The organism is Micromonospora sp. NPDC003241 (genome assembly GCF_053589795.1).
Window position 1 is genome coordinate 1 of record NZ_JBSFSO010000033.1, and the last position, 57,671, is coordinate 57,671.

40 protein-coding genes (1 of these 40 running past the window's edge) are annotated in these 57,671 nt (G+C 72.7%); 5 read left to right on the forward strand and 35 right to left on the reverse strand.

The features are described 5' to 3' along the window. Positions 1 to 38: 38 nt before the first annotated feature. The 14 genes from gntD to ACWDVW_RS23100 all read right to left on the reverse strand — a co-directional run bounded on the left by gntD (position 39) and on the right by ACWDVW_RS23100 (position 33,287). Positions 39 to 1,058: a guanitoxin biosynthesis L-enduracididine beta-hydroxylase GntD gene (gene gntD, locus ACWDVW_RS23035; RefSeq protein WP_449952302.1), complete on the reverse strand. Its 1,020-nt coding sequence runs from the start codon at positions 1,056 to 1,058 to the stop codon at positions 39 to 41. Further along, a complete protein-coding gene (locus ACWDVW_RS23040; RefSeq protein WP_350698966.1) occupies positions 1,055 to 1,282 on the reverse strand; it encodes an MbtH family protein in 228 nt (75 codons plus the stop codon). Before ACWDVW_RS23040 ends, gntD begins: the two co-directional genes overlap by 4 nt. Before the next feature lies 1 nt (position 1,283). After that, positions 1,284 to 2,324, reverse strand: coding sequence for a class I SAM-dependent methyltransferase (locus tag ACWDVW_RS23045; RefSeq protein ID WP_449952306.1), 1,041 nt, complete (start codon positions 2,322 to 2,324; stop codon positions 1,284 to 1,286). Positions 2,325 to 2,334: 10 nt separating this feature from the next. Continuing rightward, on the reverse strand, positions 2,335 to 3,096 hold the full coding sequence (locus ACWDVW_RS23050) for a HalD/BesD family halogenase (protein WP_449952309.1): 762 nt from the start codon (positions 3,094 to 3,096) through the stop codon (positions 2,335 to 2,337). Between the two features lie 78 nt (positions 3,097 to 3,174). Further along, positions 3,175 to 4,011, reverse strand: coding sequence for an alpha/beta fold hydrolase (locus ACWDVW_RS23055; protein WP_449952312.1), 837 nt, complete (start codon positions 4,009 to 4,011; stop codon positions 3,175 to 3,177). Positions 4,012 to 4,033: 22 nt separating this feature from the next. Continuing rightward, complete coding sequence (locus ACWDVW_RS23060) at positions 4,034 to 5,974, reverse strand: RiPP maturation radical SAM C-methyltransferase (RefSeq protein WP_449952315.1); 1,941 nt, start codon at positions 5,972 to 5,974, stop codon at positions 4,034 to 4,036. Next, complete coding sequence (locus ACWDVW_RS23065) at positions 5,962 to 6,504, reverse strand: flavin reductase family protein (RefSeq protein WP_350698956.1); 543 nt, start codon at positions 6,502 to 6,504, stop codon at positions 5,962 to 5,964. The genes ACWDVW_RS23060 and ACWDVW_RS23065 overlap by 13 nt, the downstream gene beginning before the upstream one ends. Further along, complete coding sequence (locus tag ACWDVW_RS23070; protein WP_449952319.1) at positions 6,504 to 8,060, reverse strand: tryptophan halogenase family protein; 1,557 nt, start codon at positions 8,058 to 8,060, stop codon at positions 6,504 to 6,506. Before ACWDVW_RS23070 ends, ACWDVW_RS23065 begins: the two co-directional genes overlap by 1 nt. Then, positions 8,057 to 8,275: an MbtH family protein gene (locus tag ACWDVW_RS23075; protein WP_131051449.1), complete on the reverse strand. Its 219-nt coding sequence runs from the start codon at positions 8,273 to 8,275 to the stop codon at positions 8,057 to 8,059. Before ACWDVW_RS23075 ends, ACWDVW_RS23070 begins: the two co-directional genes overlap by 4 nt. 12 nt (positions 8,276 to 8,287) lie before the next feature. Further along, a complete protein-coding gene (locus ACWDVW_RS23080; protein WP_449952322.1) occupies positions 8,288 to 18,715 on the reverse strand; it encodes an amino acid adenylation domain-containing protein in 10,428 nt (3,475 codons plus the stop codon). 35 nt (positions 18,716 to 18,750) lie between these two features. After that, positions 18,751 to 25,371 (reverse strand): amino acid adenylation domain-containing protein, encoded by a 6,621-nt coding sequence (locus ACWDVW_RS23085; RefSeq protein ID WP_449952325.1) that lies wholly within the window; start codon positions 25,369 to 25,371, stop codon positions 18,751 to 18,753. After that, entirely contained in the window at positions 25,358 to 29,569 is a 4,212-nt protein-coding gene (locus tag ACWDVW_RS23090; RefSeq protein WP_449952328.1) for an amino acid adenylation domain-containing protein, read from the reverse strand. The genes ACWDVW_RS23085 and ACWDVW_RS23090 overlap by 14 nt, the downstream gene beginning before the upstream one ends. Then, positions 29,566 to 31,347 carry a carbamoyltransferase family protein gene (locus ACWDVW_RS23095; protein ID WP_449952330.1) on the reverse strand — a complete coding sequence of 594 codons (1,782 nt, stop codon included), beginning with the start codon at positions 31,345 to 31,347 and terminating at the stop codon, positions 29,566 to 29,568. Before ACWDVW_RS23095 ends, ACWDVW_RS23090 begins: the two co-directional genes overlap by 4 nt. Continuing rightward, the gene (locus ACWDVW_RS23100; RefSeq protein ID WP_449952333.1) at positions 31,344 to 33,287 is read right to left on the reverse strand and encodes an amino acid adenylation domain-containing protein; all 1,944 of its coding nucleotides are present in this window, start codon (positions 33,285 to 33,287) and stop codon (positions 31,344 to 31,346) included. The genes ACWDVW_RS23095 and ACWDVW_RS23100 overlap by 4 nt, the downstream gene beginning before the upstream one ends. 420 nt (positions 33,288 to 33,707) lie before the next feature. Here ACWDVW_RS23100 and ACWDVW_RS23105 point away from each other — a divergent pair, with 420 nt between their 5' ends. The 4 genes from ACWDVW_RS23105 to ACWDVW_RS23120 all read left to right on the forward strand — a co-directional run bounded on the left by ACWDVW_RS23105 (position 33,708) and on the right by ACWDVW_RS23120 (position 38,083). Continuing rightward, complete coding sequence (locus tag ACWDVW_RS23105) at positions 33,708 to 34,988, forward strand: MFS transporter (protein ID WP_449952335.1); 1,281 nt, start codon at positions 33,708 to 33,710, stop codon at positions 34,986 to 34,988. Between the two features lie 79 nt (positions 34,989 to 35,067). Then, positions 35,068 to 36,339, forward strand: a complete 1,272-nt coding sequence (locus ACWDVW_RS23110; protein ID WP_449952338.1) for a cation:proton antiporter domain-containing protein — start codon at positions 35,068 to 35,070, stop codon at positions 36,337 to 36,339. Between the two features lie 175 nt (positions 36,340 to 36,514). Then, positions 36,515 to 37,552 carry a trypsin-like serine peptidase gene (locus ACWDVW_RS23115; protein WP_449952341.1) on the forward strand — a complete coding sequence of 346 codons (1,038 nt, stop codon included), beginning with the start codon at positions 36,515 to 36,517 and terminating at the stop codon, positions 37,550 to 37,552. 132 nt (positions 37,553 to 37,684) lie between these two features. Then, positions 37,685 to 38,083 (forward strand): carboxypeptidase-like regulatory domain-containing protein, encoded by a 399-nt coding sequence (locus tag ACWDVW_RS23120; RefSeq protein WP_449952344.1) that lies wholly within the window; start codon positions 37,685 to 37,687, stop codon positions 38,081 to 38,083. Between the two features lie 96 nt (positions 38,084 to 38,179). Here the strand turns inward: ACWDVW_RS23120 and ACWDVW_RS23125 are convergent, their stop codons facing one another. The 15 genes from ACWDVW_RS23125 to ACWDVW_RS23195 form a co-directional block, all read right to left on the reverse strand. Next, positions 38,180 to 40,198, reverse strand: a complete 2,019-nt coding sequence (locus ACWDVW_RS23125) for a sigma-70 family RNA polymerase sigma factor (RefSeq protein WP_449952346.1) — start codon at positions 40,196 to 40,198, stop codon at positions 38,180 to 38,182. Positions 40,199 to 40,350: 152 nt separating this feature from the next. Next, complete coding sequence (locus ACWDVW_RS23130) at positions 40,351 to 41,520, reverse strand: acyl-CoA dehydrogenase family protein (RefSeq protein WP_449952349.1); 1,170 nt, start codon at positions 41,518 to 41,520, stop codon at positions 40,351 to 40,353. Between the two features lie 3 nt (positions 41,521 to 41,523). After that, on the reverse strand, positions 41,524 to 42,288 hold the full coding sequence (locus ACWDVW_RS23135; protein ID WP_449952352.1) for a thioesterase family protein: 765 nt from the start codon (positions 42,286 to 42,288) through the stop codon (positions 41,524 to 41,526). A 3-nt stretch (positions 42,289 to 42,291) separates the two neighbouring features. Next, positions 42,292 to 42,900: a hypothetical protein gene (locus ACWDVW_RS23140; RefSeq protein WP_449952355.1), complete on the reverse strand. Its 609-nt coding sequence runs from the start codon at positions 42,898 to 42,900 to the stop codon at positions 42,292 to 42,294. Continuing rightward, a complete protein-coding gene (locus ACWDVW_RS23145) occupies positions 42,897 to 43,757 on the reverse strand; it encodes an HpcH/HpaI aldolase/citrate lyase family protein (protein ID WP_449952358.1) in 861 nt (286 codons plus the stop codon). The genes ACWDVW_RS23140 and ACWDVW_RS23145 overlap by 4 nt, the downstream gene beginning before the upstream one ends. Then, a complete protein-coding gene (locus ACWDVW_RS23150; RefSeq protein ID WP_449952361.1) occupies positions 43,757 to 44,914 on the reverse strand; it encodes an acyl-CoA dehydrogenase family protein in 1,158 nt (385 codons plus the stop codon). The genes ACWDVW_RS23145 and ACWDVW_RS23150 overlap by 1 nt, the downstream gene beginning before the upstream one ends. 52 nt (positions 44,915 to 44,966) lie before the next feature. Next, the gene (locus ACWDVW_RS23155) at positions 44,967 to 45,383 is read right to left on the reverse strand and encodes a Zn-ribbon domain-containing OB-fold protein (RefSeq protein ID WP_449952364.1); all 417 of its coding nucleotides are present in this window, start codon (positions 45,381 to 45,383) and stop codon (positions 44,967 to 44,969) included. Next, positions 45,383 to 46,540 carry an acetyl-CoA acetyltransferase gene (locus ACWDVW_RS23160; RefSeq protein ID WP_449952367.1) on the reverse strand — a complete coding sequence of 386 codons (1,158 nt, stop codon included), beginning with the start codon at positions 46,538 to 46,540 and terminating at the stop codon, positions 45,383 to 45,385. Before ACWDVW_RS23160 ends, ACWDVW_RS23155 begins: the two co-directional genes overlap by 1 nt. Then, a complete protein-coding gene (locus tag ACWDVW_RS23165) occupies positions 46,537 to 46,992 on the reverse strand; it encodes a MaoC/PaaZ C-terminal domain-containing protein (protein WP_449952369.1) in 456 nt (151 codons plus the stop codon). Before ACWDVW_RS23165 ends, ACWDVW_RS23160 begins: the two co-directional genes overlap by 4 nt. Further along, positions 46,989 to 47,492 carry an FAS1-like dehydratase domain-containing protein gene (locus ACWDVW_RS23170; protein ID WP_449952372.1) on the reverse strand — a complete coding sequence of 168 codons (504 nt, stop codon included), beginning with the start codon at positions 47,490 to 47,492 and terminating at the stop codon, positions 46,989 to 46,991. The genes ACWDVW_RS23165 and ACWDVW_RS23170 overlap by 4 nt, the downstream gene beginning before the upstream one ends. Next, positions 47,489 to 48,745, reverse strand: coding sequence for a RidA family protein (locus ACWDVW_RS23175; RefSeq protein ID WP_449952375.1), 1,257 nt, complete (start codon positions 48,743 to 48,745; stop codon positions 47,489 to 47,491). Before ACWDVW_RS23175 ends, ACWDVW_RS23170 begins: the two co-directional genes overlap by 4 nt. A gap of 14 nt (positions 48,746 to 48,759) precedes the next feature. After that, positions 48,760 to 50,118 carry an MmgE/PrpD family protein gene (locus ACWDVW_RS23180; RefSeq protein WP_449952377.1) on the reverse strand — a complete coding sequence of 453 codons (1,359 nt, stop codon included), beginning with the start codon at positions 50,116 to 50,118 and terminating at the stop codon, positions 48,760 to 48,762. Further along, positions 50,115 to 51,395, reverse strand: a complete 1,281-nt coding sequence (locus tag ACWDVW_RS23185) for a CaiB/BaiF CoA transferase family protein (protein WP_449952379.1) — start codon at positions 51,393 to 51,395, stop codon at positions 50,115 to 50,117. Before ACWDVW_RS23185 ends, ACWDVW_RS23180 begins: the two co-directional genes overlap by 4 nt. Beyond that, positions 51,392 to 52,432, reverse strand: coding sequence for an LLM class flavin-dependent oxidoreductase (locus ACWDVW_RS23190; protein WP_449952382.1), 1,041 nt, complete (start codon positions 52,430 to 52,432; stop codon positions 51,392 to 51,394). The genes ACWDVW_RS23185 and ACWDVW_RS23190 overlap by 4 nt, the downstream gene beginning before the upstream one ends. Further along, positions 52,429 to 52,962 carry a MaoC family dehydratase gene (locus ACWDVW_RS23195; RefSeq protein ID WP_449952385.1) on the reverse strand — a complete coding sequence of 178 codons (534 nt, stop codon included), beginning with the start codon at positions 52,960 to 52,962 and terminating at the stop codon, positions 52,429 to 52,431. Before ACWDVW_RS23195 ends, ACWDVW_RS23190 begins: the two co-directional genes overlap by 4 nt. Here ACWDVW_RS23195 and ACWDVW_RS23200 point away from each other — a divergent pair. Continuing rightward, a complete protein-coding gene (locus ACWDVW_RS23200) occupies positions 52,944 to 53,036 on the forward strand; it encodes a hypothetical protein (RefSeq protein ID WP_396741450.1) in 93 nt (30 codons plus the stop codon). The two genes, ACWDVW_RS23195 and ACWDVW_RS23200, sit on opposite strands and share 19 nt — an antisense overlap. 97 nt (positions 53,037 to 53,133) lie before the next feature. Here the strand turns inward: ACWDVW_RS23200 and ACWDVW_RS23205 are convergent, their stop codons facing one another. The 6 genes from ACWDVW_RS23205 to ACWDVW_RS23230 form a co-directional block, all read right to left on the reverse strand. After that, on the reverse strand, positions 53,134 to 53,910 hold the full coding sequence (locus tag ACWDVW_RS23205; RefSeq protein ID WP_223884629.1) for a FadR/GntR family transcriptional regulator: 777 nt from the start codon (positions 53,908 to 53,910) through the stop codon (positions 53,134 to 53,136). 118 nt (positions 53,911 to 54,028) lie between these two features. Then, positions 54,029 to 54,961 carry a TIGR03564 family F420-dependent LLM class oxidoreductase gene (locus tag ACWDVW_RS23210; protein ID WP_449952388.1) on the reverse strand — a complete coding sequence of 311 codons (933 nt, stop codon included), beginning with the start codon at positions 54,959 to 54,961 and terminating at the stop codon, positions 54,029 to 54,031. Next, on the reverse strand, positions 54,961 to 55,752 hold the full coding sequence (locus ACWDVW_RS23215) for an enoyl-CoA hydratase/isomerase family protein (RefSeq protein WP_449952391.1): 792 nt from the start codon (positions 55,750 to 55,752) through the stop codon (positions 54,961 to 54,963). The genes ACWDVW_RS23210 and ACWDVW_RS23215 overlap by 1 nt, the downstream gene beginning before the upstream one ends. Further along, positions 55,749 to 56,261, reverse strand: a complete 513-nt coding sequence (locus tag ACWDVW_RS23220; RefSeq protein ID WP_449952394.1) for a MaoC/PaaZ C-terminal domain-containing protein — start codon at positions 56,259 to 56,261, stop codon at positions 55,749 to 55,751. The genes ACWDVW_RS23215 and ACWDVW_RS23220 overlap by 4 nt, the downstream gene beginning before the upstream one ends. Then, a complete protein-coding gene (locus ACWDVW_RS23225) occupies positions 56,258 to 57,082 on the reverse strand; it encodes an ABC transporter ATP-binding protein (protein WP_449952397.1) in 825 nt (274 codons plus the stop codon). Before ACWDVW_RS23225 ends, ACWDVW_RS23220 begins: the two co-directional genes overlap by 4 nt. Further along, a protein-coding gene (locus ACWDVW_RS23230) for an ABC transporter permease (protein ID WP_449952399.1) crosses the window boundary here: on the reverse strand, positions 57,079 to 57,671 show its 3' portion. 268 nt of this gene lie beyond the right edge of the window; 593 of the gene's 861 nt are visible here — the last part of the coding sequence; its start codon lies off the right edge, out of view; its stop codon occupies positions 57,079 to 57,081. The genes ACWDVW_RS23225 and ACWDVW_RS23230 overlap by 4 nt, the downstream gene beginning before the upstream one ends.

The window sequence follows — 57,671 nt, forward strand, 5'->3', positions numbered from 1 at the left end:
GTGGGCGCGGTGACCGCGCCCACCACCCGTGTTCCCGGTCAGACCAGCACCCGGCCGCCCGCCGGCGACCCGCTGCCCGACCGCAGGTTGCGGCTGACCGTCAGCTTCTTGAGCCACCGATCGGTCCCGTCGTACCGGGCCCGGAACGACTTGCGGCCGTGCACCGCCTGGTAGTTGTCGACGATCAGCAGCGTGCCGCGCTCCACCACCACGTCGTGCTGGTGCGCGAGCAACTGCGAGTGCAGGGCGTCCAGCGCCCGCCGGGCGGCCACGTCGTCGTCACCGCCCACGCACCGCATGAAGGGCAGGTCGATCCGCAGGTACGGCCGGGACGGATCGCCGAACAGCACGGCGACCGGCTCCGGGTCGTCCCGCATCCGCTCGACCAGCTTGAGGGCCGGATGGTCCGGCTGGCTCAGGGTGAGCTGACGGATGTGCTCGTCGTCGGGAAGGATGTGGTAGCGCGGCTGCCGCAGCACCTCGACGTCGGCCGGGTCCAGGTCCAGTTCCCGCACCGACGCCACCGTGGTGGCCACCTTGTCCTCGTTGCGGACGCCGAACAGCAGCAGATAGTCGCAGCGGCTCGGGTGGAAGGCGTCCTCGGTGTGGAACTCCAGCAACGCCTCGCTGCCGTGACCGTTCTGCCGCGCCTCGTCGCCCGCGATCGGCACGATGTTCTGGACGAGCCGTCCGCCCTGGAGCGTGGTCCAGGTGAACGGGTCTCCCAACGCCATGCCGCACAGCGCCATGAACACCTCGACCTCGGTGACGTGGCTGCCCCGACGCTCGGCGTCCCAGTGCGTCGGTGTCGGCCCGACCTGCCGGTCGTCGACCGGGAAGCCGAGCACCGAGCAGGCCGCCGCCGGCTCGCCGTGCCGGAACTCGTCCAGGAACTCCCACAGACCGGCCGGCAGGCGCCGCACCGCGGACCGGTGGCGGTCGTAGAAGTCCGGCTGCCGGGGGTCCACGTCGGACGCGGATCGTACGGTCTCGCCGATCGCCCGTAACGCGGTGAGATCGGCGTCGCTGAGCTGGTATCGGGGCCAGTCGGTGGTCACCGGGACGCTCCGGAGTCCGCCGCCATCGCCCGGGCCAGGCTCGCCGGCCGCATGTCCGTCCAGGTGACCTCGACGAAGGCGAGGCAGTCGTCACGCCCGGCCGGGCCGTGCGCCACCGTCCAGCCGTCGGGCACCGGGTTCGACTCGGGCCACAGGGAGTACTGCGCTTCGGCGTTGACCAGCACCAGGTAGGTGCCGTCAGGCCGGTCGAACGGGTTGGACATCTCAGGCGCTCCTGGGGGCCGACGGGACCAGCTCGAAGAGGATCCCGGACGGAGGAGCGGCCACGTGACGCTCGCGGACCAGGTCCCACCCGGCCGCCTCGAACGCCGTCAACCACTCCTCCCGACTGGGGATGTAGACGCCCATCAGGGCGTGGATCAACTCGAAGCCGAGGGTGAAGATGGTGGTCGTCTCCGGGCTGGCCGGTCCGGGGGTGCGGACCACGTCGCAGAGCATCAGTCGCTTGACGTTCGGGAACGCCCGGCGCAGGTTGGCCAGCCCGTCGACGCACCGCTGCATCGGCCAGAAGTCGTGGCCCATGAAGACGCAGGTCACCACCTCCACGTCGGCGAAGACCTCGGTGGGCTCCAGGTTCAGCACGTCGCCCTGGACGATGTGGACCCGGCCCTCCAGGCCCGCGTCGGCCACCGACTTCTCGGCCAGTTCCACCGAACCCCGGGCGATGTCGACGCCGACCGCGCTCACCGACGGGTCGCGTTGGGCGATCCGGATCAGGCGCTGCCCGGAGCCGCAGCCGAGGTCGGCGATCGCGGCGAAGTCGAGCCCGGTGACGATCTCGTCGAAGAGCGGCTCCACCTCGCTGTCGCCGATCAGGCGGGAGCCGATCGCCACGGCCCGCATGTCGCGGTGGTAGAAGTCGCCCACCCGCTGCTCGGGCGCGGCGACGTCGGGGGCGATGGAGAACAGCTCGCCGCACCCCTTGACCACCCAGTAGAAGTAGCCCCGGGCGGCGTAGACGTCGGCGAAGCCCGGCCCGGTCCGGTACCGGTCCCCGTCGGCCTCGACCACCTTCGCCCAGACCAGCGTGTCCAGCAGCCCTCGGACCACGCCGTGGTCGAGACGGTTGCCGGCGGCCGTGGCCACGTCCGTGCCGCCCTCGGCGTGCAACAGGTCGAGCAGGCCGATCTGGTGGCTGGCGGAGATCGCCGAGGTGACCACGTAGGACGAGAAGAGGCTCGCGGCTGCTCCGACCGTGTACGAGGGAGCGTCCGCCGAATATGTCTCGACGATCGTGTCGGTCATTGTTTCCTCCTTAGCGGATTGGTGGCGCCGCCGGAGACGACTCAGCCCACAACGCGTCCATCGTCTCGTGTGAGATGTGCCGGTCCAGATCGGTGGTGGCGGCGTAACCCATATTGATGATCGTCCGTACTCCCCCGGTGATCGGATAGACCCTGTGCAAGGTGGTGTCGGTGCGCATCAGATAGAGGTCACCGGGCACGAAAGAGGCCGAATAGGTCGGGCCGGCCAGAAATGCCCGGTGGATCTCCGGGTTCTCCTTGTTCCACGTCGTGCCCGGCACGCACTGCACGAAGCCGCCGTGCTCGACCGCCGGGCACTCGATGATCCAGACCAGCGCGAAGGCGTAGTCGTCCCAGTGCCAGCCGTGCGTGTCGCCGCTCTCCTCGAGCCGGGTGATCACGTACTGCTCCGGCTCGTACGGGCAGGGCAGCACCGCCTCGCCGGCCACCTTGGACAGCAGCGCGAGCAGGGCTTCGGACTCGTAGACCGCCGGGATGACCGTGCTGCGCTCGGCCACCTCGTCGCGTCGCACGTTGCGCATCCGACGCAGGGTGTTGCCGGTCGCGGCGAACCGTAGGTCGCGTCGGACACCGGCCTCGCCGACCAGGTTCAGCACCTCGGTCGCGACGGTCTCCTTCAACTCCTCCGGAACGACGAAGGACACTTTTGTGAAACCGTACTTCGCGAGGTGCTCACGTGCCTCGGTCAGCTGTTCCGAGCTGACCTCGTGCGCCGCGAGTCTCGCGAGGGGATCCACCACAGAAGCTTCCACAGTTACCTCCTATTCGCTTCTCTTACGCCGTTTTCGCCCATGCCCGAACCGCCGACCGCGGCGCGGACCGCGCACTTTTCATTGCGTCGAACGTGTGGAAGGAACACGGTCACCGAAGAACTCGACGAGCAGCGCGTTGACGGCGTCCGGCCGTTCCAGATAGCCGAAGTGCCCGCACCGGGCGACCTCGGTGAACCGGGCGCCGGGGATCGCCTCGGCGACCTCCCGGCCCAGATGCGGCGGTGTCACCAGGTCGTCGGCGAAGCCGACCACCAGAGCGCCGTCCGGCGGCGGTGTGACGGCCCGGTACGCGTCGAGCCGGTCCGCCATCCGTTCCAGTTCGGTCTGGGCCTCGGCCACCTCGAGGGAGGGTGGGAAGAACTCCATCAGGTCCAGCCAGGAGCGGGCCTGCTTCTCGTCGTTGAGCGTGTGCGGGGACAGGCTCTGGATCAGCCGCCACACGGCGTACGCCTGCGGCGGCAGCTTCGCCTCCCCCAGCGCGATGGCCGCCTCCGCCGTGGCGAGCGCGCCCCGGAAGGTGTCGGTCCGGCCCCGCGTCGCCATCAGCACCGCCTGCTGCACCAGGTCCGGCCGGGTGACCATCACCTCCTGCACCACGTGCGCGCCCATCGACGTGCCGACCAGCCGGGCCCGGCCGCCGCAGAGTCGCTCGACCAGAGCGACGACGTCGCCGACGAGGTCCTCCACGGTCGGCTTGGCCGCGCCCGGCGGCAACGGCGCGACCCCACGGTTGTCGAAGGTGACCACCCGGTACCCGGCCGCCACCAGCGCCGGCACCTGGTGCAGTTGCCACACGCTGCCCGGGCTGCCGGTCCCCATCACCAGGACGACCGGCTCCCCGGTGCCACGCTCGGCGTAGCTGATCTTCGTGCCGTTGGCCACGACGAGTGGCATGACTGGCTCCTTCGATCCTGGGTCAGGCCACCGGAAGGGACAGGTTCCGGGCCGGTCGGGTCGGCGTCAGCGGCAGCGAACGGGTCCCGCCGACCACGGTGCGGCGCGGGCGGGGCATCGGGTCGACGTCGCTGTCGGAGACGCAGACACTCATCACCCGGTGCCCCTCGAAGAAGAGCAGCCCGCGTTCCCGCAAGCCGGCCAGCCGCTTCTCCAGTTCGTCGGCCAGATGCGGCAGTTCGGCGCCGAGCTTGTCCACCCGTACCGGCTTGTCGAGGTGCAGCAGCAGCTCGGTGTCGGCGTCGTCGATCGGGTAGACCAGCTCGGCACCCGAGCGGGTGTCCCGGATCGTGGTGCCGCCGTCGGTGCGGGTCAGGGTCAGCGCGGGTCCGCTGCCCGCCGCCCACGCCGTGTTCCACTGCCCGACCCGTTCGCGCAGCGGGCGCAGCCAGGTCGCCGACGAGATCATGTAGTCGGAGACGTTCTGGTCGGCGAAGTAGTAGGCCACGTCGCGCAGCCCGTCGCGGTCGAACGGGTACGTCAGCCGGTAGTGGTCCACCGGCTCCAGGTCGAGCCCGTACTCGGCGGCGTTGTTGAAGTACGGGCTGAACCTGTCGAACCGCACCGGGAAGCAGCCCTGCGGCGGTGGCAGGTGGGACAGCAGCGGCAGGTCGTCGACGTAGCGCCGGTAGGTCTCCTCGGCCTCGCCGGGGAACCCGATCAGCAGGTTCCAGACCGGGCTGATCCCGAGCCGCAGGCAGTTCTTGAGGAACTGGATGTTCTGGAACGACGACGTGCCCTTGCGCATCAGCTTGAGCGTCGGCGTCGCCATCGCCTCGATGCCCGGCTGGATCTCGTTTACCCCGGCGCGTTCCAGCACCGTCATGTCCTCGATGTCCAGGCCGACCTTCACCTCGTAGAAGATCGAGATGCCCTCGGGCGGGTCGAGCTTCGGGAACACCTCGGTCAGGTAGTCCATCGGCATGATGTTGTCCGTGCAGCAGTACTTCTTGGCCCACGGCGCGTGCGAGAACAGCCAGTCGAACTGCTTGAGCGCGTTCTCCGGTCGCATCGCCCGGTAGGCCATGGTCTGACCGTTGAGGCCGCAGAACGTGCAGTGCGCCCGCTCGCCCCACCAGCAGCCCCGAGAGGTCTCGAAGAACAGCATCGGCTCCGCCGCGGCGGCCGGAAGCTGCACCATCTGGTCGAACGAGGTGCGGAACTCGGTGTAGTCCGGGTCGAAGTAGTCGTCGATGTCGGCGTTCGGGCCGATCCCCTTGCGGTAGCGGCTTTCCATCTGGTTGCGCCGGGTGACGACGCCACGGATCCGGTGCGCCCGCTCCAGGTCGTCGTCGAGCACGCTGCGCAGGAACTCGGGGAACGTGACCAGCGACGGCCCGGAGAAGACGAAGTCGAGCTGCGGGCAGTTCTGCGCCAACGCCGCGCCCATCGGCGCCTCGCAGTTGGCGCCGCCGATCAGCGTGGTCACCGCCGGGTTGCGGTCCTTGACCATCCGGGCCGCCGCGAGGCTGGGCAGGTTCTGGGTGAACATCGAGCTGAAGCCGAGCAGGTCCGCCTCGTCGAGCCGGTACTTCTCCACCATGCTGCGCAGGAAGTCCTTGAGGCCCTCGCGGCGACGCAGCACGGTACGCCGCAGGTCAGCCTTTGCCGGGCCGGTGAAGTAGCGGCTGAAGTACTCGTCCACGTTGTCCGGCAGCTCCGGGAAGGCGAGCTGCCGGAACATCCAGTCCCCCACCCCGGCGACGTGGAAGTCCATGTCCCCGGCGATGGCGTCGTACTCCTGGGCGCCGAAGTAGCGGACGAAGTCGTGGTTGATGTAGCAGACCCGGACGTCGAATTCGTCCGGGAAGTCCCGGCGGACCAACGCGGAGAGCTGGCTGAGCGCGAACGACGGTCGACGCCGGTCGGCGAAGGGCATGTTGACGAGGACTAGCTGGCGCACGTGGACCCTTCCACGATCGAGGGCTGCCACCGCGAGTACTGGCGCAACCCGTACAGCAGTGGGGTGTCGGCGGTGTACTGGACGTCGGAGACCTGCCCCACCACCAGCGCGTGGTCACCGACGATCCGGACGTCGGAGAGCGTGCAGGCGGCGAACCCGCAGGCGTCCTCCACCAGCCACGGCAACCGGTCGTCGCCCCGGGGCTGCCAGACGACCTGGTGGAAGCGGTCCGCCTGACCGGTGGCGAAGACCTCCGCCGCCCGCTGGCCCCGGGCGTGCAGCAGGTTGACCGCGAACCGCCCCCGGTCCTCGATGGCGGCCAGCGTGCGGCTGCCCACCTTGAGGCTGACCAGCAGGGTCGGCGGCTCCAGCGTGACGCTCATCAGCGACGAGCAGGTCAGTCCCCACGGCGCCCCCTCGCCGTCCACGCTGGTCACCACCGCCACCCCGGTCGGGAAGCCGCTCATGAAGGTGCGGCAGCCGTCGGCCAGCGACGGCTCGGACCCGGGACGCATCGGTACGACCGTCATCACCCCTCCGCCGCCGGTTGGATGGTGCTCAGGTACTCGTACGCGCTGGGCAGGGTCTTCACCAGCCGCTCGGCGTCGGCCCGGATCGCGGCCAGCTCGGCCGACGCGCGGGCGGGGTCGATGTGCGCCAGGGCCGGCCGGGGGCTCTTCGGCGCCAGGCCCATCCCGAGGCAGATGGTGATCCACGAGTAGACCTCGAACCCGTGGTAGTACGGGTAGATGGTGCTCTCGTCGAGCAGCCGCACCGCTGCGGTCTCCAGCCGCTCGGCCAGCCCGTCCGGGATGGCGCGGACCTTGGTCTCCCGCCAGTAGTCGGTGTCCTGCCGGGGCGAGGCGACGTAGTGCAGGACCAGGAACTCCTTGACCCCGTCGATGACCCGCGCGACCTTGTCGTTGTAGCCGCGGACGAGGGTCTCGTCCCAGGTGTTGTCCGGGAAGTGCTTCACCAACTGCTCGATGGCGTGCTGGATGAAGAAGATGCCGGTGGACTCCAGCGGCTCGACGAAGCCACTGGACAGGCCGACCGCCACGCAGTTGTTCACCCAGGACCGCTCGTTGCGGCCGATCCGCATCCGGATGTGGTTGGCCTCCAGCTCGTCCTGCCCGGGCGCGGCGAACTCGCGCAGCGTGCGCTCGGCCTCCTCCGGCTCGCAGAACTGGTCGGAGTAGACGTAGCCGGTGCCGATCCGGCCGTACAGCGGGATGGTCCAGATCCAGCCGGCGTCCTTGGCGGTGGCCTTGGTGTACGGCGCGATACCGTGCTCGGCCATGTCCCGGGGCACCCGCAGCGCCACCGCACGGTTGTTCGGCAGCACGTCGGTGAAGGAGACGAACTTCTCCTTCAACGTCTGGTTGATCAGCAGGCCCCGGAAGCCGGTGCAGTCCACGAAGAGGTCACCGGTCACGTCGCCCTGGTCGCGGGTGGAGACGTGGGTGATCCAGCCCCGCTCGTCCTGCCCGACACCGACCACGTCGTCGACCACGTGCCGGACGCCCTGCGCGACACCGAGCTTGGTCAGGTAGCGGGCCATCAGCGCGGCGTCGAAGTGGTAGGCGTACGGGAACTGTGCCCGCTGCTCGTCCAGGGTGGAGCGGCCCAGCTCGCCGTCGAGGCTGGCGGTGAAGAGCGTCCCGTCGAGCATCCGGGGCGAGCGCTCCGCCTCGCAGAGGTACGGCGTGATGAACGAGCCCCGGTCGAAGCTCTCGGTCGGGTCGCCGAGGGCCAGGTTCCACTCGGCGGCGGTGAACCCGTCGGAGGTGCGCAGCCGCTCGAACGGGTGGAAGAAGTGGCTGCCGTCGCCGCGCCAGTTGTCGTACTTGATGGCCAGCTTGTAGGAGCCGCTGCACTGCGGCATCCACTCCCGCTCGTCCAGGCCCAGGTAGTCGAAGAAGTGCCGGATGGTGCTGAACGTCGCCTCGCCGACGCCGATCGTGCCGACCGCCGCCGACTCCACGAGGGTCACCGAGATCCGGTCCTGGAAGGCGGTCTTGAGGTAGGTGGCGGTCATCCAGCCGGCGGTCCCGCCACCGACGATGACAACGTTACGGATCATCATGCCTGTGCTCCCTGGATCGCTTCCCGAACGGTCCGCACGCTGCGCGGCCGCATGTCCTTCCACACCCGGTCGATGTGGTCGAGGCACTCCTGACGGGTGCCGTCGGTGCCCTCGTCCTGCCAGCCCGGCGGGTTGGGCCGGTCCGACCACCACACCGAGTACTGCTCCTCGTGGTTGACCACGACCTTGAAACGGACGTCATCCGGCTGCGTCATCGGTGGTTCCTCTCATGTCGTGGTGATCTCGTGGTCGCGGGCGTGCCGCAACCGGTCGGCCAACGCCGGGCCGATGGTGTCCAGTGCCGGGGCCTGCGTCATCCGGTCGTGCTCGCCGTCGACCGGCAGCACGTCGACCCGGCCATCGACGTACGCCTGCCAGACCGTGGCCGGGTCGAGACGCTCGTCCCAGGTCTGGGTGGCCACGAACAACTGCACGTCGCCGTGGAAACGCTCGGGCGTGAACGCGTCCATCAGGCGGGCGTTGTTCAGCACCACCCCGGTCAGTGCCGCCACGGTCTTGGCGTCGAGCAGTTCGTCGCCCGGGTCCGGCCGGGCCCCGTCGTCGGAGACCGCGTCCCGGTCGCCGGCCGACCCCGGTCGGCCGAGGGCGTCGAAGAGGAGCGCGCGGGCTTCCGCCGCGGTCTCCACCCGGACGTCCTCCACGTCCATCGCCGGGTAGCTGTCGATCAGCGTGAGCACCGCGACCCGCTCGCCGTCGGCCTGCAGGCGGGTGGCCATGGCGTGGGCGACCAGGCCGCCGAACGACCAGCCGAGCAGGTGGTAGGGGCCGTGCGGCTGGATCCGCCGGATCTCGGCGAGGTAGTCGGCGGCCATCTCCTCGACGCTGCCGGCCAGCACCTCGCCGCCGTCCGCGCCGCGCGCCTGCAACCCGTAGATCGGCCGGTCGATGCCCGCCTGCCGCAACAGCCCCGAGTAGCACCAGCTCAGACCACCGACCGGGTGTACGCAGAAGAGCGGCTCGCCGTCGCCGTGCACCCGCATCGGCATCAGCACGTCGAACGGGTCGGCGGTCACCCCGGACTCGACGGCTGCGGCGAGACTGGCCACGGTCGGGTTCTCGAACAGCGCCCGGATGGTCAGCTCCACCCCCAGCGCGGTCCGGATCCGGGACACCAGGCGGGTCGCCAGCAGCGAGTGGCCGCCCAGGTCGAAGAAGCCGTCGTCGACACCGACCGTGTCCAGGCCCAGCACCTCGGCGAACAGGCCGCAGAGCACCGTCTCGCGGGGACCCACCGGCCCCCGGCCACCGGTGCCGCCGGACGACTCCGGGACGGGCAGCGCCGCGCGGTCCAGCTTGCCGTTGGGGGTCAGCGGCAGCGAGTCCAGCGGCACCAGCGCCGAGGGCACCATGAAGCCGGGCAGTTGTTCGCCGGCCTGCGCCCGCAGCGCGGCCAGGTCGACCTGTCCCCCGGCGACTGGGCAGACGTAGGCGACCAGCCGCTGGTCGCCGGGGCGGTCCTCGCGTACCACCACGGCGACCTGGCCGACGGCGGGGTCGGCGGCCAGGACGGCCTCGATCTCGCCGAGCTCCACCCGGAACCCGCGCACCTTCACCTGGTCGTCGGCGCGGCCGACGAAGCTCAGGTTGCCGTCGAGTCCCCAGCGCACCACGTCGCCGGTGCGGTACATCCGCGATCCGGGCGGGCCGAACGGGTCGGCGACGAACCGGGTCGCGGTGAGTCCGGCCCGTCCCCAGTAGCCCCGGCCCAGCCCGGCGCCGGCCACGTACAGCTCACCGGCCGCGCCCGGCGCCACCATCCGCAGCGCCTCGTCCAGCACGTAGAGCCGGGAGTTGAGGATCGGCTTGCCGATCAGCGGCACGTCCCCGTCGGCGACCCGGTACGCCGCAGTGTCGTTCGAGCACTCGGTCTGGCCGTAGAAGTTGTAGCTGGCCGTGTCCGGGGTGGCCCGCATCGCGTTCCACAGCGTCTCGGTGACGGCCTCGCCGCCGACCATCAGCACGGTCGGGTGGTGCCGGCCGTCGGCGAACATGCCGGCCGCGACGAGCTGCTGCATGAACGACGGCGTCAGGTCGACGAACCCGATGCGCTGCCGGTCGATGTAGTCGACGAACGCCTCCGCGTCGCGGCGCACGAAGTCGTTGATGACGTGCAGCTCGTGCCCGTCGAGCATCCAGAGCAGCGAGTCCCACGAGGTGTCGAACGTCAGCGGCGCGGTGAAGCCGATCCGCAGCCGACCGCCACCGGCCGCCGCCACCTCGGGGCGGAAGAACGTGTTGCGGTGGCTCCAGTACAGGTTGACCATGCCTCGGTGCTCGATGACGACCGCCTTCGGTCGACCCGTCGACCCGGAGGTGTAGATGACGTACGCCGGGTTCTCCGGCCGCAGCGGCGCAAGGCGTTCCGGGTCGGCCAGCTCGGCGTCGGAGAGCGCGGCCAGCTCGGTGCGGACCGCCTCGTCGTCGAGCTGGACCACGGGGGTGGTCAGCGGCGGCAGCGCCGCGAGTCCGGCGGCGGTGCCGAGCACGACCACCGGTGCGGCGTCGGCCAGCATGAACGCCAGCCGGTCCGCCGGATGCTCCAGGTCCAGCGGCAGGTACGCGCCACCGGCCTTGAGCACCGCGAACAGCGCCACGACCATCTCCGCCGACCTCGGTACGGCCAGCGCGACCACGCGCTCCGGGCCGACGCCCCGGTCGACCAGCAACCGCGCCAGCCGGTTGGCGCGCCCGTCCAGCTCCGCGAAGGTCATCCGGTGCTCGTCGTGGACCACCGCCACCTCGTCACCGGTGGCCGCCACCTGCTCGGCGAGCAGGTCGATCAGCCGGACCGGTGGCGCGGGCCGGACCGGTCCCATCCAGTCCACGGTCAGCGCCCGACGCTCCTGCGCCGACATCACCTCCAGCTCGCTGACCGGCAGGTGCGGGTCGGTCGCGGCGGCGGACAAGAGCCGCGCCAGGCGCTCGGCCAGAGCCGCCACCGACGGTTCGTCGAACAGGTCGGTCGAGTACTCCAGGTAGCCGCGCAGGCCCGCCGGGGAACCGTCCGGGCCGTAGTCCTCGAACACGTCCAGCGTCAGGTCGTACTCGGACACCCCGTGCCGGACCGCCTCGTGGCTGACCTGCAACCCGGCGAAGTCGAACGCGGCCGAGGCGTTGTTCTGGAACGCCAGCAGCACCTGGAACAGCGGGAACCGGGCCAGCGAGCGGGTCGGGCTGACCGCCTCCACGACCCGCTCGAAGGGCACGTCCTGGTGGTCGTAGGCGGCCAGGTCGGTGTCGCGTACCCGGTCGAGCAGCTCGGAGAAGGTCGGGTCGCCGCCGACGTCGGTGCGCAGCACCAGCGTGTTGACGAAGTAGCCGACCATCGCCTCCAGCGCCGGGTCGCTCCGGCCCGCCGACGGGGTGCCGATCGGGATGTCGGCGCCCGCGCCCATCCGGGACAGCAGCGCGGCGAGCCCCGCCTGCACCACCATGAACAGGCTCAGCCGCCGGTCGCGGGCCAGGCGCAGCAGCTTGTCGTGCTGGTCGGCGTCGAGTCGCAGGGCGACGGTGTCCCCCGCGTAACTGGCCACCGGCGGGCGGGGCCGGTCGGTGGGCAGCGACAGCTCCTCCGGCGAACCGGCCAGGTTGGCCCGCCAGTAGTCGAGCTGCCGGTTGACCTCGCTGTCCCGGTCGCCGTCGTCGCCGAGGATCTCCCGCTGCCAGACCGCGTAGTCGGCGTACTGCACCGGCAGCGGTGACCACTGCGGGGCCTTGCCCTGCCGACGCAGCGAGTAGGCGTCGGCCAGGTCCCGGCTCAGCGGTGCGAGCGACGCCCCGTCGACCGCGATGTGGTGCATGACCAGCAGCAGCACGTGCAGTTCCGGGTCGATCCGGAAGAGCTGCGCCCGCAGCGGGATCTGCGCGGCGAGGTCGAATCCCTGTGCGGTGGCCGAGGCCAGCGCGTCGGCCAGGTCCGCCTCGGTGACGTCCCGCACCGGCATCGGCGGTCGGGTCGGCGGCAGGACCGTCTGGAACGGCACCCCGCCCTCCTCGCCGAAGACGGTCCGCAGCGGCTCGTGCCGCGCCACCAGGTCGGCGACGGCGGCGGCGAGCGCGTCGGCGTCGAGCGGGCCGGACAGCCGCAACGCGATCGGGGTGTTGCGGGCCCCGGTGTCGGTGCCGTCCATCCGGTCCAGGAACCACAGGCGCTGCTGGCCGAAGGAGAGCGGGATCCGCTCGCCGCGCGGCACCGGGCGGACCGCCGGCCGGGCGGTCACCGTGGGGTCGATCGCCTTGGCGAGGGTGGCCACCGTCGGGTTCTCGAACAACGCCCGGATGGTCAGCTCCACCCCCAGCACCGACCGCACCCGGGAGACCAGGCGGGTGGCCAGCAGCGAGTGCCCGCCCAGGTCGAAGAAGCCGTCGTCCACGCCGACCCGGTCGACGCCGAGCACCTCGGCGAACAGACCACACAGCACCGACTCGCGGGGACCCACCGGCCGACGGCCGCCACCGGCGCTGCGGGTCGGCGCCGGCAACGCCGCCCGGTCCAGCTTGCCGTTGGGCGTCAGCGGCAACGCCGACAGCTTCACGATCGCCGACGGCACCATGAAGCCGGGCAGCCGCTCGGCCGCCATGGCCCGCAGCTCCTCCACGTCGACCCGGGCACCGTCCGCCGCGCAGACGTAGCCCACCAGTCGCTGGTCGCCGGGCCGGTCCTCGCGGACCACCACGGCGACCTGACCCACCCCGGGCCCCGCCGTCAGCACCGCCTCGATCTCGCCGAGTTCCACCCGGAACCCGCGCACCTTGACCTGCTCGTCGGCGCGACCGAGGAAGCTCAACCCGCCGTCCGGCCGCCACCGCACCAGGTCGCCGGTGCGGTACATGCGCGATCCGGCCGGTCCGTACGGGTCGGCGAGGAACCGCGAGGCGGTCAGGCCGGGCCGTCCCCGGTAGCCACGGGCCAGCCCGGGACCGGCCACGTACAGCTCACCGGCCGCCCCCGGTGCCACCAGGCGCAGCCCCTCGTCCAGCACGTAGACCCGGGCGCCCTCGATCGGGCGGCCGATGTCGGCGCGGACCGACTGCGGGTCGGGCGGGCTGTCCGTCCCGTACACCCGGGAGCTGACGTCGATGGTGGCTTCGGTCGGCCCGTACGCGATGACCATGCGACGGCCGGTCGACCAGTACGCGGCCACGTCGGGCGGGCAGCCCTCGCCACCGGTGATGATCGCGCGCAGGTGCGGCAGCTCCCGTTGCGGCACGGTGGCCAGCACCGACGGCGGGATGTGCGCGTGAGTGATCCGGTGCTCGGCCAGGTAGGCGTGGAGTTCCTCGCCCGCGACGGTGGTCGGCGACACCACGAGGCAGCCGCCGGCCAGCAGCGCCATCGACACCTCCGCCACCATCACGTCGAAGCTCGGCGACACCAGTTGCGACACCCGCGCGCCGGGTCGGGCGTCGTGCCGGGCGATCTGGTTGGCCAGCAGCCCGGCCAGACCGGCGTGGGTCACCTCGACGCCCTTGGGCCGACCGGTGGAGCCCGAGGTGTAGATGAGGTACGCCGCGTCGGCGACCCGCAGCGGGCCGAGCCGGTCGGTGTCGGACAGGTTCGCCGGGGAGGCCGCCGTCAGGTCGATCTCCTCCAGCACCACCGTCGCGGACGCCTCCGCCACCGGTGCCACGGCCAGCCCGGCCCGGCTGGTGAGCACCACCGTGGGGGCGCTGTCGTCGAGCAGGAAGGCGAGCCGTTCGGCGGGGTACGTGAGGTCCACCGCGAGGTAGGCCGCGCCGGTCTTGGCGACCGCGACGATGGCGACGATCAGGTCGATCGAGCGGGGCAGCGCGAGCGCGACGGTCCGCTCCGGGCCGACGCCCCGGGCGACGAGGGCCCGGGCCAGCCGGTTGGCCCGCTCGTTCAGCTCGGTGTAGCGCAGCGTGCGCCCGTCCGCCTCGACGGCGGGGGCCGACGGGGTGGCCGCGACCTGTGCCTCGAAGAGTTGCGGCAGGGTCAGGGTGGACGGCGTACCGGCGCTGCCCGCCCAGGTGGTGAGCAGTTCCTGCCGTTCCCGCTCGGCCAGGATCTCCACCGCGCAGACCGGTGCCGTCGGCTCCGCCACCAGGTTGCCCACCAGCCGGACCAGCCGGTCGGCCAGCAACTCGGCGGTGGTGTGGTCGAACAGGTCGGTGGCGAAGTAGACCTCGCCGGTGAGCCGGTCGTCGACCAGGTGCATCATCAGCGCCAGGTCGAACTGGAGCGACGAGAGCGCGAGGTCCTGCGTCCGCACCTCGACGTCGGCCAGCCCGGTGGGCTCGTCCTCCGCGCCGGCCAGCGTGAACATCACCTGGAACAGCGGCGACATGCTCTGGTCCCGGACCGGGTTGAGCCGCTCCACCACCTGGTCGAAGGGCACCTCGGCGTGGCTCAGCGCGCCGAGCACGGTGCCGCGTACCCGCTCCAGCAGTTCGGCGAAGGTCGGGCCGTGCGGGCTGTCGCCGAGCTCGGTGCGGATCACCACGCTGTTGACCAGGAAACCGACCACGTCGGCGAGTTCGGGGTGGTCGCGGCCGGTGACCGGGGTGCCCACGGCGATGTCCCGCTGGCCGCTCACCCGGGCCAGGAGCACCTGGAAGGCGGCCAGCAGCACCATGAACGGCGTGACGCCGCGTGCCGCGGAGAGGTCGCGCAGCCGCCGGACGGTCTCGGCCGGCACCTCCAGCCGCACCCGGTCGGCGGCGAAGCTGGGCGTCGCCGGGCGCGGCCGGTCCAGCGGCAGGCGCAGCACCGGCAGGTCGGCGAGTTGCCCCTGCCAGTAGTCGAGCGCCTCCTCATACCGGCCGCTGTCCCGCCGGTCCCGCTGCCACCAGGCGAAGTCGGCGTAGTGCAGGGTCACCGGATCGAGATCGGGCGCGGTGCCGGCCCGCCGGGCCCGGTAGCACTCGGTCACCTCGCGCCACACGACCTGGTGGGACCAGCCGTCGTAGGCGATGTGGTGCAGCACCACCAGCAGCACGTGGTCGTGCTCGCCGACCCGCAGCAGGAAGCCGCGCAGCACCGGGCCGCCGCCCAGGTCGAACGGGCGGGCCCACTCGTCGTGCAGGACCCGGGTGATCAGGTCGTCGGCGAGGCCGGTGACCGTGACCACGGGCAGCTCGACCGGGTACGGCGCGTCGACCACCTGCACCGGACCGTCGTCGGTGGCGACGTAGTGGGTCCGCAGGATCTCGTGCCGGGCGACCACGTCGCCGAGCGCGCCGGCCAGGGCGTCCACGTCGAGCGCGCCGTGCAGCCGCACCGCGACCGGCATGTTGTACGCCGGTGACTCCGGCGCGTACTGCCAGAGGAAGTAGAGCCGCTCCTGCGCGTACGACAGCGGCATCCCGTCGGACAGGCGGGGCACCGGTACCGGGGCCGGGCCGGCGATGTGCACGGTGGTGGCGAGCCGGGCGGCCATCGAGGCGACCGTGGGCGCGTCGAACACCGCCTGCACCGGAAGTTCGATCCCGAGGGTCTGGCGCAGGCCGAAGACGACCCGGGTGGCCAGCAGCGAGTGCCCGCCGATCTCGAAGAAGTCGTCGTGCACGCCGATCGGCTCGGTGCGGTCCAGCACCTGCTGCCACACCTGCGCCACGGCCCGTTCGGTGTCGTCGCGCGGGGCGACCCGGTCCACCGCGCCGTCCTCGGGTGTGACCGCCGGCAGCCGGGACTTGTCCACCTTGCCGCTGAGCGTGCGGGGCAGCCGGTCGATCGGCACGAACGCCGAGACCCGCAACTGCGCCGGCAGGCGCTCGTCCAGGTACGCCCGGAGGTCGCCGCCGGTGGGTGCGGTGCCGGTCGCCGCCACCACGTACGCAACCAGCCGGTGGTGGGAGACCCCGTCCCGGACCGCCACCACGCACGCCTCGCTGACCGCGTGGTGCCCGCGCAGCACCGCCTCGATCTCGCCCGGCTCGACCCGGTGGCCCCGGATCTGCACCTGGTCGTCGCTGCGCCCGATGAACTCCACGACCCCGTCGGCGAGCCACCGGCCCCGGTCACCGGTGCGATAGAGCCGGCTGCCGCTGTCGCTCCCGTACGGGTCGGGCAGGAACCGGTCGGCGGTGAGGCCCGGCCGGTTCAGGTAGCCCCGGGTCACCCCGTGGCCGCCGACGTACAGGTCACCGACCACCCCGATCGGGACCGGACGCAGCCGCTCGTCGAGCACGTACACGGCGGTGTTGGCCACCGGGGCGCCGACCGGCACGATGCCGGAGGCGGTGCTCACCCCGGGCCGGGCCGGGAACATGGTGCTGTCGATCGACGTCTCGGTGGCGCCCCAGGCGTTGACGATCCGGACACCGTCCGGCAGCACGCCCAGCGCGGCGGCGTAGTCGCTGACCGCGAAGCTGTCCGCACCGACCATCAGCAGCTTGAGGTCCGGCAGCCGCCGGCCGCTCTCGGTCAGGTGCGCGGTGATGGCGGTCAGCACGGCGGGCACCGTGTCGAAGGCGTCGACGCGCTCCGCCGCCAACGCGTCCACCAACGCCTGCGGGTCCCGGGCCAGCGAGCGGGGACCGAGCACCAGGCAGCTACCGAAGGCCAGGCTCCGGACCACGTCACCGACGAAGACGTCAAAGGCGGAGCTGGCGATCGTCATCCAGCGGCGCAGCGGCCCCGGGTCCCAGGTGGTCCAGGCCGCGCGCAGGTTCGCCGTGCCGCCCCGGGTGACCATCACGCCCTTGGGCGTACCGGTCGAACCGGAGGTGTGGATCACGTACGCGAGGGCGGACGGCGGCGCGGTGCGGGGTGGCCGGGCGGCCGAGGTGTCGGCGAGCGTGGCCGGGTCGTCGAGCCGGATCAGCCGCCACGGACCGGCGGGTAGGTCGGGCTCGGTGGTGGCGTCGCAGAGCACCACGGTCGGCGTGGCGTCGTCGAGCAGCACGGCGATGCGGGCGGCGGGCTGCTCCGGGTCCACCGGCATGAACGCGGCGTCGGCCTTGAGCACGGCCAGCGGCGCGACCACGGTGTCGTGACCGCGTCCGACACAGATCGCCACCCGGTCGTCGATGCCGACGCCGAGCCCGCGCAGCAGGTTCGCGATCCGGTTCGCGCGGTCCTCGACGCCTGCGTAGTCGAGTGTCCGCCCGTCCCAGACCAGCGCGGGCGCGTCCGGGGTGGTGTCCGCGTACGCCTCGAAGTGCTGCTCGACGGAGATCGACGGCGAGTAGCTGAGCCGGGTGCTGTTCCAGTCCCGCACCAGGCGACGCTCGCGGCTGGTGGAGAGGCGGTAGTCGCTGATCGGGCGATCCGGTGCCTCGGCGATGCCGGTGAGCAGCTGTGTCAGGTGCTCCACGATCCGCTCGGCGGCGTCGGCGTCGAAGAGGTCCACGCTGTACTCGAGTTCACCGGTCAGCCCCTCCGGGCTCTCCCGCAGGCCGAGCGTGAGGTCGACCTGCGCGCCCTGGGCCGCCCCCGAGTACGGCTGCACGTCCACGTCGCCCAGGTCCCAGGCGTCGTTGGCGCCGGCCGCGTCGCCGTCGGTGGTGAACATGACCTGGAACAGCGGGGTGGCGCTGGCGTCCCGGGCCGGGTTGATCCGCTCGACGACCTGGTCGAACGGCACGTCCTGGTGGGCCAGGCCGTCGAGCACCACGCCCCGGACCCGGGTCAGCAGCTCGGTGAAGGTGGGATCGCCGGAGAGGTCACCGCGCAGCACGACGGTGTTGGCGAAGAAGCCGACCAACCCGGCGACGGCGTCGGAGTCCCGGCCGGCGACCGGCGTCCCGACGGCGATGTCCGGCTGGCCGGAGAGCCGGGAGAGCAGCACCTGGAAGGCGGCGAGCAGCACGACGAACGGCGTGCAGCCGGTGGACCGGCCGAGTTCCCGCAGCCCGTCGGCGACCGGTACGGGCAGCCGGACCGGCACCCGGTCACCGGCGAAGGTGGGGGTGGCCGGACGGTGCCGGGCGACCGGCAGGTCCAGCACCGGAACGTCGGTCAGTTGCTCCTGCCAGTGCCGCAGGCCGGCCTCGTACCCGCCGTCGGCCTGGCGGCGGCGCTGCCACCAGGCGACGTCGGCGACCTGCACCGGCAGCGCAGGCAGCCGCTGGGCCGCCGCCGCGCCGTCCCGGTAGACCGCGGACAGCTCCCGCCACATGAGCGGCAGGGACCAGCCGTCGCAGGCGATGTGGTGCATCACCAGCAGCAGCACGTGCTCCTCGTGCGCCCGCCGGAACAGCGTGGCCCGCAGCACCGGTCCCTCGGCCAGGTCGAACGGCCGCAGCGTCTCCGCGTCGATCAGCTCGCGCAGCGCCGCCTCCGACCCGGCACCGGCCGGCACGTCCACCACCGGCAGCGGCACCGGGGCCGCCGCGTCGACCACCTGCTCCGGGCCCTGCGCACCGTCGACGTACCGGGTCCGCAGCACCTCGTGCCGGGCCACCACGGCCGACAGCGCGGTGCCCAGCGCCGCCACGTCCACCGCTCCCCGCAGACGCACCGCCACCGGCGCGTGGTACGCCGCCGAGGCAGGTGCCAGCCGCCACAGGAAGTAGAGCCGCTCCTGGGCGAACGACAGCGGCAGTGCCTCGTCGCGCGGGGCGCGGGGAATCCCGGTGGGACGCGCGTAGCCGCGGCCCAGCCGCTCCAGCAGCAGCCGGCGTCGCTCCGGGGAGAGCTGGGCGAGCCGCTCGGCGAGGGTGTCAGACATGGAGGTCCCTTCGGAACTGGGCCGTCGGTGGCCGGCTAGGAGTTCGCCAGGAGCGCCCGGACGTCCTCGTCGGACATCGACTCGACGCTCTCCAGCGCCTCGGCGAGGAGGTCGTCCTGTTCGCCGAGCGCCTCGTTGATGGCCTTGGCCAGGTCCTCGACGTACGGCGCCTCCAGGATCCGGCGCAGTTCCAGGTCCACCCCGAACGTGGTGCGGATGCGGAACGCCACCTGCACGGCCTGGAGCGAGTGCCCGCCGAGGGCGAAGAAGTTGTCGCCGATGCCGACCCGCTCGACGCCGAGGATGTCGGCCCAGACGGCGGCGACCTCCCGTTCCAGGGCGTCGCGCGGCGCCACGTGCGCGCCTGCGGCCTCCGGCCGCTCGGGGTCGGGCTCCGGCAACGCCGCCCGGTCGATCTTCCCGTTCGGGGTCAGCGGCAGCGTGCCCATCACCACGAACGCCGACGGCACCTCGTACTCCGGCAGGCGCTCGGCCATGAACTCACGCAACTCCGCCACGGCCACGGTCGCGCCGGCCGCCGGCTCCGCGTAGCCGACCAGGCGTACCGGGCCGGTGCCGGACCGCAGCGCCAGCACCACCCCGGAGGCCACCGTCGGGTGGGCCACCAGCACCGACTCGACCTCGCCCAGCTCGACCCGGAAACCCCGGACCTTGACCTGGTGGTCGGCGCGGCCGACGAACTCCAGCGTCCCGTCGGCACGCCAGGCCACCACGTCCCCGGTCCGGTAGAGCCGGGCACCGGGTACGCCGGAGAAGGCGTCCGGCACGAACCGGTCGGCGGTCAGCCCCGGCCGGTTCCAGTAGCACCAGGCCACACCCGGGCCGCCCAGCCACAGCTCACCGGGGACCCCCACGCCGACCGGACGGCCCCACTCGTCCACCACGTACGTGGTGGTGTTGGTGATCGCCGCACCGATCGCGCCGGAGCTGGCCGGCACCTCGGACAGCGGGTTGCAGGTCGAGATGCTGGTGACCTCGGTCGGGCCGTAGATGTTGTTCATCCGGGCCCCACCGGCCTGCACGGCGGCGGCGATCGCACCGAGGTTGATCCGCTCACCGCCGATGTAGACCTGCTTGAGCGTGCTGAACGCGTCCGGGATCTCGTTGACCGTGGAGTTGAACAACGCGGTGACGATCGCGACGGCGGTGACCTGCTCGCGGCGCAGCAGTTCGACGAAGCGCGGTGGCGAGAGCGCCACGTCGGTGGGGACCACCACCACCCGGCCACCGTTGAGCAGCGGCCCCCAGACCTCGATCAGCAGCGGGTCGAAGGAGGCGTTGGAGACCTGGCCGACGGCGCGCAGTTCCTCGGGCCGGATCAGGTCGGTGTCACGGACCAGCCGGACGATGCCACGGTGCGGCACGATCGCGCCCTTGGGCCGGCCGGTGGAGCCGGAGGTGTAGATGAGGGTCGCGGCGTCCTCGGCGACCGTCCCGGGGACGGTGGTCGTCTCCCGGCCGGTCGGCGAGGCTGTCACGTCGGTGATGTCGACGGTCTCGCGGCCGGTCAGCGGGAGTTGGTCGAGCAGGTCCCGGTGACCGACCACCACCCGCACGTCGGTGTCGGTCAGCATGAACTCCAACCGCTGCGCCGGGTAGTCCGGGTCCAGCGGCACGTACGCGCCACCGGCCCGCAGCACGCCGAGCATGCCCACCACCAGGTCGGCGGAGCGCCGACAGCACAGGCCCACCAACGAACCCCGGCCCACGCCGGACTCCGCCAACCGGGCCGCCAGCGCGTCGGCGCGGGCCACCAGCGACGCGTACGACAGCGACAGCTCACCGTCGACCACCGCGACCGCATCCGGCGACGACTGCGCCCAGCCGGCGACCAGCGCGTCCACGGTCAGCTCCGGGGACTGCTCCCGGGCGGTCCGGTTCCACCCGTCGATCTGGGCGCGTTCGGCGGGCGAGGTGAGGTCCACCTCGGACAGCGACCGGTCCGGGTCGGCCACGATGGAACGCAGCGCGGCCAGGTAGTAGCCGCGTACCCGCCGGATCTGCTCCGGCGAGAACTCGGTGGTGTGGTAGTCGAGCCCCATCAGCAGACCGCTGGCGCCCGGGTCGCGCAGGAAGCCGCAGACGAACGGGTAGTTGGTCGGCTCGACCCGCATGGTGGTGAAAGAGTTGATCTTCGGGTCGACGATCCGGACGTCCCGGTCGGCCAGACCCCGCATGACGTGGAAGTGGTTGTAGACGAAGTGCGACTCGTAGAGCGACTCCCCGCCGGCCAGGCGCTGGATCTCCGCCATCGGGAAGCGGCGGTGCGGCAGCAGCTCGTTCTCCTCGTCGAGCATCGCCCGGATCAGGTCGGCCCAGGTGCCACCGGCCACGGTCGCCGTCACCGGCAGCGAGTTGAGGAACAGACCCCGCGACTCGGTGCCGTCGAGCACCTCCAGGCGGCCGTTGAACGCCATCCCGGTGGAGACCTCACGGCTGCCGGTCAGGTGGGCCAGCACCCGCATGTGCGCGGCGAGCAGCACGCTCTTCAGCGGTACGCCGACACCGGCGGCCACCCGCTCCAACCCGGCGCAGAGGTCGTCCGGGATCTTCGTCTCCAGCCAGCGATAGAAGTCGGAGTGTCCGGGCGGCAGCTCCCACTCCAGCAGCGGCTGCTCGTCCGGAGTCGGCTCCGGCTCCGGCAGCGGCTCCACCTCGGCGCCCTGCGGCCAGCGCGGCAGCCGGAGCCGGTTGGCCTGCCGGACCCGCGCCGACCAGAACTCCCGCTCCTCCGCCGAGGCGAGCGCCTCCCGCTCGGCCTCGACGAAATCCCGGTAGGTCGAGGCGGGCTTCGGGTCGGCGCTGCTCGACGGATCCCGCATCAGCTCCATGTAACGCTGGAGGATCTCGGTGATCGAGGAGTGCAGGCTCCAGCCGTCGAGGATGGCGTGGTGCTCGACCAGGGTCCACTCGAACGACTCCGCGCTGCGCCAGTGGAAGACGAAGCGCCACAGCGGCGGCCGGGCCAGGTCGAACGGGACGTCGCGCAGCCCCTCGATCACCTCGACGATGCGGCGGTCCTGCTCCTGCTCGGCCAGCTCGCGGACGTCGTACACCTCGATCGGCAGGTCCGCCTCGCGGTGCACCACCTGGAGCATCTCGCTGTACTCGCTGAGGTGGAACGAGGTCCGCAGGATGTCGTGCCGGTCCACGATCTGCCCGATGGCCCGCCGGATCAACGCCTCGTCGAACGGGGCGCGGACGTGGAAGCTGTCGACGTTCTGGTACAGCCGACGTCCCTCGTCGGCCTCCATGTGGAAGATCATCCCGGCCTGGAGCACCGCCATCGGGTACGCGTCCACCGCGTCCTCGGGCAGCCGCTCCCGGTCCGCCTCGGAGATCAGCGCGAAGGGCCGCCACTCGGCGGCGGGGGCCTGCGCGGTGGTGACCTCCCCGGCCAGCGCGGCGATGGTGGTGCGCTGGAAGAGCTGCTGCAACGAGAAGTCGAGCCCCTTGGCGCGGGCCAGGCCGATCACCTGCACGCTGCGGATCGAGTCGCCGCCGAGGTGGAAGAAGTTGTCCTCGACGCTGACCTGGTCGAGTTCCAGGACGGTCGCCCAGATCTCGGCGAGGGCCTGCTCGGTCTCGTTGCGGGGCGCCACGTACGGCCGGGCCAGCGCCGGCCGGTCGACGCCCGGCTCCGGCAGCCGCCGCCGGTCGATCTTGCCGTTGGCGGTCAGCGGGAAGGCGTCGAGCACCGTCACCACCGACGGGATCATGTGGCTGGGCAGCGTCGGTTCGAGGAACTCGTGCACCTCGGGGACGGTCAGGTCGCCGTCGGCGACCAGGTAGGCGACCAGCCGCCGCTCGGTGCCGGGCTCGCCGTGCGCGACCACCAGGCAGGCGCTGACGGCGGGGTGGGCCAGCAGCGCGGCCTCGACCTCGGCCGGCTCGATCCGGAAGCCCCGGATCTTGACCTGGTGGTCGAGGCGGCCCAGGTACTCCAGCGTGCCGTCGGGACGCCAGGTCGCCAGGTCACCGCTGCGGTAGCGGCGACCGCCGGGGTTCGTCGGGTCGGCGACGAAACGCTGCGCGGTCAGCTCCGGCCGACGCCAGTAGCCGTGTGCCACGCCGTCACCGCCGACATAGAGCTCACCGGGTACGCCGATCGGGGCGGGCCGGCCGTACTCGTCCAGCACGTGCAGGCTGAGGTCGGCCACCTGCCGCCCGATCGGGCTGTGCCGCTCGGCCAGCAGATCGGCGGTGAGCAGGCAGTACGTGGTGTGCACCGTGGTCTCGGTGATGCCGTACATGTTGACCATCTCGGGGCTGGTCTCCGGGTGCCGGGTCCACCAGCGACGCACCGCGTCGGGGTCCAGCGCCTCACCCGCGAAGATCACCACCCGGACGGCCAGCTCCGCCCGACGCCGCTCGTCGACGGCCTCGAACTGCCGGAACGCCCCCGGCGTCTGGCTGAGCACGGTGACCCCGGCGCGTTCCACCAGCTCGTAGAAGGCCTCCGGGTCGCGGCTCTCCCAGTAGCGCACCACCGCCAGCGTGGCGCCGTGGGTCAGCGCGCCCCACGCCTCGAAGACCGAGACGTCGAACGAGGCGGAGTGGAAGAGGCTGAACACGTCCTGCGGGCCGAAGTGGAACTGCTCCTCGGTGGCCGCGAACAGCCGCAGCACGCTGCGGTGCGAGACCATGACCGCCTTCGGCAGCCCGGTCGAGCCGGAGGTGTAGATGAGGTACGCCGGGTCGTCGACCGCCGGTGGGACGAGGTCCGGGGCGTCGGTGGTGTCGGCGCGTACCGCCTCCTCGATCGCCACCGTGCGGACGTCCTCGGGCAGCGTGAGGTCGGCCGGGATCGCGTCGCTCTGCGCCACCACGACCCGCAGCCCGCTGTCGCGCACGATGAAGTCGAGCCGGTCGGCCGGGTAGTTGGGGTCCAGTGGCACGTAGGCCGCGCCCGCCCGCAGCGCGCCGAGCATCCCGACCACCAGGTCGGTCGAGCGGCGGCAGCAGACACCCACCATGTCGCCCCGGCCGACACCGGCCCGGCGCAGGGTGGCGGCCACCGCGTCGGCGGCGGCCAGCAGCTCCGCGTACGTGGTGCGGGTCTCGCCGTCGAGCACCGCGACGTGGTCGGGGCGCTGCCGCGCGTGCCGGGCGACCAGGTCGCCGATGGGCGCGTCGACGGGGCAGGTCCGGGTGATGGCCGACCAGCCCTCGATCGTGGCGCGCTCCGGCTCCGGCAGCCCGCAGACGTCGGCGACGGACCGGTCCGCGTCGGCGACCAGCCGCTGCACCAGCGTGAACCACTGTGCGGCGAAGCGGTCCATGGTGGTGGCGTCGAAGAGGTCGGTGGCGTACTCCAGCTCCACCCGCATGCCGCCACTGCCGGCGTCGTAGACCAGCAGGGTGAGGTCGAACTTGGCGGTGCCGGTGTCGATGCCGACCGGGGCGGCGGTGACGTCGTCGCCGAGCCGCCACCCGGCGGGGTCCTGGCGTTGCAGCACGAACTGCACCTGCACCAGCGGCGACCAGGCCAGCTCGCGCTCCGGCGCGAGCGCCTCCACCAGGGCGGCGAACGGCACCTCCTGGTGGTCCTGGGCGTCGGCGGAGGCGGCCCGGACCCGGCCGACCAGGTCGGCGAAGGTCGGCGCGCCGGCCGTGTCCACCCGCACGGCGAGGGTGTTGACGAAGAACCCGACCAGGTCGTCCACCTCCGGCACCGGCCGACCGGCGACCGGCGTGGCCACCACCACGTCGGTACGGCGCGACCAGCGCCCGAGCAGCAGGGCGAAGCTGGCGAAGAGGACGTCGAAGACGGTGCTGGACCGCTGCCGGGCCAGCGACCGGACGGCCTCGGCCACCTCGGACGTCAGCTCGGCGTGCAGGGTGTGTCCGGCGTAGCTCTGCACCGGACGGCGGACCCGGTCGGCGGGCAGCTCCAGCACCGGCGGCAGGTCGTCGAGCTGCTGCCGCCACCACTCGACGCCGTCGCGCAGGCGGTCACCGACGAGCTGGTCCCGCTGCCAGGCGGCGAAGTCGCCGTAGCCGAGGGACCGGTCCCGGGCCGGCGGCCGGGCACCGGCGACCAGCGCCCGGTACGCCTCGGCGAGTTCACCGAGCAGGATCTCCAGCGACTGCCCGTCACAGGCGACGTGGTGGATCGAGAGCCAGAGCAGCCACCGGTCGTCGGCGTGCCGGATCAGACCGGCGCGCAGCAGCGGCGCCCGCGACAGGTCGAACGGTTCGGCGACGGCGGCGCGCGCCGCGTCCCGCGCCGCCGCCTCGGCTCCCGTCCCGGCGGCGCGCAGGTCGTCGACCCGCCACGACACCGGCGTGCCCGCCTCGGCCCGGAGCAGCCGGGGCCGACCCACCTCGGTGTCGATGGCGGTCCGCAGCGACTCGTGCCGGTCGACCAGGAGCTGCACGGCGGCGCCCAGCGCGTCGGGGTCCACCGCGCCGGTCAGCGCGAAGGCGACCGGCACGTTGTAGAGCGGCAGTCCGGGTCGCCAGCGGTCGAGGAACCAGAGGCGTTCCTGACCCGGCGACAGCACCGTCGGCTCACCGGTGGCGGCGATGACCGGACGGGCGGTGGTGTCGGTGATCCCCGCCTGCGCGAGCAGGTGGTCGATGAGGTCGTCCTCGGTCGGCCCCAGCGACCCGGCGGAATCAGTGGTCGTCACCAGTGTTCTCCTTCGTTGCGGACGCGGTGCCGAGTCGTGCGGCGCGTTCGGTGGGGCTGAGTCGGCGGACCTGCATGACGACGGCGGCGATCCGGTCGAGCCGGCCGGCGTCGGGTCCCTCGGCGCGCAGGCGCCGGGCCAGGTCCGCGACGGTGGGTTGTTCGACGAGGTGACGCACGGAGACCGGGGTACGCAGCGTGCGCTCCAGCCGGCCACAGACCTGCACGGCGTGCAGGGAGTGCCCGCCGAGGCCGAAGAAGTTGTCGTCGAGGCCGATCCCGGCGACGTCGAGCACCTCGCCCCAGGTCTCGGCGATGATCTGTTCGAGCGGATCGGCCGGCGCCCGGAAGGCGGCCTGGTCGACCCGTTGGTCGGTGTCCGGATCGGGTAGCGCCGCCCGGTCGATCTTGCCGTTCGGGGTCAGCGGCAGCGTGTCCATCACCACGAACGCCGACGGCACCGCGTACTCCGGCAGCCGTTGTGTCAGGGACTCGCGCAGCTCCGCCACGCTGACCGGGGCACCCGCCACCGGCTCCACGTAGCCGACCAGGCGCACCGGCGCGCCCTCGGACCGGGCCGCGACGACCACCGCCGACGCCACCGCCGGGTACGCCAGCAGCGCCGACTCGATCTCGCCCAGCTCGACCCGGAAACCCCGGACCTTCACCTGGTGGTCGGCGCGGCCGACGAACTCCAACGACCCGTCGGGCCGCCGGAACACCACGTCCCCGGTCCGGTACAACCGGGCGCCCGGCAGGCCGGAGAAGCCGTCCGGCACGAACCGGTCGGCGGTCAGCCCCGGCCGGTCCCAGTACCCCCAGGCGACGCCCGGCCCGCCCAGCCACAGTTCGCCGGGGACCCCGACGCCGGCCAGGTGACCCGCGTCGTCCACCACGTACGCCCAGGTGTTCCCGATCGCCGTACCGATGGCTCCGGTGCTGGTGGGGCGCGACGTCAGCCGGGTGTAGGTGGCGAAGGTGGTCACCTCGGTCGGGCCGTAGATGTTGTGCAGCCGCGCCGGACCCCGTCCACCCTCGACGACCCGGCCCACCGTCCCCGGATCGAGGCTCTCGCCGCCGAAGTAGAGCTGGTCCACGCCGGCGAAGGCGTCGGGCACCGTGTTGACGGTGGCGTTGAACAACGCGGTGGTGATGAAGACCGTGGTCACCGACCGGGTACGCAGCAGGGCGGCGAGCCCCGACGGGGAGAGCACCGTCTCGGTGGGCACGATCACCACCTGCCCGCCGTTGGCCAGCGCACCCCACACCTCGAAGGTGATGGCGTCGAAGCTGGCGTTGGCGAGCTGGGCGAGGACGGTCCGTGGGGTCAGCTCGACGTAGTCGGCTCCACCCACCAGGCGGGTGATGCCGCGATGCGGCACCACCACGCCCTTCGGGTCGCCGGTCGAGCCGGAGGTGTAGATGACGTACGCGGCGTCGTCGCCGCCACGCGCCGACCGGTCCGGTTCGGCACCGGCGGTCGGGGCGACCGCACCGGCGACCTCGGGCAGGGTGACGGCGTGCCGGTCACCGAGCGGGAGCTGGTCGAGCAGATCCCGATGCCCGACCACCACCCGCACGTCCGTGTCGGCCAGCATGAAACCCAACCGCTGCGCCGGATGGTCCGGGTCCAACGGCACGTACGCGCCACCGGCCCGCAACACCCCCAACATCCCCACCACGAGATCGGCCGACCGCCGACAACAGAGCCCCACCAGGGAGCCTCGCCCCACCCCAAGGTCCGTCAACCGCGCCGCCAGCGCGTCGGCCCGGGCCACCAACGACCCGTACGACACCGACACCTCGCCGTCCACCACGGCCACCGCGTCCGGAGCCGACCGGGCCCACTCGGCCACCAGCGCGTCCACGGTCGACCCGGCGGGGTAGTCGCGGGCCTGCCCGGCCCAGTCCAGGAGTCGGCGCTCCTCCTCGGCGGGCAGCGCGGACACCGACGTGACCGGTGCGTCGACGTCGGCGAGCAGCCGCTCCAGCAGCACCGTCCACTGGGTGGCGAAACGCTCGGCGGTGGACGCGTCGAAGAGGTCGGTGGCGTACTCGACCTCGACGCCGAGGTCCCGTCCGCCGGTGTCGACCACCGCCAGGGTGAGGTCGAACTTCGCGGTGCCGGTGTCCACCGAGTCGAGTTCGGCGACCAGGCCGTCGGAATCCCAGCGGCCCCGGGCGTGCTGGTTCATCCCGAAGGCGACCTGGGCGAGCGGTGCCCGGCTCTGGTCGCGGTCCGGGTCGAGCGCGTCCACCAGGGAGGCGAACGGGATCTGCTGGTGTGCCTGGGCGGCGGCCGAGACGGCGCGTACCCGGTCCACCAGGTCCATGAAGGTCGGCGCGCCGCTCAGGTCGGCCCGCAGCACGACGGTGTTGACGAAGAAGCCGACCAGGTCGTCGAGCTCGGGCAACGGACGCCCGGCGGCCGGGGTCGCCACCACCACGTCGGTCCGGCCCGACCAGCGGCCGACCAGCAGCAGGTACGCGGTCACCAGCAGGTCGAAGACGGTGACCGAGTGACTCCTCGCGGCGGCCCGCAGCGCCGACACCGTCGAGGGGTGCAGCCGGTGCCGCAGGGTGGCCCCGGCGTGACTGGCCACCGCCGGGCGACGGCGGTCGGCGGGGAGTTCCAGCAGGCTCGGTGCGTCGGCCAGCCGCTGCCGCCACCAGGCCACCTCGTCGGCGATCACCTGCGGGGTCAGCACCGCGCGCTGCCAGGCCGCGTAGTCGGCGTACGTCGGCGCGGGTGAGGAGGGGTCCCCTGCTATGCACGAGGCGTTAGCAGGGGACCCTTCCTTACCGAAGATCTCGGCGAGCAGGATGTCCAGCGACCAGCCGTCGCAGGCGGCGTGGTGCACGGAGAGCCAGCACAGCCACGCGTCGTCGGCGATCCGGACCAGTCCGCCGCGCAGCAGCGGGGCCTGTGCCAGGTCGAACGGTCGGGCGACACCGGCGGCGGCCAGTCGCCGCCCCTCCCGCTCACCTCCGGCGCGGGCGTCCGCCACGGTCCAGTCGATCTCGGTCCGGTCGGCGGTGCGGGCGACCGGACGACCGTCCACGGTCACCAGCGCGGTACGCAGCGCCGGGTGGGCGGCCACCACCGCCCGGACCGCGTCGTGCAGCCGCTCGGGGTCGACCGGCCCGGTCAGCCGCAGCAGCACCGGGACGTTGTAGAGGGCCGAGCCGTCCCGCAGCCGGTCCAGGTACCAGAGCCGCTCCTGCCCGAACGACACCACCGGCTCGCCGGTGTGCGCGGTGAGGGCGGGCAGCGCGACGGCCGGCTCACCGGCGTCGACAAGCGCGGCGAAGTCGGCGAGGACCGGGTGGGCGAAGAGCTGGTCCACGGTGAGGGCCACCCCGCGCTCGGCCGTCGTCCGGGCGACGACCTTGGCGGCCAGCAGGGAGTGCCCGCCGAGGGCGAAGAAGTTGTCGTCGGCGCCGACCCGGTCCAGGTGCAGGACGTCGGCCCAGACGGCGGCGAGCAGTCGCTCGGTCGGGGTGGCCGGCGCGATCGGCTCGCCGGCGGGCAGGCTCTCCACGGCCGCCGCCACGGCGTCCGTCTCGCCCGCGCCCGGCAGATGCCCGGTGCCCGCCACCAGGGCGGTCAGGATCCCGTCGAGCCGGTCCAGGTGGGCGGCGACGCTCACCGGGCCGTACCGGTCCTCGTCGTGGTCGCAGCGCAGCACCAGCCGCCCGTCGCGGGCGGTGAACTCCAGGACGGCGTCGCACCAGACGATCTCGTGTTCGAGGTCCGCGACGTCGCCGGGGTCGAGTCCGCCGCCGAGCGCGCCGAGCGGCACCACGGCGATCCGTACCTCGCCGTCGCTCGCCGGACCCGCCGCCGGCAGCGCGGTGGCGGTGCGCTCGGCCAGCCGCCGCAGCGGCAGTTCCGGTTCGACCGCGCAGTGCACCGCGCGCAGGGCGACGCCGTCGGTGGCGTCGGCGACGATCACGCCGACCACCGCCGTCGTCGCGGCGGTCCGGCCCCGGTCGCCGGCCACCAGGGCCTGCGTCGCGGCGGCCAGTACCGCCGCCGGGGTGGTGCCGAGGTCGACGGCGAGGGCGGTCAGGTCCGCCTCGCTGACGGCGAGCGCCCGGCTGACCTCGCCGCGACGGAACGACAGACCGGGCATCACCTCGTCGTCGGCGGCGAGGGTCGCCGCCACCGACGGGTCCCGGCTGACCTCGACGGTCATGGCCGCCCCTGCCCGGCGTCCGGCGGCGTGACCGTGTACGCCCCGATGACCAGGCGGGACAGGCCGCCTCGCAGCATCGTGTCGACGGCGATCTCCGGGGTCCGCACGATGGGCTGCCCGCGCAGGTTGAACGAGGTGTTCAGCAGGACCGGGATGCCGGTCCGGTCGGCGAACGCGGTCAGCAGCTCCCAGAGCAGCGGGTTGCCCTCACGGGTGACCACCTGCACCCGGGCCGTGCCGTCGAAGTGGGTGACCGCGCCCAGCGAGTCCCGGTGTTCCGACCTGGTGCGGGTGGTGAACAGCATGTGCCGGAACCGCTGCTCGTCGCCCGGCTCGATCTCGAAGTACGTGGACGCCGCCTCTTCGGTGACCACCGGCGCGAAGGGACGGAAGTCCTCCCGGCGCTTGATCAACGCGTTGATGTGGTCGCGCATCCGCGCGTCCCGAGGGTCGGCGAGGATGCTGCGGTTGCCCAGCGCCCGGGGGCCGAACTCCATACCGCCCTGGAACCACGAGACGACCTCGCCGGCCTCCAGTGCCTCGGCGGTCTCGGCGAGCAGCCGCGCCCGCTCCGGCACGTGCCGGACCACCACGTCGGTCCGGCTCCCGACGGCCGCGCCGATCTCCTCGTCGGTGTACGAGGTACCCCAGTACGGCATGGACATGGCCGGGATCCGCGTCGCCGGTTCCTGCTGGGCCTGTACGTAGAGGGCCGCGCCGACGGCCGACCCGTCGTCGCCCGCGCCTGGCGGGATGAAGATGCGCTCGAACAGTCGACTGCGGGCGATCACCCCGTTGGCGGAGCAGTTCAGGGCGACGCCACCGGCGTAGCACAGGTCCCGCAGCCCGGTCTCGCGCCGGAAGTGCCGCAGCACGTGCACCAGGCAGAGTTCCACCACCGCCTGGAGGGCGGCGGCGACGTCCCGGTGCCGCTGCTCGACCGGGGTACCCGGCTGCCGGGGCGGGCCGAAGCGCTCGGCGAGCAGGGCCAGTACGCCCCGGTGCGTCTCCCGCTCGCGCAGGTCCTGGTCGGCGGCCAGCGCGGAGACCGTGAACGTGCCGCCGTCGAGCAGCTTGACCAGCTTCGACATCTCGGCGAAGTGGGCCCGCCGGTCACCGAAGGCGGCCAGGCCCATCACCTTGTACTCGTCCATCATCATGTCGAAGCCGAGGTACATGGTGAAGACGCCGTAGAGCGTGCCGATCGAGTGCAGCGCCGGGATGCGGTGCAGCACCTCCAGCTTGCCGCCGGTGCCCGCCGCCACGGTCAGGCTCTCCGTCTCCCCCATCCCGTCGGCGACCAGGACCAGCGCCTCGTCGTACCCGCTGGGGTAGTAGGCGCTCGCGGCGTGGGCGAGGTGGTGCGGGACCGGCACCAGCTTCGCGGCCCAGTCCACGCTCGGGAACTCCTGCCGCAGCCAGGTCAACTGCACGTCGGGGTCGTAGACCTCGGCGTACCGGGCGGCCAGGTACGGGTCGGACAGGTCCAGGTCGGCGGCGCGGTGGGCGAATCCGTGTGCGACGACGTCGATCTCGTCGGGGGTGACCCCGGTCCGCCGGAGCGCGTCGCGGATCGCGTGCGCCGGGAAACTGCCGGTCGCCTTCTCGGCGGTGTACCGCTCCTCGGCCGCCGCGGCCCGCACCACACCGTCCACGACGAGTGCCGCCGCCGAGTCCAGGCCCTGCACGACCCGGTACTCGCGGGCACCGAGGTCCGGCAGCTCGCGGCGTTTGAAGTCGACGCTGTTGTGCAGCCCGCTGATGCCCAGAACCTTCATGATGGCGTCTCCTCGGAGCCGGCCCGACGGTGGATGTGTGCCGTCGCCGCCTCCCGCAACGCCCGCCGGTCGACCTTCTGGCTGGGCGTGAGGGGCAGCTCGGGTAGCGCGACGATCCGTTGCGGCAGCAACGCGGTGGGCAGCGACGCCGCCAGGTGCTCGCGCAGCGCCGCGTCGGTGACCGCCGGAGCGTCGCCGCCGCTGCGCACGTAGAGCACGAGCCGCTGGTCGTCCTCGGCGGCGCTCACCACCACCGCCGCCGCCTGGGTCACCGCCGGGTGGCGCTCGGCGTACGTCTCGATCTCTTCGAGCTCGATCCGGTGTCCCCGGATCTTGACCTGGTTGTCGGCGCGACCGTGGTACGACAGCGTCCCGTCCGGACGCCAGGCGCACAGGTCACCGGTGCGGTACTCGTCGTCCCGGAACACCGCGCCGGTGCGCTCGGCGTCGCCGAGGTATCCGATGGCGAGCTGCGGACCGCCGACGTGCAGTTCACCGATCTGGCCGACCGGCACCGGCCGCCCGTCCCGGCCCCGGACGACGGCGACGGTGCCCGGCAGCGGTGCGCCGATCGGCACCGGGTCGGGCACCGGCCGGTCGAGCCGGTGGGCGGTGCACCAGATGGTGGCCTCGGTCGGGCCGTAGACGTTCCACACGGTGGCCCCGGTGTCCACTAGGCGGGCGGCCAGGTCGGCGGTGACCGCCTCGCCGCCGCAGAGCAGCGTCCGCCCGGTCAGGTCGCCCGACAGGTGCGGCAGGATCAGCCGCCACCCCGACGGCGTGGCCTGGATCAGGTCGGGCCGGGCGGCGTCGAGGTATCCGCCCAGCCGGGCCGGGTCCCGGCGCGTCGCGTCGTCGACCAGCAGCAGCCGGCCGCCGGTGGCCAGCGGCAGGAAGAGTTCGAGCAGCGAGATGTCGAAGGTGAGCGCGGTCGTGCCGGCCACCGTCGGGGTGCCGGGTGCCAGCAGGTCGGCGAAGGTGACGACACAGTGCGCCAGCGCCGCGTGCGACACCCCGACCACCTTGGGCCGGCCGGTCGAGCCGGAGGTCGACATCGCGTACGCGAGGTCGTCGCCGGTCGGCGGGTCACCGGCGGGAAGCGGGGCGTCGGCGGGAAGCGCGGCGTCGGCCGGTGGCGCCACCACCTGGCAGCCCGGACGGGTCACCGCCTGCGGATCGGCCAGCACCGCGAACCGCGCGTCCGCAGTGTCGAGCAGGGTGTCCAGCCGGGCGCGCGGATGCCCCGGGTCGACGGGCAGGAACGCGGCCCGCAACGACCACACGGCCAGCAGGGTGACCACCAGCTCGGCCCGGCGGGGCAGCCCGACCGCGACCACGTCACCGGACACCACGCCGGCCGTACGCAGCACGTCCGCGTACCGGTCGGCCGCCGCGACGAGGTCGGCGTAGCTGACGCTGCGGGTGGCGTCCTCGATCGCGGTGGCCTGCGGCCGGGCGAGTGCCTGGGCGCGGACCAGGGCCGGCACGCTGTCGCCGGGGGCCCGGCCCGGGTGGTGGGCGGCGGCGACGATCCGCAGGTCCTCCTCGCCGCAGAGGTCGAGCGCCCCGACCGGTACGTCGTCCGCCGCCCCGAGGACGCGCGCGACGCGACCGGCCAGCAGCGCCGCGTCGGCGGACGGCGTGACGTCCGCTCCGGTGACCAGGATGTGCGGCCCGTCGCCGTGGTCGACCCGGATCGTGGTGTCGGCGCCGAGGCGCGCCACCTGCTTGCCGACGAGCGCGCCGAGGACGGACCGGCGGGCCCGCCACGGCGCCGACACGGTCACCGACCGGCCGGTCGCCGGATCGGTCAGCTCACCGGTGACGGTCGGCGCGGCACCGGCGTGCGCGAGCACCAGCAGACTGGCCGCGACCGTCTCGACATTGACCGACGCACTCGCCCCAGCGGCGTTTTCCGAAGCCACCAGCGATCGCGTCATCGCGCACTCCCTAATACCGGCGGGGGCAGAGAAAAGCAATTCATCGCGCTGCCGTCCACCCCATTCATGCCGGACGAGTGATCCTTGAATTACTGTCCGTGTCCGGCAATTGGATCGGATCCCGCCGGGTTACGAGGCAGCACGCTAGGAGTGACCGGATCGGGGTGTCAACGGCCACAGCCGGGCGGAACCAATCGGACATGTCATCGAGGACTGGGTCAGATACCCCGGTGGCCTCGTCATCTTCGGGCCGTTTTTGCCTAGTTCCGGAGCGCGCCCGCCCACGGGGCAGCCGGCGGCACGCTGGCAGAACTGTGCCAAGTGGAAACCGATCCGCCCCTTGCGCTGGTCTTTTGTGTGACCCTTGGAGGCAGCCTTTTGGCCGCACCCGCGTTGGCGCCCTTTATCAAGGAGAAGGACATGTCACGGATTCTTGCCACGCGACGGATGCGGCTTTACGTATTGGCGGACACGGCGTCCAACCTCGGTGACTTCGCGCTGTTCCTGGCCATGACGATCTGGGTCAAGACGATAAGTGGAAGCACCTCGGCCGCCGCCCTGGTGATGTTCTCCTTCGCCGCCGGCAGCCTTCTCCTGCCCGCCGCCGGGCTGCTCTCCGACCGGGTACGCCGACGCCCGCTGCTCATCGGCGCGAACCTCGCCCTCGCCGCGGTCGTCCTGCTGCTGCTCCTGGTCGGCGGCGCCCACCACGTCTGGCTCGTCTACGTGGTGATGTTCGCCTACGGCGCGCTGGGCAGCGTGACCGGTCCGGCACAGCTCGCCCTGCTGCCGTCTCTGGTCTCCAAGGACCTGCTGGGCGACGCCAACGGGCTGATCCAGTCGGTCCGTGGCCTGATCCGGGTCTTCGCGCCGGTGGTCGGCGCGGGCCTGTTCGCCTGGCTCGGCCCGGAGGCGGTCATCCTCATCGACGCGGCGCTGTTCGTCCTGGCCGCCGGAGCCCTGCTGGCGATCAAGGTGGAAGAGACCAAGCCGGTGCCGTCCGGCGAGCCCTGGCGCACCGAGCTCACCGCCGGCCTGCGTTTCATCGGCCGCACCGTGACGCTGCGCCAGCTCGTCATCTCCTGTGGACTGGCCATGCTCGTGCTCGGCTTCTTCGAGGCGATCGGGCTGGCCGTGGTCACCGCCGGGCTGGACCGCGAGCCGACGTTCCTCGGCGTACTCGGTGCGGCGCAGGCGGTCGGGACCATCATCGGTGGGGTCTCCGCCGGCGCGGTCCTGCGCCGGACCAGCGAGAGCATGACGGTGATCATCGGTCTGTCGATGGTCGCCGTCTCCAGCATGCTGCTGATGATCCAGATGACGCCACTGGTGATCGCCGCGATGGCCCTGCTCGGCCTCTGCGTCCCGTGGCTCGTCGTCGGCGCCACCACCGCCCTGCAACGCCGTACGCCGGAGCACCTGCTCGGCCGCGCGTCGGCGGCCTTCGAGTTCGCGGTGACCGTCCCGCAGACCCTGTCGATCGCCGTCGGCGCGGCGCTCATCGCCCTGCTCGACTACCGGCTGCTGCTGGGCATCGTGGCCGCCGCCGTCACCGTCTCCGCCGTCTATCTGGTGACCCGCCCCGAGCAGCCCAGCGACTCCGGCGAGCAGCCCGGCGGCGAGCAGCTCACCGACGTGCCGCCCGGCGACGTGCTGGCGGCCACCGCCAAGCCGGTCACCACGCCGACGTCGGACCGCTAGGCACCGCCCACCACCCCACCGGCCGGACCGCCGTCGTTCGACGGCCGACAACTCTCCGCTCTCACCAGGAGACACGCCCATGTCTTCGCATCAGGTCCCGACACTCCTCCTCGCGTTGGCACTGATCTCGCTGCTCGCCTTCGGGGCGGGCGCGGTGGCCCGGCGACTGCGGCAACCTCCCGTCATCGGCGAGGTCGTGGTGGGCATCCTGCTCGGTCCGACGCTGTTCAACGGCCTCATCTCCGACACCCTCTTCCCGACCGACATCCGCCCGTTCCTGACCGCTCTGGCGACGATCGGCGTCGTGCTGTTCATGTTCACCGTCGGGGCCGAGCTGAACGCCGGCCTGCTGCGGGGACGCCGGATGGTGGCCGGCACGGTCGCCGCCGGCTCGATCGCCCTGCCGTTCGGCCTCGGCGCGCTGCTGGCCCTCTATCTGTTCCCCCGGCACCCCACCGACAGCAAGCTCGGCTTCGTGCTGTTCATGGGTGCGGCCATGTCGGTGACCGCGTTCCCGGTGCTGGCCCGCATCCTCATCGACCGGGGCCTGAGCCGTACCTGGCTGGGCAGCGTGGCACTGGCCTGTGCCGCCATCGACGACGTGCTCGCCTGGACGCTGCTCGCCGTCGTGGTCGCGGTCGCGGGGGCCGGCGCCGGATCCATCTGGGTGCTGCTGTTCGTGCCGTACGTGCTGGCGATGTTCCTGGTCGTCCGGCCACTGCTGCGTCGGCTGCTGGCCGAGCGCACCGAGGGTGGCCCGCCCCGCCCGGCGGCGCTGGTGATCACGCTGGTCGGGCTGCTGCTGTCGGCGGCGTTCACCGACTGGATCGGGCTGCACTTCATCTTCGGCGCGTTCCTGTTCGGCGTGGTGATGCCCCGCTCCGTCCTGCCCGAGCAGGGCGTCACCGCCCAGGTCAGCGAGCGCATCACGCACCTGAACAGCATGTTGCTGCTGCCGATCTTCTTCGTGGTCGCCGGGCTGAAGGTCAACCTGTCCACCATGGACGTCAGTGACGCGATCGAGCTGGGGCTGATCCTCGCGGTCGCGGTGGGCGGCAAGTTCGTCGGCGCCTTCGCCGCCGCCCGTCTCGGTGGGGTGGCACCGCGACCGGCGAGCGCACTCGCCGTCCTGATGAACACGCGCGGCCTGACCGAGCTGATCATCCTCGCCGTCGGTCTGGAACTCGGCATGCTCGACGGCCAGCTCTACTCGTCGATGGTGGTGATGGCGCTGGTGACGACCGCGATGGCCGGGCCGCTGCTGCAACTGCTCTACCCGATGCCCACCGGCCGGGACACCGCGCCGCCGCACGCGCCGGACCTGGAACCGGCGGGCACCCCCGCCCGGTAGCGCCCGACCTCGACGACACACCGTGTCGGCGCGTCGCCCGACACGCCGACACGGTGTGCCATCTGTCCGAAACTGAACGTAGCGGTGTCGACGGACAGACAGAGACGAGTCTGGATCATCCGGGCCGATATAGCTTCCCCATCGACAGCGTCACCGTTCGATGAGGAGGGCCCACGTGACCCGCACACCGTCCATCACCGCCCGACTGCGGATCATGCTCGCCGTCGGCCTGGCCGCCGTGCTGGCGTCGGTGGTCGCCGCCGCGCCGGCCACCGCGGCGCCGACCACCACCGCCCGGTCGCACGGCGCGGTCGCCGACTCCGGTTCCGTACCCACCCTGGCCACCCTGCCCAGCAGCGTGCAGCGGGGCATCGACGGCTCCCGGGGCGCCGGCAGCGCCGGTGCCGCCGGCAGCGGGGCCGTCCAGCCCGGCGGGCTCAGGTTCGACGCCGGTGGCCAGGCACTGAAGTCGGGCGGAACCTCGGCCGGCGTGTTCAGCGTGATCGGCACCGACAACCGGGTCCGCGTCGACCCGACCACGGTCTTCCCGTCCCGCGCGATCGTGCAGATCGTCCGGACCACCGGCGGCTCGACCTGGGGTTGCACCGGCTGGCTGTACGGGCCCAGCATCGTGGCCACCGCCGGGCACTGCGTCCACCCGGGCGGCGGTGCCAACGGCGGCGGCGGCAACGGCTTCTACCCGCGCGGCGACTTCCAGATCATCCCCGGCCGCAACGGGGCCTCGACGCCGTACGGCACCTGCACCGCGACCCAGCTCCTCTCGGTCACCGGCTGGACCCAGAGCGGCAACGAGACCAACGACTACGGCGCGATCCGGCTCAACTGCTCCGCCGGCAACACCACCGGCTGGTTCGGTTTCTGGTGGCAGGGCGCCACGCTGACCGGCACCGCCAGCACGGTCAGCGGTTACCCGTGCGACAAGACCTTCGGGCAGCAGTGGCGGCACGCCGGGCAGACCATCCAGGTCACCCAGGACCAGCAGCTCTTCTACCAGAACGACACCTTCGGCTGCCAGAGCGGCAGCCCGGTCTACCAGACCCGGGCGGCCGGCAGCTCGTTCTGCACCGGTGAGTGCGTGATGGCCATCCACGCGTACGGCGTGCACGGCTCCGCACCGCACTCGACCAACAATCACGGCACCCGGATCACCGAGTCGGTCTTCAACAACCTGATCACCTGGCGAAACGGCTGACCGGAATCGGACGTGGGGTGGGGGTCAACTGCCCCCACCCCACGGAACCGCCGGCCACTCCGGCACGTCCCAGTAACTGTCCGTCACCACGAGCGAGGGAGCAGTTATGCGCGAGCGAAGCGGGGTTCCGGCATGACCAGGGGGCGCCTCGGGGCGCTCGCCCTGCTGGTGGCCGCGCCGTTGCTGATCGGGGCCGGCCTGCTGGTGTGGCACGGCGACCGGTCGGTTTCGGACGACGGGCCGTCACCACCTTCACCCCGGAGTGACACCACCGGCATCGTGACCGGCACCGCCGCCACCGCCACCGGTGATCCGGTGCAGGGCGCCGCCGTGCTGGTCGAGTCGCTCGACGACCCGGCACCGGCGATCCCCGAGATCGGCGTCCTCACCGGCGACACCGGGCGGTACGAGTGGCGCCTCCCGCCCGGCCGGTACGAAATCGTCGTGGACACCGGCGAGCGGACGAGTGAACCGCAGACCGCCACCGTCACGGCCGGCGCGGTCACCACGCTCGACATCGTCCTGCGCTGACCGGCCGCCGCCGCCCCGGCACGGGGCAGCACCTGGCCACCGCCGCCCCGGCACGGGGCAGGCGCCTGGGCACCACCGCCCCCGGCCGGAACACGGTCAGCGGGCGGCCCGGAAGGCGCGCCCGACCTCGGTGGCCTGGCCGCCGGGACGGAACAGGCCGGTCTGGTCCTTGTCGCTGGCAGGCAGCCCGAACCAGGCGTACCGGTGCAGCCAGGGCAGCCCGCGCAGCATCCGGGTCGCCTCGGTGAGGAACGCCGCCTGCTGCGCCTGGGTCGGGAAGCGGACCCCGTTCGAGAAGTCGATCAGCGCGAACTCGGTGAGCCAGATCGGCAGCCCGTACCGGTCGTGCACCGCCTGGAGGTAGGAGCGGAGCTGGCTCACCGCGTTGGCGGCGCGGAAGTCACCGCCGTACCAGTGCAGGGCGATGAAGTCGACCCGCAGGCCGCGTTCCCTGACACCGGCCATGAAGCGGTCGAGCCACTCCCCCGGCCGGTCCCCGCCCCAGGCCACCGCCGGGCTGCCCAGCGGCAGGCCGGTCGCCTCCAACTGCGGCCACAGGTCCAGCGCCCGCTCCACGCTCATGTTCGCCTGGCCGTTCAGGTCCGGCTCGTTGAACCCGAGCAGGTACTTCCCGTTCTGCCGGGCCTGCCGCAGGTTGGCGGCGGTCACGCTGTCGGCGCCCCAGATCATCGGCACGAACTCGCTGCCGCGCGGGGTGGTCACGCCCGGGTGCGCGACGTTCCAGGTGTAGTACCAACTCGCCCCGGAGTCGGCCAGCGCCCCGTCGACGCCGTCGAAGGTCCAGACGCCGACGCCCTTCTTCGTCGAGGTGGCGGCGGGCGGTGGCGCGGCCGGGCGTACCGCCGTGGGGGTCGGCCGGGACGACGGGCTCGCCGACGGCGACGTGCCGGCGGCCGGGGTGGTGGGTGTCGCGGACGGCGTACCGGGCGCGTCCGGGGAGGCCGGCGGCGAAGACGCCTCGAACGCCGGTGCCGCCACCGGTGGCGGTGGTGCCGCCGGTGCCGGCGTCGGACTGGTCCGCTGCGCGACTGCGATGGCACCGACCGCGAGGACGACCACCGCGACGGCGGCGGCGACCGGCCCGGCGACCTTGGCCGACCCGGCCGGCAGGAGGCCCGCCAGCCCGCGTGGGCGGGCCGCGTGCACACCCCCGGGCGCACCGCCGCCGGTCTGCACGACGGCGGTGCGCCCGAACGCCTCGACCGTCGGGTCCGGGGTCGGGGCGTGGGGGCTCACCGCGCCGGCCCGTGGGGTGACCGGCGCGACGTTCGGGGTGAGGGTCGGCGACAGCGGCAGGTGGGTCAGCACGCTCTCGGCGACGCCGGGCGGGACGGGCAGCAGCGGGAGCCCGGCGAGCAGCCGGTCGATCGGGAACAGTTGGCCGCCGGAGCCGCCGCACCGGCCGCACTCGCGGACGTGGCGGGCCAGGCGCTTACGCCACAGCGGGTGGGGCGTGCCGTCCCAGCCCCGGGTCAGCTCCCGCATCCCGGCGCAGTCGGCGGTCCGCAGCGCGTGGACCACGCTCCGGGCCGCCTCCAACTGCTCCTTCATCCGCTGTACCCGCACCGCCGCGTGGGCCGGGGTGAGGCCGAGGGCGGCGGCCAGCTCGGTGCGGTCCAGGTCTCCGGTCGACTCCAGCCACCAGAGCGCCAGCAGGGTCTGGTCGTCGGGGTCCAGCCAGCGGGTCGCCTCGGCGACCTCCCGCCGTTGGTCGGTCAGGCCGAGCCGGAGGATCGTCAGGCCGGCGAAGTCCGCCGCCGGATCCGGCACGCCGTACGCGACGTCGAGGTCCGAGGTGTGCTCCTGCGCGGTACGGCGCCGTTGTTCGCGATCACGGACCTGGCGGACCGCGATGGCGATCAGCCACGACCGGTAGGCGGTCGGGTCCCGCAACTCGGTCAGGTACCGCACGACGCGTAGCAGCGTCTCCTGGACCACGTCGTCGACGTCGGCGTGCCCGCGCAACGCCCGGCCGACCACGTTGTAGACCAGCGGCAGGGAGGCCGCGAGCAGGGCGTCGAGCGCCTGTGGTTCGCCGGCGCGGGCGGCGATCACCAGACTCGCGTCCGCGCCACCCCGGTCTCCGACCCGCATACCCGCCACTCCTCCACGTGATCGCACCGCCACCGCACTCCGGGCGGACGAGACATCCGGCCGATGCCTCCCCACAGGAGACGGCAGGGCCGGGACGAGATAACAGTTTCCGCGAACATCGTCGCCACGGCCATGGCCGGGACGTCGCGGACTCAGATGAGGCGGGCGACCTCGTCGCGCATGACCTCGGTGGCGCCACCACCGATGGCGAGGAACCGGGCGTCCCGGCTGATCCGCTCCACCGAACCCTCCCGGACGAACCCGGCCCCGCCGTGGAACTGCACCGCCGCGTAGGCGATCTCGTTGGCCAGCTCCGGCAACTGCGCCTTGAGCAGCGCCGCGTACACCCGGCCGTCGGCGCCCCGGTCGAGCTGCGCGGCGGCGTGGTAGAGCAGCGTCTTGCCGGCGGCAAGCCGCCCCACCAGGTCCGCGACCCGGTGCCGGACCGCCTGCTTGTCCCAGAGCACCCCGCCGTACGCGGGCCGGCTGCGCGCCCAGCCGACGGTGGCGTCCAACGCCGCCTCGGCCAACCCGACCGCCTGTGCCGCCAGGCAGAGCCGCTCGTGGTCGAGGCCACGCATCAGCAACGCGAAGCCCGCCCCTTCCGGGCCGATCCGGTGCGCCGCCGGAACCCGGCAGTCGGTGAGGACGAGCTCGCCGGTGTCGGCGCAGTGCCAGCCGGACTTGTCGAAGGTGCGCCCGTTGGCCAGGCCGGGTGCGCCCCGCTCGACGGCGAACAACGACAACCCGTGCCGTCCCGCGTCGCCGGTGCGGGCCACCACGAAGAAGAGGCCGGCGATGTTGGCGTTGGTGATGAAGGTCTTGGTGCCGTCCAGGACGTACGTGTCGCCGTCGCGGCGGGCCCGCAGAGCGAGCCGGGTGAGGTCGGAACTCGCCTCGGGTTCGGTCACCGCCAGCGCGGCGACGGTCCGCCCGGCGAGGATCGCCGGCAGCCACCGCTCGACCTGCGCGGCGCTGCCGGCCCGGGCCAGGTGCAGCGCGGAGAAGTCGGTGTGCGTGCCGACCGAGCTGGCCACCCCGCCGAAGGTGGACCGGCCCAGTTCCTCGTGGAACACCACCGCGCCCCGGACGCCCGCCTCCCCGCCGCCGAGGCGGGTCGGGAAGGAGAGGCCGAGCAGCCCGAGGTCACCGAGGCGGGTGAACGCCCCGGGTGGTACCCGCCGCTGCCGCTCCCACTCGGGTGCGGCGGGTACCACGTCCCGGGCCACCACCAGCCGGATCAACTCGCGCAGGGACCGGTGCTCCTCGGCGAGGAACGTCCGGTCCAGGTCGAGGGCGGCGAGGACGCCGTTGTCACCCACCGGTCACCCGTCCCCGGGCGTACGGGTGGGGTCGTGCCACTGGATCGCCCGGCCCTGGCGCAGTTGGGCGATCGGGTATCCGGACCGGTCGTGCAGCGTCGCCTCGTCCACGCAGAAGTCCTCCGTCGACCAGACCGTCCGGTTGACCACGTGGTGCCAGCCTCCCGCGACGTCACCGACGTCGGGTGCGAAGTGGATGGTGAAGTCCACCGACGGCACGAAGTGCGGCGGCGGGGCGAGGGTGAACAGGCCGGGCGGCAGCGCGTCGAGATAGATGGAGGCGACGGCGTGCGGTCCGAGTGCCTCGCCCAACTCGGCCTCGGGTGCGATCCGTACCCAGGCGGAGGTGCCGTCGGCCAGGCTCGCCGGCCTGCCGGTGCGGACGTCGAGCTGGGCGCTGTAGGCCAACGGCCGGTGCCGGGGCACGTACGCGGGCAGCGTCTCCGGGTCGCCCCAGGCCGCCGGGTCCTCCCGTCGACGCCAACGGAACCGCTGACCGACCGGCACCAGCGAGGCCATCGCGTGCACCCGGGCGCGGTCCTGCTGGCTGAGCGTGATCCGCAGGCTGGCGGTGGCCCGTCCCCGGTGCAGCGTCTCGGTGGTCATTTGCACCGGTCCGGGGCGTACCCCCGCCACGAAGTGCAGGGTGACGGCCTGCGGGGCGAAACCGTCAACGCTGTCGGCGGCGTCCACGATCCGGCCGAGCACGAACCCGCCGAAGATGCCCTGCATCCCGAGCCATCGTTGGGCGAAGACCGGCGAGCCCATGCGCTACCTCTCCAGCCGGACGAAGTCCTGCGGTCCCGGTGCCGCGCCGGTGCCGAGCCGCCGCCAGCCGGACAGGTCGGCGGCCAGCACGTCGCCGGTGGCGTCGGGCGGCACCGACGGGCCACGCCGCCAGCGCGCGCCCGGCAGGTCCGGCAACGGCGTGTCCGGTCCGAGGTGGACGGTGTCGGCCAGCGGCAGGGCAGGGGCCGGCAGGCGGTCGGCGGGGTGGAACTCCGCCGGCCCGCCGAACCAGGCGAGCACGGTGGCGCCACCCGGGGCGCTCATCCGGGTCCGGACCGCGCCGGCCGGTACGAAGGTCAGGTCGCCCCGGCGGTAGGTGGCGTCGCCGAGCAGCAGCTCGCCGTCGAGCACGACGAACTCCTCGTCGACCAGATAGCCGCCCGCCACGCTGCGGGCGAAACCGGCCGGGAAGTGGCCGTGCACCACGAAGGCACCCGACCGGGAGGCGAGTCGGGTGAGGTGGAAGCCGAGGTTCGCGCCGGGCATCGGCACCTCCCGCCACGGGTGACGGGCGGCGGTCAGGTCGACCTGCTCGGGCCGGGGCGCCCGGCCACGACCGACGGCGGGCCCGTCCGGGCCGGTGCCGCTCACTCGACACCCGCCGGCTCGGCCAGGGCCAGCGTACGGTGGGCCGAGCGCAGCACGGCCGCGTCGACGAGTCGACCCGACTCGTCGAGGACCACTCCGCTGCCGGCGGCGGTGGTCCGGTCGAGCAGGGCGATGACGGCGCGGGCCGCCTGGACCTCCGCCATCGTCGGGGTGAACACCTCGTGCACCACCGGTAGCTGGCGGGGGTGGATGCAGGCGCGACCGGCGAAGCCCTGCCGGCGCAGCCGACGCGTCGAGTCCGCCAGCGCCACCGGATCGGCGGTGATCGTGGACACCGGCCCGACCGGCGGATGCAGGCCGGCGGCGGCGCTGGCCACCACCACCTGGCTGCGGATCGGGGCCAGTTCGGCGTCGTCGGCACCGGGAGAGAGACCGAGTTCGCCCGCGAGGTCGACCTCGCCGATCTGGAGCTGGTAGACCCGCGCCTGCCGGGCGACGGCGGGTACGTCGAGCAGCGCGGTGGCGGTCTCCACCATCGGCATCAGCAGGGTGTCGTGGTCACCGGCGGCGGCGAGCAGCTCGGCGGCGGCGGCCACGTCGGTGGAGGTGTCCACCTTGGCCAGCACCACTCCGGTCAGGGCCGGCGCTCCGGCCAGCGCCCGCAGGTCCGTCTCGGCGAGGGGGCCGGAGTTGACCCGTACCCAGATCGGCAGGTGGGTCGGGCGGCCGGCGAGCCAGGTCACCACGGCGTCGCGGGCGGCGGCCTTGCCGGCCAGCGGCACCGCGTCCTCCAGGTCGACGATGAGCGCGTCGGCACCCCGTTCCGGCGCCTTGGCCAGCTTGTCGGCGGCGTTGCCGGGCACGTACAGGTAGGAGCGGGGTGGGAAGGGCACACCCATCAGATCGTCACCTCGCCCCGCACCAGGGCCTTGGCGACGACGGTACGCAGGATGTCGTTGGTGCCCTCGCCGATGCTCATCAGGATCGCGTCGCGGTAGAGCCGCTCGACCTCGAACTCGGTGGAGTAGCCGTACCCGCCGTGGATCTTCATCGCCTCGATCGCGGCCTCCAGGGCCACCTCCGAGCAGAAGATCTTCGCCATGCCGGTCTGTGCGTCGGCGCGTCCCCGACGGACCGCGTCGGCCGACCAGTACGCCATCAGCCGGGCCGCCTGCACCTGGGTGGCGATGGTGGCGAGCTTGATCTGGACGGCCTGGAAGTCGGCGATGTGCGTGCCGAACGCCTTGCGCTGACCGGCGTAGCCGAGCGCCTCCTCGTGGGCGCGCTGGGCGATGCCGACCGAGCGGGCGGCGATGTTGACCCGGCCCCACTCCAGGGCGGAGAGCGCCTGCTTGAGTCCGGTGCCCTCGATGCCGCCGAGCAGCCGGTCGGCGGGCACCCGTACGTCGTCGAGCAGCACCTCGCAGGACTCGGTGCCCTTGTAGCCGAGCTTCGGGATGTCCCGGGTGACGGTGAAGCCGGGAAGGTCGGCGTCGACCAGGAGGACGCTCATGCCCCGGTGCGCGGGGACGGCCGTCGGGTCGGTCTTCACCAGCACCGGCAGCGGGTCGGCGTACCGGGCGTTGGTGATCCACATCTTGGTGCCGTTGACCACGTAGTGGTCGCCGTCGCGGCGGGCGGTGGTGCGGATGCCCTGGAGGTCGGTGCCGGCGTCCGGTTCGGTCAGCCCGATGCCCGTGCGGCGCTCGCCGGTGGCCAGCCCCGGCAGGTACGTCTGCTTCTGCTCCTCGGTGCCGTGCATGGCGATCATGCGGCAGGCCAGCGAGTGGCTGCCGAGGATGCCGGCGATGCCCATCCAGCCGCGCGAGATCTCCTCGAAGACCAGGGCGAACGACACCGGGTCGAGGTCGAGGCCGCCGTACGACTCGGGAACGGTGACGCCGAACAGCCCCATGTCCGCCATCCCCCGCACGATCTCCGTCGGGTAGCGGCCGGTCTGTTCCCACTCCCGCGCCACCGGGATGATCTCCCGGTTCACGAAGGACCGCAGCAACTGCTGGAACTCGCGTTGCTCCTCGGTGAGGGTGAAGTCCATCGGTGCCTCCTGGGGGTGAACGTCAGCGGGGGGAACGTCAGCAGGGTGAACGTCAGCGGGGTGCGCGGCGGAAGATCGGCAGGGCACGGCCGTCGGGCAGGTCGACCCAGTCGACCCGGACCCGGTCACCGATCCGCCAGCCGTCGAGGTCGTCGGGGCCGTCGGTGACGAGCCGGGTGAGCAGCAGCGGGCCCTCGGCGAGCCGGACCCGGGCCACGGTGTACGGAGCGGCCAGGTCCCGCCGGGGCGGGCGGTGCACATGCGTGTACGTGTCGACCTGCCCGTCACCACCGGCCTCGGTGAACCCCAGACCGGCGGTCGCGCCGCAGCGGGTGCAGACCGCGCGGGGCGGAAGCTGGCGGTGCCCGCAGCCGGTGCACTCCTGCACCACCAGCCGGTGGTCACGGGTCGCCTGCCACCAGCCCTCGGTGAGGTCGTCGGCGGGCGGCACCTCGGGTGGCGGGTTCATCAGCGCACCCCCAGTACGACGGTGGCGTGGGTGGACAGGATCGCGCCGGTGCCGTGCGCCACCGCGATCCGGGCACCCGGCACCTGCCGGGCACCGGCCTCGCCGCGCACCTGGCGTACCGCCTCGACCAGCAGCAGCACCCCGAACTGGCCGGGGTGGCAGTAGGACAGGCCGCCGCCGGAGGTGTCCAGCGGCAGGGCGCCGCCCGGCCGGATGCGGCCGTCGGCGATGAAGTCGAGCACCTCGCCCTCGCCGCAGAAGCCGAGCGCCTCCACGCTCAGCGCGGCGGTGATGGTGAACGAGTCGTACACCTGCACCACGTCCACGTCGGCCGGGGTGATCCCGGCGCGCGCGTACGCCTCGGCGGCGGCCTCCCGTGCTCCGGTGTCCAGGATGTCGTCGGCGCCGGTCATCGACGCGGTGGACGAGCGTTCGCCGTAGCCGAGCACCGCCACCGGGGTGTGCCGCAGGTCGCGGGCCCGGTCGGCACTGGTCAGCACGATCGCACCGCCGCCGTCGGTGACCAGGCAGCAGTCCGCGACGGTCAACGGGGTGGAGACCATCGGCGCGGCGCGGACCTCGTCGACGGTCAGCGGGGGCGCGTCGTGGCGGTACGCGGCCGGATTGAGCCGGGCCCACTCGCGCGCGGCGACGGCGATCTCGGCGAGTTGGTCCGGGGTGCCGCCGTACCGGTGCAGGTACGCCTGCGCCGCCATCGCGTAGTACGAGATCGGGTACAGCGGTGCGTACGGCGTCTCGAACTGCGCTTCCGGGGTGTGCTGCTCGACCACCCCGGCGAGGCTGCGGGAGCGCGCCGAGCGCTGGTTGGACGCGAAGCTGACCACCACGACGTCGGCCTGGCCGGCGTCGATCGCCTGCACCGCGCGGGCCACCATCATCTCCGCGGCACTGCCGCCGACGAAGCTGGCGTCGACCCAGCGGGGCCGCACGCCGAGGTGCTCGGCCAGCGAGGTGGTGGAGAAGCGGGAGATGCCGGTGGTGGCGAGCCCGTCGACGTCCGCGAGTGTCAGCCCGGCGTCGGCGAGGGCCCGGGTGACCGCCTGGGTCTGCAACGTCAGGGTGCTGGCGGTGGTGACGCCCAGGTCGGACTCGGCGACGCCGACGACGGCCACCGTGGCGCGGTCGCGCCCGGTCACCTCGCACCCTCCGGTGGCCCGGCCGGCGCGCCCGGCCCGTCGGCGGTGCCGAGCAGCACGGTCGCCCGCGCCGGTCGGGCCGCCGGGCGCTCGGGGCCGTAGTCGCTGGCGAGGATGGTGGCGGCCAACTCGACCTCGATCCGGTCGTCCGCGACCCCGACCACGGTGCCGGTGCACCGCACCGTCTCCCCGGCGAACATCAGGTTGCGGAAGGTGAAGGAGAGCTGGTGCACGAAGCAGGCCGGGCCGAAGGTGTCCTGGATCAGCTCCACGAAGAGAGCCCCGAAGACCTGCCCGTCGACCACCGGGCCGGGCACCTGGGCGGCGGCCACGAACTCCGGGTCGTAGTGCAGGCGGTACCAGTCCCAGGTGGCACCGGCGTAGGCCACCATGTCGACCAGGTCGATGGTGCGGCACAGCTCCGGCAGGGTGTCGCCGACCCGGGGGCTCATCCGGCCTCACCGTCCATCGCGACCAGGATGATCGTCTCCTCGTTCACGGCGAGCAGGTCGCCGTCCTGGTCGGTGTAGGTGGCCCGGGAACCGACGATCAACATGTCCTTGCCGTCGCGGGTGCGCTTCTCGGTCAGGTCGTGGATCTCCCACGTCGCGGTGATCACGTCGGACGGCCGGACCCGCCGGTGGAAGGTGTACGCGTTGCCGCCGCGGACCTGCCGGGTGCCCGGCACGTCCAGGTGCCAGGAGTGACCGGCGTAGCCGTCCCGGTCCATCGGCAGCCCGGTGTACTGGCCCGTCTCGCAGATCAGCGTCGGTGGCGCGGTCACCCCGGGCAGCCCGTGCGCGCGGGCGAACTCGCCGTCGCGATAGATCGGGTTGTCGTCGCCGATCGCCTGGGCGAAGTAGCGGCAGGCGGCGGCGCCGAGCGGCTCCGGCGCGGTGTAGACCCGGCGGCTGCCCAGCAGCGCCCGCACCTCGTCGGTCAACAGGCTCATCGGCTCCCCCCGGCGGGCTCGGTGGGCTCGGTGGATACGGCGGGCTCGGCGGGCTCGGGGTAGACGGCGGTCGGGAAGACCTCCAGCAGGAACTCCGGGCGCAGCAGCGCGGCGCAGATCGCCCCGGTCGACGCCGGCCAGGGCGGGCCGAGCAGCCGCTCGCGTACCCCGGCGACGGCCCGGTAGTCGCCGATCGCCGACGCCACGCAGTACTCGGTGGTCTCCACCAGGTCCTGCGGGCCCAGCCCGGCGTGCGCCAGCAGGTGCCGGATCGCGCCGTAGGTCACCTCGGCCTGCGCGCCGATGTCGTCGGGGTGCAGCGCCTGCTGGGTCTGCATGTCCAGGGCGGCGAAGCCGGACATGTACAGCGTCCGGCCGGCGCGTACCCCGGGCGCGTAGGTCAGCGAGTCGTAGCGCGACCAGCCCGGGTTGACCAGTTCGAGCGGGTGCCGCGACGCGGTGACGTCGATGGCCACCAGCACGTCGGGGTGGTGCAGCCGACTCATCAGGATGCCGCCGGCCCCCGGGTAGACACCGGCGCCGCCCAGACGTTCGCGGCGGACCCGGTGGGTCCTGCGATAGACGTCGCGGGTCGCCGGGGTGGAGTAGTCGTAGGTGGTGACGGCGGCGTCCAGGGACAACCCGACGGCGGTCAGCAGGTCCTGCGCCCGGTCCAGGCAGTACGCGTACTGGCCGACGAAGTCGCCGGGGTACACCACCTCACCGGCGGCGTCCAGCGGCAGCATGGTCGGCAGATAGACCGCGCCGTCGTGGCCGTCGCGCACCGGTGACGGCACCCAGGTCCCGTCGGCGCGGGGTTCGCTGGCGGCGAGCGTCTGCCCGCCACCGGCCACCGCGTGCAGCTCCACCTCGATCAGCGCGGCCCGGCGTACCAGCCGCTCCACCACCACGGTGCGGACCACCGGCTGGTGGTCGCCGAAGACCTCGGCGCGCACGGCCGCCGCGACGGCGTACTCGTCGAGGCCGGCGACGGTGATGTTCTCGGTGACGCGGGTGACGTCGGCCGGACCGTGCCCGGCGGCCTCCAGGATGGCCAGCACCTTCCGGTACGCGGTGCGGGCCTGGCTGGCCATGTCACCGCCGACGGTCATCCGGCCCAGCGCGGGGTCGAGCGCGGCGGCGGTGTGGCCCGACGTCCAGGCCGCGTCGCCGTCGGCCAGGCCGAGGCAGAAGGTGAACCCGTCGTACGGGAACCAGGGGAAGTGGGCGGGGCGGATCGCGGACAGCGGCACGTGGGTCTCCCGGGTCAGTCGCCGGCGGCGGCCAGAGCCGCCACGATCGGGTCGAGGCTGTCGAGGTCGTCGAGGCGGCGCACCAGGTCGACGACGGGCGTACCGACGTCACCGGCGTTGCCCAGGAACTTGGCGGTCACCTCGTCGTCGCTCAGCGGGGCGTCGGGTCCACCACCGCTGCGCGGCACCGTGCCGCGTACGGTCGTGCCGTCGGCGAGGGTGAGCACGACGGTGCCGGGGGCGTCGGCGGCATGCCCACCGGTGTCGGCGATCCGCCAGCGCACCCGGTCGGCGAGGGCCGCCACGTCGGCGCGGGCGATCGACTCGGGCTGGTAGCTGGCGGTGGTCAGATCGCCGTCGAGCAGCATCGCGGCGACGCTCCACGGCAGCGAGAACTTCGCCGCGTACGGGGTGGCCGGGCGGGCCAGGTCCCGGCCGGGCCCACAGACGGTGGGTGCCGAGTCGGGGTGCACGTCGACGTCGACTCGGGTGACGGCGGCCGGGTCGGCGGGGAATCCGGGTTGCCGGCGGGCGTCCCGGGCGGCGTCGATCGCGGCGTGGGAGAGCTGGCAGGCCGGATAGGGCTTGATGCCGATCCGGGTGGTCTCCCACCGGGTGCCGAGTCCGTCCACGATGGACGCGGGCGCGACCGGACCGGTGGCCAGGGCGTCGAAGACGCCGTGCGGGCCGTCGAGGACGTTCGCCGGGCCGGAGGCACCGGCGGCGGCGAGCCGGGCGGCGAGCACCCCGGCGTGCGAGGCGAAGCCGGGGTGCAGTTGCTTGGTCGACGCGCCGGTGTGCAGGAAGGCGAGCAGGCCACCGGCCTGGCTGCCGGCGATGCCGAGGGCGTCGGTGGCCCGGGCCGCGTCGAGCCCGAGCAGCCGCGCGGTGACCAGCGCGGACGAGAAGACCCCGGCGACCATGGTGGCGTGCAGACCACGGGCGTGGAAGCCGTGCGGGGCGGCGGCGGCCACCCGGCACACCGTCTCGTAGCCGACCACGGCGGCGGTGAGCACCTGTCGCCCGGTGGCGCCCACCTGCTCGCCGACGGCGAACGCGGCGGGCAGCACCACGGCGGTGGCGTGCACCAGACCGGCGGCGTGCGTGTCGTCGAAGTCCAGCGCGTGCACCAGGGCGCCGCTGGCCAGCGCGGCGGCCGGGGCACCGATCCGGGCACGGCCGCCGAGCGGGGTGGCCTCCGCCGGGCCGCCGAGGTCGCGGGCGACCACCAGCACCGGATCGACCACGCCCGCGCGCCGACCGGCCAGGGCGGTGCCCAGGCCGTCGAGCAGGTGCCGCAGCGCAGCGTGCCGCACCGGCTCCGGCAGCTCGACGGTGCCGGTCGCCCAGTCCGCCAGGTCGGACGCGATCATCGGCTGGCCGCCTCCGTGCCGGGATCGGCGGTACGCGGACGGGCCGCCTCACCGTCGTCGGTCACGCCGCCGTCCCCGGCCGGGCCGAACGCGCCCGCCTCGGCGAGGACGGCGACCGCCTGCGGGTCGAGTCCGAGCAGGTCGCCGGTGACCGTGGCGAAGTCCTCGTTGCGCAGCGGCGCCCGCCGGTACGCGGGCGGTTCGTCACCGACCCGGACCGGGCTGGCGAGCTGCTGCACGGTGCCGAAGCGGGGATGGTCGGTGGTGACGATCAGGTCGCGGGCGGCGGTGTGCTCCTCGGTCAACGCGGCGCCCACGTCGTTGATCGGTCCGCACGGGATCGCGGCGGCGTACAGCTCGGGCAGCCACTCGTCGACGGTCCGTTGCCGGAAGATGTCCGCCAGCGCGGAGAGCAACTCCTCGCGGTTCTCCCGCCGGGCACCGAAGTTCGCGTACGGCGACCCGTCGGCGGCCCACTCCGGGTGGCCGACCAGCCGGGCCAGGCGGGCCCAGAACTTCTCCTTGGCGCAGCCGACCACCATCCAGCCGTCCTTGGCCTGGAACACCTGGAACGGCACCAGGGACGGGTGGGCCGAGTGGTGGGTGCGTACCGGCGCGAACCCGGCGTTGAGGTGCCAGGTGGCCGGGTAGGTGAGCAGCGAGATCGCGGTGTCGTAGAGGCTCACGTCGCAGTCCATGCCGACGCCGTCGCGGCGGGCCGCGTGCACCCCGGCGAGCAGCGAGATGGCCGCGACGAACCCGCCGGAGAAGTCGACGAGCGACAGCCCGGACTTGGTCGGCGGGCCGTCGGGTTCGCCGGTCAGCTCCATCCAGCCGGCCAGGCCCTGGAGGATGTAGTCGTAGCCGGGCTCGGCGTGGCGCGGCCCGGTCATCCCGAAGCCGGTCAGCGAGACGCAGACGATCCGGGGGTTGAGGTGCTTGAGGTCGTCGTAGCGGATGCGCATCTTCGCCGGCACGTCGCCGCGCAGGTTGGAGTAGACCACGTCGGAGACGGCGACCAGCTTCTCGAACACCTCCCGGCCGGCGTCGGTGCTCAGGTCGAGCGAGAGACTGCGCTTGTTGCGGTTGAACGTCTCGAAGAAGAGCGAGTCCTCGTCCTGCGCGTACGGCGGGACGTACCGGCCCACGTCGCCACCGGCGCGCGGATCCTCGATCTTGATGACCTCGGCACCGAGGTCGGCGAGGTGCACGGTGCCGAACGGGCCGGCGCCGTACTGCTCGATCGCGATGATGCGGATGTCGGCCAAGGGTCTCATGTGGCGGCTCCGGTCAACTCGGCGATCAGGGCGATGATCTCGTCCTGGGCGGCTCGGGTGTCGGCGGCCGGCAGCCCGTGGGTGGGCGGGCTCAGCTTGACCGAGTCGGCGATCCCGTCGTACGCGGCGATCCGGTCGGCGACGTCGGCGCGGGTCCCGGTCAGGGTGAGCCCGTCGACCATCCGGTCACTGACGGCGTCGGCCAGGTAGTCGGCACCGGCTCCGGCACGGAACGCGTCGACGACCTGCTGCTGGTCGTCGGCGAGGTCGTGGAAGGCGAAGAAGTCGGCATAGGTGCGGACGGTGGCGTAGAAGCCGACCAGGCCGGCGGCGCGGCGACGGGCCACCTGCCGGTCGTCGGCGATCGAGCAGCACGCCGAGACGACGACGTCGAGGTCGGCCCGGGTCCGGCCGTCGGCGCGGTCGATGCCGACGGTCAGGTCGGGCAGGATCTGCTCGGCGAGGTAGCGGGGCGAGCAGAGTTCGTGGCTGATCCACCCGTCACCGATCTCACCGGCCAGGCGGGTCATCAGCGGCCCCATCGCGGCCAGGTACACCGGGATCGCCTCGGCCGGCACCGCGAAGGGCCGCTCGTAGCCCCGGATGCGCATCGGCTCGTACTCGCCGTCGAGCAGCATCGGCTCGCCGCTGGTGCAGTGCCGCCAGAAGTGCCGGATGTTGCGGACGGTCTCCCGCATGTGCGGCACGGGCTTGCCGAACACCACGTGGTGCCAGTCCTCGTTGAGCCGCTTGACGCCGGAGCCGAGGCCCAGCACGAACCGTCCACCGGAGAGTTCGTCCAGGTCCAGCGCCTCCAGAGCGGTGATCATCGGACTGCGGGTGAAGGCGAGCACGATGGAGGTACCGATCCGGGCGGTCTCGGTGGCGGCGGCCAGCGCCGCGGCCGTGCCGGTGGCGCTGCGGTGCAGCTCGGAGACCCAGAGCACCTCGGCCCCGGCCCGCTCGGCCCGGCGGCCGGCGTCGGCCACCTCGGCGAGCGTCTCGCCCCACGGCTGGTACGTCAGGCGAAGTGTCATGCGCTCGCCCCGTCCGGAAGGGACAGTGGCGTGGCGGCGACCGGGAAGATCCCCTCGACCTGTTCGGCGCCTCGCTTGTAGACGTAGAAGGTGCGCTTGAAGGCGCAGACCTGCTTGCCGTCCTGGTTGAGCGTGCGGGTGCGGACCGTGACGATGCCGGCGTGCGGCCGGGAGCCCGACTCACGCTTCTCCAGCACCAGTGACTCGCTGTAGAGCGTGTCTCCGGCGAACACCGGGTGCGGCAGGCTGATGTCGTCCCAGCCGAGGTTGGCGAAGGCGTTCTGGGTGAGGTCGGTGACGCTCTGCCCGACCGCGATGGCCAGGGTCAGGGTCGAGACGACGAGCGGTCTGCCGAACTCGGACCGGGCCGCGTACTCCGCGTTGAAGTGCATCTGACTGGTGTTCATCGTCAGCAGGGTGAACCAGGTGTTGTCGGTCTCGGTGACGGTGCGCCCGAGCGGGTGCTGGTAGACGTCACCGACCTGGAAGTCCTCGAAGAAACGTCCGGTCCATCCTTGGCGCACCGTCATCGGTCGATCCTTTCGACAGCCCTGAACTGCGGCTAGTTTATTTGTCTGACTTTTTTCGTGTCAAGGCTCCGTAAGCGATCTGGACTGCTGATACAGGAAAACAAAAGGCGCCCTGCCGCCGTTCGGCAGGACGCCTTGATGAAAACTCAGAACTTTAGGGTGACGCTTCTTTCACCGTTGCTCGTAGGCCCGCCGCACGGTGCCCAGATGAGCGCGCATCGCCTCGCGCGCACCGGCCTCGTCGCGGGCCTGCACGTACCCGCAGATCTCGGTGTGCTCGGCGTCGATCTGGCTCCAGTACTCCGCCGGCATGTCCCGATCCGCGGTCCGCGCCTGCAACACCCGGAACACCGGCTCGACCATCACCCCGAGCAGTTGGTTGCCGGTCGCCTCGACCAGCACCCCGTGGAACGTCACGTGCTCCCGGAACTTGCGGCCCCGGGCACGGGTCAGCTTCTCCCGCTCCACCGCCTGGCGCATCAGCGTCAGGTGCTCGTCGGCGTGGCGCAGCGCGGCCAGCCCCGCGGCCGGCACCTCCAGGCTCTCCCGCGCCTCCAACAGATTGTCCAGCGTGATGTCGCGCGCCCCGGACATCAGCCCGAGACTCATCTCCAGGTACTCGCTGACCTGGTCGAACTGGACCCGCGCCACGAACGTGCCACCGGTGGTGCCCCGGGTGGTGCGGATCAGGTCCTTGGAGGCCAGCACCCGCAGCGCCTCCCGGATGGTGCTCCGACTGACCCCGAAGATCTCGGACAGCTCGATCTCGGTGGGCAGCCGGTCACCCGCCGTCAACGAGCCGTCCAGGATCCGCTCCCGGAGTTGGTCGGCGACCTGCTGGTAAGCCGGGCGTACCCGGGTGACCCCGAGCACCTCGGGGCCCTTGCGGTCAGCCGGAATCACCTGCTCCGGCCGGGCAGTCTGGGCCCCCGTCACGTCCTTGGCCATGGTCACTCCGGCTCCGCATCCCCTCGGCCCCGCACCCTCGCGTGCGGCTTCGTCGCGAACAACCACGGTAGGCCATCCGATGCTCGGCGCAGCGTCACCCATGGCCGACTCCGACACCTCAAAAGTCCGCGCCGGTGGCGCCCGCCGACGCCGACGCCGTGGCCAGCTCGCCGACCAGGGCACGGGTCGCCGCCCGCTCCTGCGGCGTGCCGTAGAGCTGTGCCGCGAACGTCGTCGCCCCGGCCGCCTCGTAGCGTCCGATCTCCGCCCGTACCTCGGCGGCGTCGCCGACGATCGCCATCTGGTTGGCCCGCGCGAAACCCTCCCGGTCGAGCATCGCGCGGTACGACGGCTTGTCGTCGTACCAGCCGAGCACCGGATCGATGGCGGCCCGGGCGCGGCGCGGATCGTCGGTCACACACACGGCTGCGGTCACCACCACCTCGGGTGCCGGCCGACCCGCCCCGACCGCCGCCGCGGTGATCGCCGGCACGGTCAGCTCCGCCAGCGTACGCGGGCCGACCATCCAGGTCACCGTGCCCGAGGCCAGTTCGCCGGTGAGTTCCAGCATCTTCGGGCCGAGCGCGGAGACCATCACCGTCGGCACCGGCGGGTCACCGGCGATGGTCAGGTCGCCCCGGGCGGTGACCACCTCGCCGGAGAACCGGACCCGCTGCGTCAACGCCCCGTTGAGCGCGGTCAGGTACTCGCGCATGTAGCGGGCCGGCCGGGCGTACGACATGCCCCAGCAGGGCTCGACCACCTGCGGGTGCGACGGGCCGACGCCGAGCACCAGCCGCCCGCCGATCAGCATGTTGGTGGTGAGCGCCTGCTGGGCCAGCGCCATCGCGTGGCGCGGGTACACCGGCACCACGGCGGTCCCGATCCGCAGCCGCGACAGACCGCGTCCGACCGCCCCGATGACGGTCAGCGCGTCGTGCCCGAAACCCTGGGTCAACCAGACACTGGCGATTCCGTCGGCCTCCGCGCCGTGCAGGAGCTGCTCGATCTCGTCGATCTGCTCGATGTGGCTGAAGATGCCGTACTCCATCAGTGCCCTCCCCCGCCGCCGTGCCGGAACTCCCGCATCGTCTCTCCCCGGTGCTGCGCCGAGGCGTCCGACCGGGCCAGCATCGCCAGCCCGAACGCCTCGGCGGCGCCCCGCTGCGCCTGCACCGCCGTCCAGACCGTCTCCACGGTGGTGGTCAACACGTCGAGCGGGTGCCGGGCGATCTCCGTGGCGATCGCCAGCGCCCGGTCGGTCAGTTCCGACGCGCGCGTGACCTCGGTGACCAGCCCGAGTTGGAGCGCCCGACGGGCGTCGATCCGGTAGCTCCGCCCGGTGAGCACCATCCGCATCACCTCGCCGAGCGGCAGTCGGCTCAACGCGCCGACCGCCTCGACCGGGTTCGCCAGGCCGACGTCGTGATGGGTGTCGAAGAACGTGGCGTGCTCGGCGCAGAGCACCACGTCCGCGTCGTTGACGAAGTGCCAGCCGCCGGCACAGCAGTGCCCGTTCACCGCGGCCACCACCGGCTTGAACACCCCCAGGTCGCGGGCGGTCAACGCGACCCGACCGGCGTGGTCCAGCGACGGGCTGGTGACCCCGGCGTCGAGCGTGTCGTCGACGTCAAAGCCGGTGCAGAAGCCGCGCTCGCCGGCACCGGTGACCACGGCCGCGTGCAGCCCGTCGTCGGCGCCGAACGCCTGCCAGGTGCGGCGCAGCTCGTCGACCATGGTCCGGTCGTACGCGTTGAGCCGGTGCGGCCGGTCCAGGGTGACCAGCAGCACCCGGTCGTGGCGGGCCAGACCGAGCGTGGTGGTCCGAGGCAGTCCGCTCATCCCGGCTCGCCCGCCTCGGCCACCGGCAGCGGGCTCAGCAGGTACGAGCGGGTCATCCGCAGCACCGTCTCGTCACGCTGGTTGCGCACGTCGTCGTGGACCGCGCCGACGTACATCCGGCCGCCCCGGGTCGGCTCGAAGCGGGACACCTCGATCCGTACCCGCAGCGTGTCCCCGGCGTACACCGGGCCGAGGTAGCGGATCTCGTCGATGCCGAGCGCGGCGTGGCAGTCCACCCCGGCCGCGTTCCAGGCCGCGTACATGGTGGTGGAGGTGAGCCCGGCGGCGATCGCGATCAGGCACGGACCGCCGAGGATCGGGCGGCCGAAGCCGGTGGCGCGCATGTACTCGACGTCGGTGTGCAGCGGCCCGTTCTCCCACGAGGCGTTGACGATCGCGGCGAAGTCGCCGTCGGTCAGGGTCCGGGCCGGGGTCAGCAGCACCGCACCGGCGGCGAACGCCGTGGGCAGCCGGGGGGTCAGCGGCGGGCCGGCCACCGGGGCGCTCATCGGGCCGCCTGCGGTCCGGCCAGCCGGGTGTGCTCCTCGCCGACCACCAGGCCGCCGTCGTCGGTGCTGACCATCGACGAGATGATCTCGTGGGTCAGCTCGCGGCTGACCTCGAACAGCCGGGGGTCGTCGTAGCTGCGTGGCAGCGGCACCTCCACCTCGACCACGCGGCGGATCGTCGACGGGCGGTTGGACATCAGCACCACCCGGTCGGAGAGCACGGCGGCCTCGAACACGTTGTGCGTGACGAAGACGAACGCCTTGCTCTCCTCCTGGCTGCGCAGCTCCAGCAGGAGCTGGCGCAGGCTGCGGGCGGTGAACTCGTCCAACCCGCTGAACGGCTCGTCCATCAGCATCACCGGCGCGTCCAGCACGAAGGCCCGGGCCAGCGCGGTGCGCTGCTGCATACCGCCGGAGATCTGGTGCGGGTAGTGGTTCTCGAACCCGGCCAGCCCCACCCGGCGCAGCACCGGCAGCACCCGGTCGGCCCACTGGGACCGCTCCACCCCGGTGGCCTTGAGGGCGAACTCGACGTTCTGCCGCACGGTCTTCCAGGGCAGCAGCCTCGGCTCCTGGAACACGTAGCTGAAGTGCACCCCGGGTGCCCGGCTGCGGATCTCGGCGGTGCCGGTGAAGTCCTTGTCCAGCCCGCTGAGCATGTTCAGCACGGTGGACTTGCCGCACCCGGAGGGACCGACCAGCGCGACGAACTCCCCGTCGGCGATGGTGAGGTCCATCCCGTCGATGACCGTGGTGAAGCCGTGCCGGGTGTGGAACCCCTTCACCAGGTCCTTGATGACGATCCGGTCGTCGGTGCTCATCGGGCTCCCTCCGGACGCCAACGGAACAGTTTCGCCTCGATCGGCTTGAACACGGCGAGTTCGAGCACCACCATCAGGATCGAGAAGAACAGCGTGAGCGCGAAGACCTGCTCCATGCGGAAGAGCTGGAACCAGTAGTTCAGCCGGTAACCGATGCCGTCGGTCCGCCCGAGCAGCTCGGCGATCACCACGACCTTCCAGACGATGCCGAACCCGAAACGGGCCGACGCCATCACCGCCGGCAGCACCTGGGGCAGGGTCACCTCCCGGGTCCGCAGGCCGCGCGAGGCGTTGAGGGTACGGGCCATCTGCCCGAGCCGGGGATCGATCGCCTTCACCCCGGTCCACATGTTGATCGCGATGATCGGGAACGAGGTCAGCGTGATCGCCACGACGGTGGCGGTGTCGTTGAGCCCGAACATGATGAAGGCGACGATCACCCAGCAGAGGCTGGGGATGGTCTGGCCGACGGCGATCCAGATGTCCAGCAGGCCCTCGGCGATCCGGGACAGGCCCATCACCAGGCCGACGAGCACACCGAGCACCATCGACGCGGCGAACCCGATCAGGATCCGGACCATGGTGACCT

Coding starts and splice junctions, on each gene's coding strand:
- ACWDVW_RS23040 (WP_350698966.1), bottom strand. CDS start 1,282: ATGTCCAACCCGTTCGACCGGCCTGACGGCACCTACCTGGTGCTGGTC.
- ACWDVW_RS23045 (WP_449952306.1), bottom strand. CDS start 2,324: ATGACCGACACGATCGTCGAGACATATTCGGCGGACGCTCCCTCGTAC.
- ACWDVW_RS23055 (WP_449952312.1), bottom strand. CDS start 4,011: ATGCCACTCGTCGTGGCCAACGGCACGAAGATCAGCTACGCCGAGCGT.
- ACWDVW_RS23065 (WP_350698956.1), bottom strand. CDS start 6,504: ATGACGGTCGTACCGATGCGTCCCGGGTCCGAGCCGTCGCTGGCCGAC.
- ACWDVW_RS23070 (WP_449952319.1), bottom strand. CDS start 8,060: ATGATGATCCGTAACGTTGTCATCGTCGGTGGCGGGACCGCCGGCTGG.
- ACWDVW_RS23075 (WP_131051449.1), bottom strand. CDS start 8,275: ATGACGCAGCCGGATGACGTCCGTTTCAAGGTCGTGGTCAACCACGAG.
- ACWDVW_RS23080 (WP_449952322.1), bottom strand. CDS start 18,715: ATGTCTGACACCCTCGCCGAGCGGCTCGCCCAGCTCTCCCCGGAGCGA.
- ACWDVW_RS23090 (WP_449952328.1), bottom strand. CDS start 29,569: ATGACCGTCGAGGTCAGCCGGGACCCGTCGGTGGCGGCGACCCTCGCC.
- ACWDVW_RS23095 (WP_449952330.1), bottom strand. CDS start 31,347: ATGAAGGTTCTGGGCATCAGCGGGCTGCACAACAGCGTCGACTTCAAA.
- ACWDVW_RS23100 (WP_449952333.1), bottom strand. CDS start 33,287: ATGACGCGATCGCTGGTGGCTTCGGAAAACGCCGCTGGGGCGAGTGCG.
- ACWDVW_RS23105 (WP_449952335.1), top strand. CDS start 33,708: ATGTCACGGATTCTTGCCACGCGACGGATGCGGCTTTACGTATTGGCG.
- ACWDVW_RS23110 (WP_449952338.1), top strand. CDS start 35,068: ATGTCTTCGCATCAGGTCCCGACACTCCTCCTCGCGTTGGCACTGATC.
- ACWDVW_RS23120 (WP_449952344.1), top strand. CDS start 37,685: ATGACCAGGGGGCGCCTCGGGGCGCTCGCCCTGCTGGTGGCCGCGCCG.
- ACWDVW_RS23125 (WP_449952346.1), bottom strand. CDS start 40,198: ATGCGGGTCGGAGACCGGGGTGGCGCGGACGCGAGTCTGGTGATCGCC.
- ACWDVW_RS23135 (WP_449952352.1), bottom strand. CDS start 42,288: ATGGGCTCGCCGGTCTTCGCCCAACGATGGCTCGGGATGCAGGGCATC.
- ACWDVW_RS23145 (WP_449952358.1), bottom strand. CDS start 43,757: ATGGGTGTGCCCTTCCCACCCCGCTCCTACCTGTACGTGCCCGGCAAC.
- ACWDVW_RS23150 (WP_449952361.1), bottom strand. CDS start 44,914: ATGGACTTCACCCTCACCGAGGAGCAACGCGAGTTCCAGCAGTTGCTG.
- ACWDVW_RS23155 (WP_449952364.1), bottom strand. CDS start 45,383: ATGAACCCGCCACCCGAGGTGCCGCCCGCCGACGACCTCACCGAGGGC.
- ACWDVW_RS23165 (WP_449952369.1), bottom strand. CDS start 46,992: ATGAGCCCCCGGGTCGGCGACACCCTGCCGGAGCTGTGCCGCACCATC.
- ACWDVW_RS23170 (WP_449952372.1), bottom strand. CDS start 47,492: ATGAGCCTGTTGACCGACGAGGTGCGGGCGCTGCTGGGCAGCCGCCGG.
- ACWDVW_RS23180 (WP_449952377.1), bottom strand. CDS start 50,118: ATGATCGCGTCCGACCTGGCGGACTGGGCGACCGGCACCGTCGAGCTG.
- ACWDVW_RS23185 (WP_449952379.1), bottom strand. CDS start 51,395: ATGAGACCCTTGGCCGACATCCGCATCATCGCGATCGAGCAGTACGGC.
- ACWDVW_RS23190 (WP_449952382.1), bottom strand. CDS start 52,432: ATGACACTTCGCCTGACGTACCAGCCGTGGGGCGAGACGCTCGCCGAG.
- ACWDVW_RS23195 (WP_449952385.1), bottom strand. CDS start 52,962: ATGACGGTGCGCCAAGGATGGACCGGACGTTTCTTCGAGGACTTCCAG.
- ACWDVW_RS23205 (WP_223884629.1), bottom strand. CDS start 53,910: ATGGCCAAGGACGTGACGGGGGCCCAGACTGCCCGGCCGGAGCAGGTG.
- ACWDVW_RS23210 (WP_449952388.1), bottom strand. CDS start 54,961: ATGGAGTACGGCATCTTCAGCCACATCGAGCAGATCGACGAGATCGAG.
- ACWDVW_RS23215 (WP_449952391.1), bottom strand. CDS start 55,752: ATGAGCGGACTGCCTCGGACCACCACGCTCGGTCTGGCCCGCCACGAC.
- ACWDVW_RS23220 (WP_449952394.1), bottom strand. CDS start 56,261: ATGAGCGCCCCGGTGGCCGGCCCGCCGCTGACCCCCCGGCTGCCCACG.
- ACWDVW_RS23225 (WP_449952397.1), bottom strand. CDS start 57,082: ATGAGCACCGACGACCGGATCGTCATCAAGGACCTGGTGAAGGGGTTC.